Here is a 57,671-nt window from a genome sequence, read left to right as displayed (position 1 = left end):
AAGGTCAGCGTGTCGACGAAGTCCTCGAATCGCGAGGAGAACCCCAGCACCCGTTTGGTCAGCGACCCGGCGAAGTTGTTGTGGAAGAACGCGGTGTCCTTGGTCAGCAACTCGTCCATGCCCACCACGCCGAGGTGCTCGATGCCGCGGGCGTCCGTACGGTTCAGGAAATGCAGCCCGACGCGCCACAGCGCCTCACCGGCCAGCAGCAACCCGGCGAAGCCGAGCACGTACGGCAGGAGCGCGCCGACAGAGCCGTCACCGCCGGCGGACAGCTGCCCCACAATGCCGGCCACCGCCAGTGGCGCCAGGTAGAACAGGCAGATGTTCCCGAACGCGGGCATCGTCAGCGCGAGCGCCGCGACACGCCACTGGCGCACCAGCTCACCGGAGTAGTGCCGCAGCGCGAGCAGGACCGCGGACTTTCGTACGGATGGAGCGCCTCCGGTGTCCGCAGGTGATCCGAGCACAGCCATCCCGCCCCTCCCGAACCCCGGCAACCGACGGTGACCATGGTGCCGCAGGGCGTACCCGGAAGCGACTGATTTTCCGGCGACCGCCACCAGCCGCGGCGCGCGTTCAGGCCGAGCAGAACGCTACGACCTCCGCACCCCAAGCCTGCGAGCCGGCCGCGATAGGCGTTCCAACCGGTTCCGCGCTCAGGTGCGTGGTCTCCGTCGAAGAGTGGCGACTCGAACGACTCACTCCCGCGAGTCGAGTTCTCCAGAGCGCTGGTCACGCTCTGTGCCTATACGTTGCCGGAATGGAGTTGTTCACCCCGACGCTCGACTGGAGCTCTGAGGTCTGGGCATCGCTGGTGTGGATCGCCGAAGCCTGGGCGATCGCCGCGGTCTGCACGTTGGCGGTCCTCGTGCTGATCGGCCTCGTCACGACGTGGGGCAGGCAGTTCTGGCGCATCACCGGCGCGTACTTCACCGGACGAGGGAGCGTCAAGGTCTGGCTCTGGCTCAGCGCCATACTGGTGTCGGTGGTGGCCGGCGTCCGGTTGAACGTGCTGTTCAGCTACCAGGGCAACGACATGCTGTCCAGCCTCCAAGTCGCGGTTCAGGGCATCGCCGTCAACAAGACTCCGGTGAAAGAATCCGGCGAACACGGCTTCTGGCTGTCCCTGTGGGTCTTCTGCGTCCTGGCGGCGGTACACATCGCCCGGTTGCTGCTGGATCTGTTCCTGCTCCAGCGGTTCGTGCTGGCCTGGCGCGCCTGGCTCACCGACAGGCTGATCGGAGACTGGCTCGACGGCAGGGCCTACTACCGGTCGCGATTCATCGACGACACCATCGACAACCCGGATCAGCGTATTCAGTCGGACATCGACCTGGTCACCGCCGGATTCGGACCTCTGCCGAACCTTCCGAGCAACGGGGGGACGGCGAGCACGCTGTTGTTCGGCGCGATCTCCGCGGTCACCTCGATCGTGTCGTTCACGGCGATCCTGTGGAGTCTCTCGGGCACGCTTTCCCTCTTCAAGACCGAGATTCCCAGGGCGATGTTCTGGATCGGGCTGGTCTACGTTCTCATCGCCTCCGTGATCGCCTTCTGGATCGGCAAGCCGATCATCTGGCTGGCCTTCCGAAACGAGAAGTTCAACGCGGCGTTCCGCTACGCCCTGGTGCGCCTGCGCGATGCGTCGGAGGCGGTCGCGTTCTACCGCGGCGAGCTCGCGGAACGCTCAGGGCTGCGGCGCCTGTTCGTCCCCGTTGTCGCCAACTACAAGCGGTATCTGAACAGGACCATCGGCTTCAACGCCTGGAACTACTCGATCAGCCAGAGCATCGTGCCCCTCCCCTATGTCCTGCAGGCGCCGCGCCTGTTCGCCGCCGAGCTCCGCCTCGGCGATCTCACCCAGTCGGCATCGGCCTTCAACGAGATCCAGAACGGCCTGTCGTTCTTCCGGAACGCCTACGACGCCTTCGCCGGATACCGTGCGGCGATCATCCGGCTTCACGGTCTGGTCGTCGCCAACGAAGAGGCCAGGGCGCTGCCGGAGGTGACGACGCTGCCCAGTGACGACGGGATGGTCCAGCTCGAGGCCGTCGAGGTCCGCACCCCCGATGGACGGCAGTTGATCAATCCGCTCGACATGCGGCTCGAAGTGGGTGACACATTGGTCGTCACCGGGCCATCCGGCAGCGGCAAGACCACGCTGTTGCGCAGCCTCGCCGAGCTGTGGCCGTTCACCACCGGCACGCTGACCCGGCCGTGCGGACCCAACGAGACGATGTTCCTGTCGCAGCTGCCCTACGTACCGCTGGGCGACCTGCGCGCTGTCGTGACCTATCCCGGCAGAGAAGGCACCGTCGATGACGAGACCCTGCGCGGCACACTGCGAAAGGTCGCGCTGTCGCACCTCGTGGACCGGCTCGACGAGGTGCAGGACTGGGCCAAGGTGCTTTCCCCCGGGGAACAGCAGCGGATCGCGTTCGCGCGGATTCTGCTGACGAAGCCGAAGGTGGTGTTCATGGACGAGTCGACCTCGGCGTTGGACGAGAACCTGGAATTCCTTCTCTACCAACTGGTGCGGTCAGAGCTGCCCGACACCATCGTCGTCAGCGTCAGCCACCGCTCGACGGTCGAACAGCACCACACCCACGAACTCGAACTGCTCGGCGAAGGCGAATGGCGCTTCGGCCCACTGGGAGACGACGATCATTAACCCGCCGTCTTCGGTCAGCTATCGAGTGAGAGTGTCGATCGCGGTGACGTCCTCGGCTGTGAGACCGAAGCCTTGCAGGTCGAAGTTGGTGGCGATGCGTTCCCGGCGGGAGGACCTGGGCAGGATCACGATGTCGTGTTCCAGATGCCAGCGGAGGACGACCTGGGCGGGAGTGACTTCGTGCCTTCGGGCGATCTCGGTGAGAACTGGGTTGTGCAGATCGGTGTTCTTAAGACCGCTGTAGCCCTCGACGACCACACCTCGCCGGCGGTGCTCCTCCAGCAGGGCCGGGTCGTGCTGCGCCGGGCTCCACGGAATCTGGTTGACCGCCGGCTGCTGTCCGGTCGCCTTGGTCAGCAGGTCGATCTGTGCCGGGCTGTAGTTGCTGACCCCGACGTTACGGACCAATCCGGCGTCCTTGGCGGACAATAGTTCCTGCCACGTCGAGACGAGCTCGCCCTGGCTCGTCGGCCAGTGGATCAGCCAGAGATCCACGTAGCCGGTGTCGAGCAGCCGAAGACTCGACTCCAGAGTACGACGGGCATGCCGCGCGTCCTGCGGGCGGAGCTTGGTGGTGACGAAGACCTGCTCCCGGTCCAGGCCACTGTCTTTCACGGCTCTGCCGACGTCCGACTCGTTCTGGTACAAGGTCGCGGTGTCGACATGTCGATAACCGATCTCAAGCGCCGCACGCACCGACTCGTACGCGGTCTTGGGCGAGAGCTGCCAGGTCCCAAAACCGATCAACGGCAACGCAGTACCACCAGGCAAGTCCACTGTCTTGGTCATGCGTAGCATTCTGCCTTGATCGACGGCCGCTCGCTGGCCACAGGGTCTTCAGTGGCCCGCGGACGCCAGCCGCCGGCCGGGAAACGCCAGCGCTGTTCGCCCGAGGAGGCGTCCAAGGCGTACACGGCGCCGTCGTCGCTGCCGAAGCGATCATCCAATAGACCGGGAACAGCATGCCGCCGTCGGCAGGAGCCCGACCGGTCACCTATTGCTGGGCGACCATTCCTCATCTACAGTTCTCGAACTGAGTTCAATTTTGGTGCGGGGGGACGTCTGCCGAGTGAGCCACCCCGCCGAGAAGGTGGCGGTCGGAGTGGATCAGTTCCTGCTTGTCCTGGTGAGCGGTATCGCCAGTGGCGCGATCTACGGCTTGATGGGCCTGGGCCTAGTGATCATTTACCGCGCGACGGACGTGGTGAATTTCGCCCTCGCCAGCCTGGCCACCCTGGGACTGTATGTGGCGATCACGTTCCGTGACGGCGGTGTGGCGATGCTGCTGGGGGTGTTCGCCGCGATAGCGGTGACCGCGGTGGTCGGGGTGATCGTGCGGGAGGTGGTGATCCGGCCGCTCGGTCAGGGGCAGTTGTTCTCCGCGCTCGTGGTGACGATGGGTGTCTCGCTCATCGTCGAGAGCGTGGTGGACTCGATCTGGGGCACCCAGCCGAAGACCTTTCCCAGCCTGGTGGACGGCACCGTCCGATGGGGTGACGCGGCGCTGCCGACGCAGAGCCTGGTGACCATCGGCATCGCGGCGGCGGCGATGGCCGCCGTCGCCTTCCTGTTCGGGCGCACCACACTGGGGTCGGCGATGCGGGCCGTCGCCGAGTCCGCGGACACCGCACAGCTCATCGGCATCAGCGCGCAACGCGTGGCACGAATCGCGTGGGCACTCGGCCTCGCTCTGGCCGCTTTGGCCGCCTGCCTCTACGCGCCCAGATCGGGGCTGGTGCCCACCGTGCTGGCCGCGCCACTCTTCCGGGCGTTCGCCGGGATCTTCCTCGGTGGTCTCACGAGCATGTACGGAGCCGTCATCGGCGGGCTGACCGTCGGGGTGCTGGAGAACATCGCGGCCAGCTACGTCTCGGCCAGCTTCCGCGACACCTTCGTGTTCTCTTTCACCATCCTCGTGTTGTTGATCCGCCCGCAGGGCCTGTTCGGCACACGCACCTTCCAGCGGGTCTGAGGAGCAGCACATGGTATTCACCCGCTCGAATCTCGCGTGGGCCGCGCTCGGCCCGGTCGTCGGGCTGGCGCTCATCGCGCTGATGCATTCCGGGGCCATCCCGGCCTACCAGGCCTATTCGGTCGCGCTCGCCGCGGTCTACGCGATCGTGGTCCTCGCGGTCGGCCTCCTGGCCGGCTGGTCGGGGGTCTGGTCCGTGGGCCACCCCGCGTTCGTCGCCGTGGGTGCCTACTTCGCGGCGTACGGCGGTGCGCATCAGTGGCCGCTGGAGTGGGTGATCGTGGGGGCGATCACGTCGTGCGCGCTGATGGGCGCGTTCCTCGGATACGCCGGCGCCAGGTTCTCGGTGCTCTACATCGCCCTGCTGACGTTGGCGTTCAGCCTGGTGTCCCTTGAGGTGATCAACCGGTGGACCGGTGTGACCGGCGGCGACCAGGGCGTGGCGGTGTCCCCCTTGGACAGTGCGCTCGGCTTGGGCGCGGTCCCGAGCGGCGGTAGCGAGGCCCAGTATCTCGCGGTCCTCGTGGCGGGCGTGGTGTTCGCGATCGCGGTCTTCGCCAAGTCGACCGCGCTGCGCATGCGGCTGGTCGCCGCGAAGGCACACCCGCTGGTCGCCCGTTCCGTGGGCATCGTGCCCGAGGCGCAGACCGCTTTGTCGTTCGCGGTCAGCGCGGCGTTCACCGGCCTGGCCGGCGCGCTGCTTGGCCTGATCACCGGCTTCGTCAGCCCCGATACGTTCTCGCTGAACTTCGGTGTCACCATCATCGCGGCCTGCGTGCTCGGTGGCGTCGGCTCGGTGTTCGGCGCCGTGGTGGGCGGCGTCTACCTGGCGTGGGCTCCGACGGTGGCCGACGCCGTGTCGGTGCCGCAGCCGGTGGTACAGGGCGTCCTGCTGATCGCCGCGCTGATCTTCCTCCCCGGTGGAGTGGTCCCGTTCCTGGGCTCGCTGGTACGCAGGGCGCTGGGCAGGCGAGGTCCCGGCCTGCTCGACGGCGAGCATCACGTCAGCGCGGCGGCCGCCGACAGCGGGGACGGCGCTCCCGCCACCCCGGCGAGGGGCCGGCCGGTCGCGGATGACGCGGCACCGTTGCTGGTCGTCGATGGCCTGTCCGTGCGGTTCGGCGGTCTGAACGCCCTTGAGAGCGCATCGCTCGACGTACGGCCCGGCGAAGTGCTCGCCATCATCGGCCCGAACGGCGCCGGCAAGACCACACTGCTCAACGCCGTCTCCGGGCTCATCGGCGGCGCGCGGATCAGCGGCGCGGTCGACTACGCGGGTGTGAAGCTGATGAGGACGAGGGCCACCGCACGGCGCAGGCTGGGAATCGCCCGCACCTTCCAGCACGCGGAGACCTTCTCGGAGCTCACGGTCGCGGAGAACGTGCTGTGCACGAAGCGCTGGGTCGGCACGGCGGACCGCACCCGGGCCGATGAGCTGCTCGCTCTCACCGGACTGGCCGACGTGGCCGACCGCTACCCGGCCGAACTGCCGTTCGGGCTGCAGAAGCGCCTGGACCTCGCTCGGGCGATCGCCGAGGAGCCGAAGCTGCTGATCCTGGACGAACCGTTCGGCGGCCTGGACGCCACAGAGCGTCAACTGGCCGCCCAGCAGATCGTCCGCCTGCGTGCGCAGGGCGCCGCCGTCGTGATCATCGATCACGTTCTGGACGACCTCTTCGCCGTCGCCGACCGGGTGGTCGCCTTCGACTTCGGCAAGCCGATCGGTTCCGGCGAGCCGGGCACCATTCTGAAGGACCCGCACGTGCGGTCGTCATACCTCGGCCTGATCGCCACGCGCGCCGAGTTGCCGGCTCGCGCGGACGAGACCGCCGTCATCGCCCTGCGCGACGTCAGCCACCACTACGGTGGTGTCGCCGCCCTGCACGACGTCCACCTGGACATCGGCAAGGGCGCGGTCATCGGTGTCGTCGGAGCGAACGGCGCGGGCAAGAGCACACTCGGCAAGATCATTCACGGCTCGCTGCGCCCGTCGTCGGGACAGGTGCGGATCGGCGAGCCCGGTGCGCGCCCGATCCGCAGCAGCCTGGTCCCCGAAGGTCGTGCCCTCTTCAAGACCCTGTCGTTGCGGGAGAACCTCGAAGTGGCCGGTTACGCCGTAGGCGTCCAGGGATCGGCCCTGCGCACCCGCCTCGACGAGACCGCCGAATGGCTGCCGGAGCGGTTGCGCGCCCGCCTCTCGGTGGCCGCGGCCGGGCTGAGCGGAGGCGAGCAGCAGATCCTGGCCGTCGCACGAGCCCTGATGGCCCGGCCGGATGTGCTGATCCTCGACGAACCCGCGCTGGGGCTGGCGCCGGCCTTGGTCGACGAGGTCTACGCCCGGATCAACCAGCTCGCCCGCGACGGGATGACGATCGTGCTCCTGGAGCAGTTGCTCAGCCGGGCGCTCACCTCCTGCCATGAGGTGGTGGTGCTGCACGAGGGCCGGGTGGCCGCCCGCGGGGACACGTCGGACCCCTTGCTCGCCGAGACCGCGGAGCTGGCCTACTTCGGTGGGGAGGCCGCGACCATGCTCAAACTACGCGACGTGAACGAACTGGAGGCCTGATGCTCGACGTCGATCCGGCGCTGCTCGGCGACACCGATGAACGCAAGCAGCTACGGGAGGTCCTGCGCGACTTCTTCACCGAGGCCGCCGCGTCGCGGGACGTAAGCGAACACCTGACGACCGGCCGCGGACACGACCCGGCGCTGTGGGCGCGGATGGCCACGGAACTAGGCGTCCAGGGGCTGGTGATACCGGAGGAGTACGGCGGGTCGGGCTTCTCGTTCGCGGAGCTCGCGGTGGTCTTCGAGGAGGCCGGGCGGGCGCTTCTGTGCGCCCCCCTGCTCTCCACCACCGTGCTCGCGACCTACACCCTGTTGCTCAGCGGAGATCGCGAAGCCTGCGCCCGTTACCTTCCCGGCATCGCCGAGGGCACCCTCACCGCGACGGTCGCGGGCTTCGACGACGGCGGCGGCGGGCTACGAGCCACGCCGGGGAAGGGCGGGTGGGTCGGCAGCGGGGCGGCCGACTTCGTGCTCGACGGGTGTGGAGCCGACCTGATCCTCGTCGCGGCGCGGACCGCCGACGGAGCCGGTCTCTTCGCGTGCGAGCGTGACGCGGAAGGCCTCACCCGGACGGCCCGGACCGTTCTGGACGGTACCCGTCCCCAGGCCCTGGTCACCTTCGCGGACACCCCGTTCGTACAGATCGGGCAGCCGGGGAACGCCGCCGCGATCACCGGGCGGGTGCTCGACATCGGGCGGGCCGCGCTGGCCGCCGAGCAGGTCGGCGGGAGCGCGCACGCGCTCGACGCGACCATGTCGTACGTGCTGCAACGCCGTCAGTTCGACCGGCAGATCGGTTCGTTCCAGGCGATCAAGCATCGGCTGGCCGACCTGCTGGTCGAGATCGAGGCGGCGCGTTCGGCCGCCGTCTACGCGGTGGCATGTGTCACAGCCTCGGCCGAGCACCTGCCGGTGGCGGCAAGTACCGCGAAGGTGGTCTGTTCCGGCGCGTACCGCCAGGCGACCGCCGAATACGTGCAGCTGCACGGAGGCATCGGCTTCACCTGGGAGCACCCCGCCCACCTCTATCTGCGCCGCGCCCGTGCGGCGGAGGTTCTGTTCGGCACGGCCGACGACCACCGGGCACGCCTGGGCGGCCTGCTCAGTTTCAACGTGGCCTGACATGCCCGATACCAACCCTTGACAGGGCCGCACCGGCCCCGGAAACTGTACTGAATTCAGTTTAGTTTAGGAGGAACAGTGACGGTAGAGGACGAGATCCAGTTCGAGCGCGATGGCAACGTCGCGCGAGTGTGGCTCAACCGCCCGTGGAAGAAGAACTGTGTAACCCTGCCGATTCTCAAGCGGCTCGACGAGATCATCACCGAGGTCGACGCCGACCCCGAACTGCGCGTCCTGGTGCTGCGCGGCCGGGGTGGCACGTTCTGCTCGGGCTTCGATCTCGATGAGCTGCAAGCCGACTACATCGGCAGCAGCACGGCCATGGACGTGGCGGTCATCTCGGCGAAGGTCTGCGACCGGCTGTACTCGATGAGCACCCCCTCCGTGGCGGTGCTGGAGGGTCATGTCACGGCCGGCGGCTTCGAGCTGATGATCTCCTGTGACTTCGCGATCGCCGCGGACGACGCCAAGATCGGTGACTTTCACATCCGGCGGGCTCTGTTCGGCGGGGCGGGGCCGATCTACCGGGTGCCTCGCATGATCGGCATCCGCAAGACCAAGGAGCTGATGCTCACCGGCAAGCTGCTGTCCGGTGTCGAGGCGGTCGACTTCGATCTGATCAACAAGTCGGCGCCCGCGGAGGAGCTCGATGCCACGGTCGAGGAGTTCATCAGCCACCTGACCGACAAGAGCCCCTTCCAGATGCGGATCACGAAGATGACCATCGACCGCAGCCTGGAGGCCGACATCCAGTCGCTGATGGTGATGGAGCACCTGGCCGTCGGGGTGACGCTCAACTCCCAGGACGCCGCCGAGGGCGTGGCCGCGTTCCTGGAGAAGCGCGAGCCGAAGTGGAAGGGTCGCTGACCGGTGTCGGCGCATCAGGCCGCCGGTCTGCGAGGTTCCCGGTGCGAGGCGTGCGCGGTGACGGTCTACCCGGCTGACGACGCCTGTCCGCGCTGCGGGCGGGCGGCCTCTCCGGTGACGCTGTCCTCGGCCGGGGAGCTGTGGACCTGGACGGTCCAGCGGTTCGCTCCGAAATCACCCCCGTTCGTGCCGCCGAAGGACGGCTTCCGGCCGTTCGCAATGGGTTACGTGGAGCTGCCGGAGGGCGTCCGCGTCGCGGCGGTGCTCGACATCGACGACCTCGGCTCGATCCGGATCGGCATGCCGCTGCGGATAGAGCCGACCACCGGAGTACCACGCGCGATGGCGATCGAAGGGGCCTCATGACCGACGTACTGATCGCCGGCGCCGGCATGTCGCCGTTCGGCCGCACCGAGCACACGACCGGACGCCAGCACGCCGTGTACGCGGTGCGGGCCGCGCTGGCCGACGCCGGGATCGCGTGGCCACGGGTGGACGCGGCGTTCGGTGGCAGCGATGCCGCGGGGCTGGCCGACACCTTGGTGGCTCAGCTCGGCCTCACCGGCCTGCCGTTCGTCAACGTCAAGAACGGTTGCGCAACGGGTGGCAGCGCTCTGGTGTCGGCGGTGAACGCCATTCGCGGTGGCATGGCCGAAGTGGTGGTGGCCGTCGGGTTCGACAAGCATCCGCGGGGCGCCTTCGACCCGTTGCCCGCGGACTGGGGGCTCGACGAGGCCTACGGGCGTGACGGGCTGATGGTCACCACCCAGTTCTTCGGCATGAAGATCCGGCGTTACATGCACGACCACGGGATCAGCTCCCGGACGCTCGGACTGGTGGCGGAGAAGGCCTACCGCAACGGTGCCCTCAATCCGAACGCGTGGCGGCGTACCCCGATGGATGCCGACGAGATCCTCGCGTCGGGCATGGTCAGCGACCCGCTGACCCGCTACATGTTCTGCTCCCCGGGAGAAGGAGCGGCCGCGCTGGTGCTGTGCGCCGCCTCGGCGGTCAGGAATCCGACGAGCGTCCCGGTGACCCTGCGATCGGCGGTCGTGCGGTCGCGCCGCTTCGGCTCGTTCGAGGTCTTCAGCCCGTGGATCGCCGGCGGAGAGCTGAACAGCGTGACCCGGGACGCCGCGGCGGCGGCGTTCGAGGCGGCCGGTGTCGCCCCCGGCGATGTCGATGTGTGCCAACTGCAGGACACCGAGAGCGGTGCGGAGGTGATGCACATGGCCGAGTGCGGGTTCTGCGAGGACGGTGAGCAGGAGAAGCTGATCGCGGCGCGCGCCACCGAGATCGGCGGCTCGTTGCCGGTCAACACCGACGGCGGTTGCATCGCCAACGGTGAGCCCATCGGGGCGTCGGGTCTGCGCCAGGTCTGCGAAGTGGTGCGGCAACTGCGCGGACAGGCCGGAGACCGGCAGGTGCCCGGCGGGCCCAGAGTCGGATTCACCCACGTGTACGGCGCCCCGGGCGTGAGCGCCTGCACGGTGCTGTCCCGATAGAGGAACTGATGAGCGACATTCCAGCACCTGAGAAGTTCAGGGCAGAGGCCGCCGACTGGCTCGCGTCGGCCGCCCGGCCGCGGCAGGCGAGCGGCGCCTGGGGCACCGGAGACGACTCGGTAGCGGTCTTCGAGAACTGGTCGGAAGAGGAGGAGCGCGAGCACACCGAACGGATCCGGGCTTGGGAGATGACCCGGTACGACGCGGGCTGGGGCGCGCTGAGCTGGCCGGAGGAGTTCGGCGGACGTGGTCTGCCCGTGTTCTACGAGCAGCTCTACCGGCAAGAGGAAGCGGCCTTCGACGTCCCGCGCCGCACCGAGATCTTTCCGGTCACCCAGCAGCTGGTGGCCCCGGCCATCCGGATCTGGGGCACGCCCGAGCAGCAGGGGCGCTGGATCCGGCCCATGCTGCGCACGGACCAGCTGGCCTGTCAGCTGTTCTCCGAGACCGAGGCCGGTTCCGACCTGGCCGCGGTCCGTACCCGGGCGGTTCGCGACGGCGACAACTGGGTGCTCGACGGACACAAAGTGTGGACCTCGGGGGCGACGGTCGCGTCCTGGGGCGTCGCCGTGTGCCGCACCGACCCGGACGTGCGCAAGCACGCGGGCATCACCGTGTTCATGGTGCCGATGGACGCCCCAGGCGTCACCATCCGCCCCATCCGGCAGATGACCGGCGGGACCAGCTTCAACGAGGTCTACCTCGACGGTGTCGTGGTACCCGACACCGATCGGCTCGGCCCCATCGGCGAGGGCTGGCGGGTCACCCTGACGGTGCTGGCCGCCGAACGGCTGGACTCCGGCTCCCTCGGCCTGGACAACGCCGACCGCGCCATCGAACTGGCCCGGCACCTGCCACGACCGCTCACCGGCCATGAGCAGAACCTCGCGGCGGACCTGTACGTACGCACTCTCGTTCAGCGCGTCATCGGGCTCCGCGTGACCGCGGCGCTGGTCTCCGGCCGCGAACCGGGCGCCGAGGCGTCGGTGGGCAAGCTCTACGCCACCGAGACCATGCGCCGCACCAGTGACCTGGTCCTGCAGCTTCTCGGGCCGCGCCTGGTCGCCGACACGGGAGAGTGGGGCACTTTCGCCTGGACCGAGCAGCTGCTGGGCGCTCCCGGCTACAGCATCGCCGGCGGCACCGACGAGATCCAGCGCACCATCCTGTCCGAGCGGGTGCTCGGCCTGCCCAAGGAGCCGTCACGATGACCGCCGACGTCGCTTCGCCGGACCTGGCCGACCGGGTTGTCAGCGCGTTCCCAGGCCGGCGGGTGGGCCCGCTGGAGACACTCGCCGGCGGCCACTCCGGGCTCACCTACGTGGTCATGGTGGGAGAGCGCAGGTACGTCGTCAAGGCGGTCCCGCATGCGGAACGGCCGGTGGGCCGTAACGACATGCTCCGCCAGGCGCGGGTGCTCCAGGCGCTGGCCGGCACGGCGGTGCCCGTCCCCGAGATCGTGGCCGTCGACGAGCGGCAACCGGCCTGGTTCGCCATGGAGTTCGTCTCCGGCGAGGCCGTGGAACCGGTGCTCGACGAGCACGATCTCGACCCGGCGCTCGCCCGCGCCCGCATGGTGGAGATCGCCGGTGTGCTGCGCCGCCTGCACGACCTCGACGTCGCCTCCCTCACGCTGGACGCGCCGCCGCCCCGCGACGCGACCGCCGAGCTCGAACAGTGGAGCCGCACGATGCGCGCGGTCCCCGCCGAGCTCCGCCCCGGGAGCGAGGAACTGCTCCATCGGCTCGCCCAGGCGGTGCCCGACGACCTGCCGCCGGTCCTGGTGCACGGGGACTTCCGGCTGGGCAACGTCCTGTGCTGGGCGGAGGAAGCGGCGGCCGTCGTCGACTGGGAGATCTGGAGCGTCGGTGACCCGCGGACGGACCTCGGCTGGTTCCTGCTGTTCGCCGACCACCGCAACTTCCCCGCGCTGGGCAAGGAGCTCGCCGGGCTGCCGACCGAGGCGGAGTTGCTGGACGCCTACCTCGCGGGCGCTCCGCCGCTGCCCGACTTCGACTGGTTCCGCGCGCTCGGCCGGATGAAGATGGCCGCCATCATGGGCCACAACCTGCGCCGTCACCGCGAGGGCCGGATCCACGACCCGGATCAGGAACGGTTGCCGCCGACGATCGCCGCCATGATCCGCATGGCCCGCGACCTTCTCGGCTGACCACCTCTTTTCATGAAATCGAGGACATCGTGGACTTTGAATTCTCCCCCCACGCTTCCGAGCTTCAGGTCCGGATGCGGTCGTTCATGGAGCAGTACGTCTACCCCAGCGAAATCGTGTACGACCGGCAGCTCGCCCACGCCGACGACCCGCACGCCCTTCCTCCCGTGATGCTCGAACTCAAGGAGAAGGCCCGCGCCGAGGGTCTGTGGAACCTGTTCATGTCCCACGGCGACTGGGGCGCGGGGCTGACCAACCTCGAGTACGCGCCGCTCGCCGAACTCGCCGGCCGCTCCATCATCGGACCCGAGGTGTTCAACTGCTCCGCCCCGGACACCGGGAACATGGAGTTGCTCGCGCTGTTCGGCACCCCCGAGCAGCAGGAGCGGTGGTTGCGCCCGCTGCTGGAGGCCGAGATTCGGTCGTGCTTCGCCATGACCGAGCCCGACGTGGCCAGTTCCGACCCGCGCAACCTCCGCACCAGGATCACCCGTGACGGCGACAGCTACCTCGTCAACGGCCATAAGTGGTACACCTCGGGCATCCTTGATCCGGATTGCCGGCTGATCATCCTCATGGGAGTGAGCGACCCGGAGGCGCCGACCTACCGTCAGCAGAGCATGCTGCTCATCCCCCGGGACACCCCCGGCATCACGGTCCTGCGCGACCTGCCCATGTTCGGCTACACCGACCGGCTCGGACACGGTGACGTGCTCTTCGAGGACGTACGCGTGCCGGCCGCCAACCTGCTCGGCGGCGAAGGCGACGGCTTCGCGCTCGCCCAGGGACGGCTCGGACCCGGCCGGATGCACTACGCCATGCGCGCGGTCGGGTTCGCCGAACGAGCTCTGGGGCTCATGTGCCGGCGGGTGCTCGACCGCGAGGCGTTCGGCGGGCCGCTGGCCGACCAGGGCGTGGTGCGGGAATGGATCGCGCGCAGCCGGATCGAGATCGAGCAGTTGCGGCTGCTGGTGCTCAAGTCGGCGTGGTTGATGGACACCAGCGGCAACTCCGCGGCCCGCATGGAGGTGGCGGCGATCAAAGTGGCGGCGCTCGAGGTGGCCCACAAGGTGGTCGATCGGGCCGTCCAGGCATTCGGCGCGGCCGGGGTCAGCGACGATACCGTCCTGGCCCGGTTGTTCGCGATCACCAGGGCGTTGCGCATCGCCGACGGGCCCGACGAGGTCCACCTGCGCACCGTCGCCCGCCAGGAGCTGGCCAAGTACACGAAGAAGGGGGCAGCATGAACGTGCTCGACGGCCGGACAGCGGTGATCACCGGTGGGTCCCGCGGCATCGGGCTGGCGATCGCGCACGCCTATCGGGCCGCGGGAGCGCACGTGGTCATCGCCGCGCGCAAGGCGGAGGGACTGGCCGGCGCACGTGCCGAGTTGCTGCGCACCGAGGCAAGCGGGGGTGTGCACACCGTCGTGGCCAACGCCGGCGAGCCGGAGCAGGCGCAGCGCTGTATCGACGAGACGATGGAGCGCTTCGGCCGGGTGGACGTCCTGGTCAACAACGCCGCCACCAACCCGTACCACGGCGACCTGCTCGACCTCGACCTGCCCCGCGCGGAGAAGACGGTGCGGGTCAACCAGTACGGGATGATCGCCTGGACCCGTTGCGCCTGGAATGCCTCGATGGCCGAGCACGGAGGCGCCGTCGTCAACATCGCGTCGGTGGGCGGGCTGATCGTCGACCCGCACATCGGCTACTACAACGCCACCAAGGCCGCCATGATCCATATGACCCGGCAGCTCGCCTACGAGCTCGGCCCCAAGGCGCGCGTCAACGCCATCGCGCCGGGACTGATCAAGACCGAGCTGGCGCGGGCCGTCTGGGAGGCGCGCGAGCCCATCCTCACCGCGAAGCTGCCGCTGCGGCGGCTGGGCACGCCCGAGGATGTGGCAAGCGCGGCGCTCTTCCTGGCCTCGGAAGCCTCGTCCTGGATCACCGGCCAGGTCCTCGTCATCGACGGCGGCGCGCTGGCCCTGCCGATCGGGGTCGACGAGTGATCGACCACCTGTTCTCCCTGAGCGGGCGGACCGCCGTGGTCACCGGTGCCTCCTCCGGACTCGGGGCCCGCTTCGCGGCGGTCCTGGCCTCCTCCGGGGCGACCGTGTTCGCGGCGGCCAGGCGGGCCGACCGGCTGGCGGAGCTGGCGGCCGGTGATTCCCGTATCCATCCGATGGCCTGTGACGTCAGCCGCGAGGACGATCGCGAACGGTTGGTCGCGACCGCCTTGGCGGAGACCGGCCGTTTCGACGTCCTGATCAACAACGCCGGCGTCGCGGGCGGACCCCGCGCCGAGGACGAGAGCTCACAGGACTTCGCGGACGTTCTCGCGGTGAACCTGGTCGCTCCGTTCCATCTGGCCCGCCTCATGGCCACGGTGTCCGGCACCGGCCGCAGCATCGTGAACGTCGCCTCCATCCTGGGCCTGGTGTCGGCGGCCCCGATAGGCGGCGCGAGCTACGCGGCCTCCAAGGCGGGGCTGATGGGACTGACCCGTGAGCTGGCCGGCCAGTGGGGTCCGGCCGGCGTGCGGGTCAACGCGCTGGCACCTGGCTGGTTCCGATCCGAGATGACCGAGGAGCTGTTCGCCGACGCCCAGGCCGGCCGGTGGATCGAGAAGAACACGATGCTGCGCCGTGGCGGGGACCCCGCCGAGCTCGACGGCGCTCTGCTCTTCCTCGCCTCGGACGCCTCGTCGTACTGCACCGGACAGGTTCTGGTCGTCGACGGCGGCTGGACGGCGAGATGAGCGCGCTTCCCGCTGTCACGGTAGAAGTGCTGGACGGAGTGGCGGACATCGTCATGTGCCGCGGCGCCCGCGGCAACGCCATTGATCTGGACCTGGCGCGCGGGCTGCGCGACGCCGCCCGGGCCTGCCTGGAGGAGAACGTCCGGGCCGTCCTGCTGCGTGGTGAGGGACGATCCTTCTGCGTCGGCGGCGACCTGCGCGAGTTCTCCGCGTTGCGGGGTGCGGCGCTCAAGGACCATCTCATGGAGGTGACCGACGCGCTGCACGGAGCCCTGCGGATCTTCGCCCGGATGGACGCACCGCTCGTCGCGCAGGTCCAGGGAGCGGTGGCCGGCGCCGGCGTGGGCCTGGCCGCCGCGGCCGACCTCACCGTCGCGGCGGACGACGCGACGTTCGTGCTCGCCTACACGGGCATCGGATACTCACCCGATGCCGGGGTGACCTGGTCGCTGCCCCGGTTGGTCGGCCCCAAGCGGGCCCTGGAACTGCTGCTCACCAATCGCCGGATCTCCGCACGGGAAGCGGCCGACATGGGGCTCGTGACGTCCGTGGTGGCCGCCGAACGGCTGCCGGAGGAAGCGCGACGCGTGGCCACCGCGCTCACCCTGGGGGCGACGAGGGCCCTCGGCGCGACCAGGCGGCTCGTTTCCGCCGCCCTGTCCGGCGACCTCGACCCGCACCTGGATCGTGAGGCCCGCTCTCTCGCCGAGACGGCGGCGTCCCCCGAGGGCGTCGAAGGCGTCGCCGCCTTCCTGGGCAAGCGTCCTCCTCGGTTCTCTTTCCCCCATCCCACCGAATGACCGGAGAAAACTGTGGCCGAAGCCTTCATCGTCGATGCCGTCCGTACCCCAGTCGGCCGCCGCAAGGGAGCGCTCAGCCAGGTCCACCCCGCCGACCTGGGCGCCCATGTCCTGCGTTCGCTCGTCACCCGCACCGGGATCGACCCCGGGGCCGTCGATGACGTCTACTTCGGCTGCGTCAGCCAGATCGGGGCGCAGACGGGGAACATCGCCCGTACGTCATGGCTGGCCGCGGGGCTTCCCCAGCACGTGCCCGGCACGACCATCGACCGGCAGTGCGGCTCGTCGCAGCAGGCCGTCCACTTCGCCGCCCAAGCGGTCATGTCCGGCACCGCCGACCTCGTCGTCGCGGGCGGCGTCGAGGTCATGAGCCTGGTGCCCATCATGAGCCCGGCCATCGTGGGCGAACGCGAGGGCATGGGGATGCCGTACGACGGGGAGGGCTGGCGGACCCACTTCGGCGAGGAGGAGGTGTCGCAGTTCCGCGGCGCCGAACTGATCGCGCGGAAGTGGGATGTCTCGCGGGAGGACATGGAGCGGTTCGCCATGAACAGTCACCGGCGCGCGGTCACCGCCTGGGCGGACGGGGTCTTCGCCGACGAGGTGGTGCCGGCGTTCGGCCTGGAGGCCGACGAGGGACCGCGGGCCGACACCACTCTGGAGAAGATGGCGGGGCTCAGGACGCTCAGCGAGGGCGGCCGGCTGACCGCCGCGGTGTCCAGCCAGATCTCGGACGGCGCCGCCGCACTGCTTGTCGCCTCGCAGGACGCGGTGCGCCGCCACGGGCTCACGCCGCTGGCCCGGGTCCACAGCATGGCCGTGGTGGGCTCGGACCCGATCTACATGCTCACCGGACCCATCCCGGCCACCGAGAAGATTCTCGACCGCGCCGGGCTGTCCATCGACGCCATGGACCTGATCGAGATCAACGAGGCGTTCGCCTCGGTGGTGCTGGCCTGGCAGAAGGAGACCAGCGCGTCCCCCGAACGGACCAACGCGTTCGGGGGAGCGATCGCGCTCGGCCATCCGCTGGGCGCCACAGGAGCGCGACTGATGACGACCCTGGTGCACCAGCTTCGCCGAACCGGCGGACGGTACGGCCTGCAGACGATGTGCGAAGGGGGCGGGATGGCGAACGCCACAATCGTCGAGCGGGTATGAGAGCCGGCCCGCTGGAATCGCGGCGGGCCGACCCGGTGATCAGCCGTGAATGGTATTGAGGATGGCGGCGAGCTTTCCGGGCGCGCTGATCATCGCCAGGTGGCCGGTGTCGAGATCGATGACGTCCGGCCGGAGCAGTGCGATGGATCGCTGCTGGAGCTCCTCGACGTAACACAGGTCCCGCGTGAGGTGCAGGTACGTCCGCGGGATCTCGCGCCGGTATCCGCTCAGGTCCACGGTCTCGCTCAGCAGGGCGGCCGAGTCGTCGATCAGCCGATCCAGCGTGGACACGGTGGTCGCCTCGTCCATGTCCTCGCACAGGATCGCGGCGGCGCCCTCGCGGGTCTGGTGGTAGACGCCGCCGGCGATGGACTGCTCGACCAGATCCCGTACGCCGGGGTCGATCTGGTCGAGCACCCGGGATCCGTCGGGAGGAACCACGGCCGAGACGAGAACGACGTGCCGAATCCGGTCCGGTATGAGGTCCAGGACACGCGGCACCGTGACTCCCGCGAAGGAGTGACCGACCAGCACCACGTCCCGCAGATCCTTGGCTTCGACATCCTCTCGGACCGCGTCGGCGCAGTCCGCGAGGGTGACCGTGTCGAGCCCGACTCCGGCCCTCGTCCCGCGGCCGGGAAGGTCGACCGCCAGCGCCTGAGCGTTCAGGTGGGGGATCAGCTCGTCCCAGCAGTTCGCGCCGAAGCCGGCGCCGTGGATGAGAACGAACGGCATGGGTGGCCTCCTCATTCGGAATGTCGGTGAACCTTAACTGAATTCAATTTCGCTGTATAGGTCTCGTGCCCATGCCGTTCTCGTTGCTAGCTTAAGTGAGTTCAGTTCGGGAAAGACTGATCGAGGATGGTGCATGATGGGCGCTTCGTGGCGTCGACGAGTGTGCTCCGCTCTACTCACAGGCCTGCTCACCACGGGAATGCTCGCCGGGGGCTGGGCACCCGCGCGGGCCGATCGCCAAGCGCCGACTCCATGGCCGGGCGGGCGATGGGAGCCAGGACCGGCCCGCTACGGAACGACGATCCTGTCGAACGTCCCGGTGCGGATGGACGACGGTGTGACGCTCACGGCCACAGTGGCCTACCCGACCGATCCGGCCACCGGCCGGCGTGCCGCCGGCCGGTTTCCAGTGATCTTGCAACAGACGCCGTACACGGATGACGTCAATTCCTTCTTCGTCCCGTACGGCTACATCTTCGCGACCGTTCGATCGCGAGGCAGCGGCACGTCGGGCGGCGAGTTCGGGTACGTGTCGGCACGGGATCACCGAGACGGTGTGCGGACCGTCGACTGGGCGGCCCACGAACTGGACGGCTCCAACGGCATCGTCGGTGGATATGGCTGCTCCTATGCCGGAGAGACCCAGCTCTACACGGCCGCCAACGTCGGCCGCGGCTCGCCCCTCAAAGCGATCATTCCCACGTGTACCGCGCAGGACTACCTCCGGGAGACCTTCCTGGTGAACGGGATCCTGACCGGAGACTTCCCGTTCCTGCGCCGCGCGGCCGCCTCCGTGGGCGACACACCCTCGGCGAAAGCCTTCTTCGCCGATCTGGTCGCGAACATCGAGAGCGGTGGTGACGCCGCCTACAGCCGGGACTTCTGGCGGGCCCGCCAGCCCATCACCTTCGCCCAGAGCATCGTGGACAACGACATCCCCGCCCTGCTCTGGAGCGGATGGGACGACGTCGTCATCCGGGGCGCAACCGAGTTCTACACGGCGCTGCAGAACGCCTACCACGACCGCCCCGTCCAGGCCGCGATGGATCCCAGGCAGCCGACCACCGGTCGCTACCAGATCATCGTCGGCCCGTGGGGACACGGTCAGGGCCTCGACAACACCATCATGCTCGAGTGGTACGACACATGGCTGAAGCGCAAGAACACCGGCATCGAGCGGACCGACACCCCGATGCACCTGTACGAGCTACGCACGGACCGCTGGATCAACGCGGCGCGCTACCCGATCGTCCCGGACTACACCACCTACTATCTCCACGCGAACGGAGCGCTCAAGTCGTCCCGGCCGTCAAGGGGCAGTGACGCGATCGCGTGGGCCCAGCCGAGCGTGGCGGGCAGCACGCTCACGTACTCGACGCCTCCCCTCGCGGACGGCGCCACCCTGGCGGGACCCGTCAGCGCGGCCGTGTACGCGAGTTCCAGCAACACCAACCTCCAACTGATCGCCACCCTCGCCGACGTCGCGCCCGACGGGACGGCGGCGCCCATCACGTTCGGGGCGGTCCTCGGCAGTCAGCGTGCCCTGGATCCCGCCAAGAACTGGCGCGACCGAAACGGGACGATCATCCGCCCCTTCAACCGGCTGACCGGTGACGACTACCTCACGCCCGGTGTGGTGACACGCTTCGACATCGCGCTCCACCCCCGTCTGTGGGCCGTGCTTCCGGGACATTCACTCCGCCTCACCCTCACGACCCAGACGCCCGATTCCGCCTGCACGGGCTTCAACATCCTTCCGTGTGCTCTCACCGCCCCCGCGCGGGCCAGCGTGGCCGGTGGTGCTTACCGGATCCAACGCGGCTCGGCGTGGCCGTCCTCCGTGAGCTTGCCGCTCCTGAGAGCCGGCTGCTTCCGGACGGCGGCCAGCGCGGTCACACCGACGAGCGGCGGCCTCTCTCAGCCCATGGACTGGTCCGCCAAAGGGCCCGGCAATCCCTGCAAGCGTGACAACTGACCAGACGCGCGCCGTCGGTTGCCGGCCTGCCGCGAGAACCCGAGCTCGACCTGGGCGGGCGCGTTCTTGTGAGTATGATGACCTGGAATGGGAGTAGAACCGAGTTCAAGTCAGCTCGACCATGGGGCTTTGGCCAGGTCGCGACGTTCTTCGGCGCAGATGTCAGGGGTGGGGTGATGAAGGCAGCGAAGATCACGGAGCCGGACGAAGGTCCCCGTTCCAAACGGGGGGCCATCTTGACGGCTGCGATCAAGAATTTCGGCAAGAACGGCTACGACGCCACCAAGTGGTCGGTGGTTGCCGATCAGGTAGGAATCGGGCAGACAGCCCTTTATCACTACTTCGAGTCGAAGGCCCACTGCCTGCTCACGATCATGCGGCTTGAGCTCCAGCGTTCGCTGGAGATGTTCGTGAAGGCGACCGACGACCAGCCGGACCCGATGGAGGCGTTGCGGGAAGCGGTGCGCTCGGCGTACGTGGTGTCCGACCGCGATGTGGCGCAGATGCGGATCTTGCAGAACAACCTGGCGATCCTCGCGGTGCCGCGTAGTTCGAAGAAGGAGGAGGCCGAGCGGCTCGCCGCTCGCGAGCTGGTCCATAGGATCGAGGACGCGTGGACCGAGCTGCTCCAGCGAGGGATGGACGAGGGCGCCTTCGTCCGCCGTGACGCGCACACGCTGGCCCTGAACATGCTCGGCATGATCGTGAGCGTCTGGCGATGGTATCGCCCCAGAGGTCCGGTGACTCTGTCCAACGTGAGCGAGCTGACCGAAGACTGCTGCGTGCGGATGGTCGCACCGTAGCCGATGGTCCGACGACCGGCATGGCCAGTGGGGAAGGCCGTGCCGGTCGCTCTGTGTCGGGATGAAAGCACCGCGTTTGGCTCATCAGGCTATTGCCCGAGTGTGAGCGCGGCGATAGAGTCCCGTAAACTGAACTGAACTCAGTTGTGGGAGTACGTCATGCGCCTCCATTCAACGCACCTTCTCACCACCTGCGTCGCGGCCCTCGTGCTCGCCACGGGCGCCTGCGGTGGTGGCTCCAACGCCGCGGACGACAAAGAAATCAAGATCGGTGCCTGGTACCCACTCACGGGCCCCGTGGCCGCCTCCGGCGTCCCGCAGCGCGCGGGCGCCGACGCCTACTTCAAGATGATCAACGACAAGGGCGGCATCAACGGGCGCAAGATCAACTGGATCGTCAAGGACAACGCCTTCGACCCCCAGCAGACCGTCCAGATCGCCCGGGAGCTGATCGGCCAGGACAAGGTCGTGGCCATCGTCGCCGCCAACGGCACCGCGCAGGGCGAGGCGAGCTTCCCCTTCGTCCTGCAGCAGTCGAAGATTCCGATTCTCAACGAGCTGGGCGGCGCCGCCAGCTGGTACACCCCGCCCCGTCCCGGCCTGTTCGGGGTCCAGACCCTCTACGAGGACCAGGCGGCGGCGCTGGCGGCCTGGGCGGCGGAGGACGGCGCGAAGAAGGTACTGGTCGTGCACAGCGACCCCGCCGCGTTCGTCAACGTGGCCAAGCAGGTCGGGCCCGTCCTGCAGAAGGTCAGTCCGGGCAGCAGCGCCGAGCTGTTGTCGGTGAAGTTCCAGTCCACCGACTGGAGTCCGACGATCACGCAGGTGAAGGCCAAGAAGCCCGACGCGGTGATCGTGATCCTCGCCTCGCCGGAGGCCGCGGCCTTCCTCAAGGAGGCCAAACTGCAGGGCCTGTCCGTGCCTGCCTACGGCTACGCGCCCACGGCGGCGGCCTCCACGCTCACCCTCGCCGGTGACGCCGCAGAAGGCTTCAAGGCGGTGCAACTGGTCAAGGCGCCGAGCGACAGCGATCCGTCGGTCAAGGAGTTCCGCGACGCGATGGCCAAGTACGAGCCGAAGCAGGCCGCCGACTTCATCGCTCTCTGGGGGTGGGCCTCAGCCAAGGTCTTCGTCCAGATCGCGCAGACCGTACAAGGCCCGATCACCTCGCAGTCGCTTGTCCAGGCGTACGAGAAGGCGGGCAAGATCGATCCTGGTGTCGCGCCGGTCATGAACTTCAGCGCCGCCAACCACCTCGGGACCCGCAGCGTGCAGAAGGTGGTCGTGAAGGGTGGCCAGTTCGTGGCGGAAGGCGACTTCTTCACACCCCCAGACCGGTGACACCGGCTCACCTGCTTTCCTTGATGCTGAGGAGGATCGATGATCATGGTGTTGCGAGAGTACATGGCCTGCATGGACAGCCAGAACCCGGAGAAGGCGCTCGAGTGCGTGGAGCCGGACTTCCGGTTCCTGCTCGCTCTCCCCGGCGGTCAGGTGAGCGGACAATCCAAGGAGGACTTCGCCCGGTACATCTCCGGCCGCAACGCGGTCGAGCGGGTACACAAGGTCCTCCGCTCGGCGGTCGACGGGAACCTCGAGATGGTCTACGGGGTGGTCGTCGAGTCGGGTAAGCCCACCGGAACGTTCCACTCCGCGGCCGTCGTGTCGGCCAACGGGAAGATGCTCCGCTACCAGTCCTTTTTCACGACCTCGTTCGAGCTGCTGGACTGGCCGGCCGCTGATCAGTAGAGGAGAGACCTCATGTACAACCTCGTACTGCTGGCCGCGCGGCCGCCGGAGTGGACCCACGAGCAGTTCATCGCATGGTGGCGGGTCGAGCACGCGGAGCTCACCTATCGGCTGCCGGGGCTGCGGGCGTGGCGGCACACCGAGATAGACGCGGCGTTCGACACCCGTTCCGAGGGCTGGGACGGGGTGTCGGTGCTCAGCTTCGACAGCGCGGAAGACCTCCGGAAAGCGCTGGACAGCCCCGAGTGGGCTGCGGCGGTCGCCCAGGTCGGCGACATGAGGGGCCGCCGACTCGCCGTGATGGGAACCGAGAAGGAAATGTTCACGGGCTGACCAGCGTGAGTGATGCGAGGAAAGCGTATGCGACAGGTAGTGAGTGAGTTCCGGCGGCGGGCCGAGGAGTCGGATTCCGTGGCCGTCATCGACGATTCGGGTAGTCACACCGCACGCGAGCTGCTCACTCATGCGGCCGAGCTCGCTGACGCCGTGACCGGCCCGGGTGGTGCCGGGACCGTGCTGGTGCAGGCCGACAACTCGTGGCGGACTGTCGCGGCGAGCCTTGCCGTGGGGATGAGCGGCGGCGTGCTGGCGGTGGTCAACCGGCACACGACCGACGCCGAGTTCGCCGCGGCCTTCGAGGACATCCGGCCCGACGCCGTGGTCGCCGAACCCTCCGCCCTTGAGGAGTGGGCCGTGCCCGCCCTGATGGCCGGCGCGGGCCGGCACGAGGTGCTGGACGGCTGGGCGGCCTGGTCAAGCGATGGGCCACGGGACGTCTCGCGGTGGTCCGGAGGTTCGCTGATCGGGCTGACCTCCGGGTCGACGGGACGGCCCAAGGGGGTGGTGCAGTCCGAGGACGCCTTGCGGTACGCCTGCTCGCACACCATCGCCATCAACGGCCTGCGCCACGGGGACGCGATTGCCGCGATCGTGCCGCTGTCGTCCACCGCGGCGTACTGTTTCGGGGTCTTCCTGGCCCTGTCGCTGGGCGGTCCGCTGGTCCTGTGGCGCAGGTGGGACCCCGCCGTGGTACTGGCTCGGATGGCCGAGACGCGGGTGCGGTGGACCATGTGCGTGCCGACCATGTCGCTCCAACTGGGCGCCGCCGCTTCCGGGTCGCGGGCGCTCCAGGGCGTACGTTCGATCACCGTCGGTGGCGGTCCGATGGACGTGGCGGCCATGACCCGGGCCGAGGAGTCGCTGGGCACCAGGATCCTGCGGGTGTTCGGGATGTCGGAGTGCCTGGGTCACACCTCGCCGTCGCCGGAGGAGCCGGTGGAGATCCGGCTCGGCCGTGACGGCCGTCCGTTTCCCGGCACCGAGCTTCGGGTGGTCGGCCAGGATGGCCGTGAGGTACGGCGGGGTGAGGTCGGCCGGGCCCAGGTGCGCGGGCCGTCGCTGTTCCTCGGGTATGCGCATGAGGGCAGGCTGGACCCTCCGGAGGTGACCGCGGACGGGTTCTTCCCGACCGGTGATCTCATGATGACCAACGAGGACGGGACCGTCAGCGTCATGGGCCGGGAGAAAGATGTGATCATCCGCGGCGGCCGTAACATCGACGTCACCGAGGTGGAACGCGCCGTCGCGTCTCATCCGGATGTCTCGCAGGCCTGTGTGGTGCCGGTCCCCGACGAGATTCTCGGTGAACGGGTGGCCGCGCTGGTGACCTCCGCTGACAGAGGCGGGATCGGGCTCGATGAGATCAGCCGGCACCTGCAGGAGGTGGGGCTCTCCAAAGCGAAGTGGCCCGAGTTCGTGTTCGCCGTCGACGAGCTGCCGCAGACCACGGTCGGCAAGATCTCCCGAGCCGGCGCCCGTGACCTCGCCTGTGACCTGCTCGCGGGCCTGGCCGGCCAGGCCCGCGAGGCGGAGAAGTGACGGCACCTGCCCGGGGGGGCCAGTGGGTCGAGTCCGGAGCCGAGCTGATCCAGTCCGGAGTGCACCGCGTTCCGCTGCCGCTTCCGGGTGACGGGCTGCGTGCCGTCAACGTCTACCTGCTCGAAGAGGACGACGGCATTGTCATGATCGACGGCGGCTGGGCGTTGCCCCACTCCCGCCGGGCCCTCGAGGAGGCCATGGCATCGGTGGGGTACGACCTGGGTCAGATCACGAAGATCTTCGTCACCCACATCCATCGCGATCACTACACACAGGCCGTGGCGCTGCGCCGGCTGCTGGGGTCGCGAGTGTACCTCGGTGCCGGCGAGCGGCAGGGCCTGGAGCTGTTGGGCGAGGTGCGCAGTGACGTGCCGGTCACCTCGCTGCGAGTGCTCCGCCGTGGCGGCGCCGGCGACCTCGCCGACCGGCTGTCGGGCGTTGACCACGGTGGTTTCACCGCGAGCGACTGGGAAGCGCCGGACGGCTGGCTCAGCGCCGGGGTTCTCAAGCTCGGCCGGCGGGCTCTCCATGTCATCCCCACGCCCGGCCACACCAAGGGGCACGTGGTTTACCTGGACGAAGCGGGGGGTCTGCTGTTCGCTGGTGACCACGTCCTGCCGCACATCACGCCGTCCATCGGCTTCGAGCTCGGCGAGTCCGAGCGCCCCCTGGCCGACTACCTCGATTCGCTGCGGCTGATGACCCGCTTCGCCGACGCGCGGCTGCTGCCCGCGCACGGCCCGGTCACCGAGAGCGCCCATGCGCGCGTCGCCGAGTTGCTGGCCCATCATGACGTACGGCTGGCGCAGGCACTACGGGCTCTCGGCACGCGGACCCTCGACGGGTACGCGGTCGCGCGGCAGCTGACCTGGACCCGGCGAGAGGTGCCGTTCGCCGGCCTGGACGACTTCAATCAGATGCTCGCGGTCAATGAGACGGTCGCCCACCTCGACGTCCTCGTCGCGCGCGGACAGGTGACAGTGGAGCTCGACGGCGAGGTGGGCAGGTACACGCGGGTGGACGGCGGCGCGGAGTGATCGGCGTCCGGTCCGCGCCGCCATAGCCGGCCTCAGCGGGCGGTGTAGCCGCCGTCGACGTACAACTCGGAACCAGTGATGAAGCTCGCCTCGTCGGAGGCCAGGAAGAGCGCGGCGTTGGCGACTTCGTCAGTGCTGCCCAACCGGCCCATCGGGGTGTTGTCGACCATCAGGTCGAGCCGGGGCGTCCCCCGCCAGAGCTTGCGTGACAACGGGGTCTCGATGAATCCCGGGTGCAGCGAGTTGACCCTGACCCCCCGCGTCGCCCAATAGAGCGCCGCGTTCTTCGTCATCAGTCGGACCGCGCCCTTGGCGGCGTGGTAGGAGAACTGCCCACCGAATCCGCCAACCGTGCCGAAGATCGACGAGACGTTGACGATCGAGCCCCCACCGGAGCGCTCGATCACCGGGCCGACGTGCTTCATCCCCAGCCAGACCCCGCGCTGGGTCACCGCGACGACCGCTTCCCAGGTCTCCAGCGTCTCCGTCTCCACGTTCGTCATCTTGGCGATGCCGGCGTTGTTGACCAGTACGGCGATGCCGCCGAACCGCCCGTCCACCTCGTTCACCACCGCCTCCCAGGCCTGCTCGTCGGTGACGTCGAGGCCCATGCCAAGGGCGCGTCCACCCGCCGCCGTGACCTTCTCGGCGGCCTCTTCACAGCGTCCCGCGTCCACGTCGGTGATCACGACCGCCGCGCCCTCCTCGGCGAACCGGCGGATGACTGCCTCGCCGATTCCGCCGGTCGCGCCGGTGACCAGGGCTACGCGTCCGGACAGTCGAGCTTTCACGGCAATCTCCTTTTCCGACCGGCCATCGACGGGCCGGCCGCCATGCGTTGGTGGACTTCAAAACTGGGTCAGGGGGTCTCAGACCGTGAATCGCCCGCCGTTGCTCAGCAGCACGGCACCCACCACGTTCGAGGCGCCAGGAGAGGCGAGGTACAGGATGTTGTCCGCAAGCTCTTCCGGGGAGGCATACCCCACCGGTCCCGATGCTTCCAACGCCTGCCTGACGGCCGTGGGAGTTCGGGCCGCCATGGGGGTGTCCACGGGACCCGGCGCGACGACGTTGACCCGTACGCCGAACGCCGCCGCCTCTTTGGCCACCGACTGCGCGAGCGCGTGTACGCCCGCCTTGGACGCCGCGTAGTGGGCGTAGCCCGTCAGCGTGTCGAAGGCCGCCGACGATCCGACCATGACCACGGCGCCGCGACCCGCCGGGATCATCGCGCGCACCGCGGCACGCAGGACGTGGAACGACCCGTCGAGGTTGATCGCCATGACCCGGCGCCACTGTTCGTCCTCGAGATGCCGGAACACGTCGAGGGGCTCCCCTGACTGCTGGGCGGCCAGGATCCGCTTCTTGGCGCGCGGGTCGTCGACTCCCGCGGTGTTCACCACCACATCGAGCCGGCCGTGTGCCTCGACGATCCGTTCGACCTGCGCTTCGACAGCGGCGGCGACGGTGACGTCCAGGGCGGCCGGGCGGCCGGTTTTGGTCGTCGCGGCCACCGTACGCGCTCCGACCTCGTTGACGTCGGCCACATAGATCGCGGCGCATTGCTCGCGATCGAGCTGCCGGACGACTGCGGCGCCGATTCCGGAGCCGCCTCCGGTGACCAGAGCGATCGTCCCCGCGAATCGGCCGTTGGTGGTTCCGGTCATGCCGTCGGTTCCCTTCGCTCGCTGGTCGCTCACTGCTCGCTCAGGGGAAAGGCGATCTCAGGAGTCCGGCAGATCAGCAGTCGGCGGCACTTGCCGGACGCGGGATCCACGAGCGCGCTCACGTTGAACGACGCCTCGAACCGGCCGTCCCGCGTCACCAGCCCGAACCCCAACTCCACGTCGCCGACGGCCGTGGCCCGGACCAGGTGATGAACGAGCGTGTTCTTCTCGCGTTGCTGGAGGTAGCCGACCAGGCCCGCACGGTCGCCGCAGAACTCGGCGGTCTGGGCGTCTCCCTTGGAGAACACCACTGACATCTGGAAGTCATCGGTGATCTTCTTGAGCACACGTTCCGGTTCGTCGGAGTCCATCGTGGCGAACCACGCGTCGAGCAGGGGCGTTTCGGTGGCCATGGGTGGCTCCTTATCGATGACCGTAGGGTGAATTCCGCGCGCGGAAGCAAGGTCCTCTACCGGGAATCTCACGTCGCCGCCGCCTTCAGGGCGGTGTCGGCCGCGGTGAGCCCGAAGACGAGAGCTGCGGCGATACCGCCGGCGTAGGCGCGGTGCCACAAGCCGCCGACGTCAGACCCCGCCGCGAGGAGTCCGCCGAGCGGTTCGCCGTCCCCGCGCAGGACGCGGGCGTGGTCGTCGACGCGCAGGCCGTGGAACGGAAAGGTGATGGCCGGCACCGTCTCGATGACGTAGTACGGCGCTTCGTCGAGCGGGAGGCGGTCCAGCTCCCGGCCGGGCCGCAGCTCCAGCCCTGCCGAAGCGCGCTCGTTGAACGCCTCGACGCCGTCGCGAACGGCCTTGCCCCGGTAGCCCCATTCCTCGGGCAGGAAGGCCAGCTCGTCCAGGTCCTCGGCGACTCCGACGCGGCCTCCTCGCTTGCTCGCCAGGGCGAACTTGTCGACGGCGACGGCTCCCTCGACGTAGGAGCCGAGGACCCAGTCGCGGAACACCCGGGCGTCGGCGACGAGGAGACCGCGACTGCCGGGCTGCTCCAGCAACGCCATGGTCGTGAGGTGGTCGCCCTTCGTCTCATCCACGAACCGCTCGTTGTCCAGGTTGAACAGGAGGGCGTGCTCGCTGTAGTAGAGCGAGAGGTCCACGAAATCCGACGGATCGGCGAAGGACAGGCCGCTGGGGATGAGGTGGCCGTAGAAGCCGGCGTCCTCATGACCGGTGGCCGCGCCGACCTGGGTGGCCAGACGGTAGCCGCCGCCGCGGCTGTGGGGATTCGAGCGCAACTCCATGCGGTCGGCGTGCGGGTGTACATGAGCGGTTCGGAGTCCGAGGTCGCCCTGGAAACCGCCGGTCGCGATGAGCGTCGAGCGGGCCTGGACCTCCCTCGACGTGCCGTCGGCTGACCTCAGTCGCGCTCCGACCACGACCCCGTGCTCCGCCACCAGGTGTTCGGTGTCGGTGTTGAGCAGCAGCTCGCCGCCGCCCTGAAGGATGAGCCGACGGCAGGTGTCGACGTAGTGGTTGGTGTCGAACCGGTGTCCGCGGCCGAAGCTGAGGACGCGTTGCGCGTCCTTGGCCTCGACGCCGATGGAGCGGATCCACGCGATGCCGTCGGCGAACCGGTCCACCAGGGCGCGCTTCAGCGAGACGTCTCCGTGGGGATTGTGCTTCTCCATGACGTCGTGGCTCGGGGCAGTCCAGGCGTATCCGGCGAAGCGGGCGGACCCGCCGACGTCTTCGCTGATCTCGACGATCACCACGGACAGTCCATCGCGTGCCGCGCGGGCACCGGCGGTCAGCCCTGCCATGCCCGCACCGATGATCAGCAGATCGGTCTTCTCTGCGCTCACGCGGCTCTCCTCTGCCCGGATCGGCTGGTCGGCGGGGGTGGTTGCCATCCGCGTGCCACGATAGACCAAACTCAATTCAATTCAAGTCTTGACCCTTGTCGTAGTCGCCAGAGAGCTGATCAGCATCCAGAGCCCACGATGCGGAGCGCGAACTCGCTGTACTGCCACACGACGGCGTCCTCGCTGTGCTCGCCGTCATCGCGGTACCAGGCCGCCAATCCCATGCCGAGGTCGAGGATCGCGTAGGACGCGAGCCGCTCCGAGGTCACGGAGAACGCTCCCGCGGCGATCCCCGCTCGTACGAGATCGCGAAAGCAGGTCTCGTACTCGGCGCGCAGGTCGAGCACGCGGCCGCGATGAGGCTCGACAAGACTGCGGATCTCCCGGTTCCCGACGAACGCTTCACGCCGGTGCCGGGCGTGATAGCGGACGTGGGCCTCGCTCGCCCGCCGCAGGCGCTCGACGGGGTCGGTCGTGGTCGCGACCGCCGCACGGTGGGCGGCGAGCAGCTCCCGCATCGTCACGGCCATAATCTCGGCGAGCAGATCCTGCTTGGAGTTGACGTGCTTGTACAGGCTGGGCGCGCGCATCCCCACCATGGCACCGATGTCGGCCATCGTGGTCGCTTCGTACCCCTTGTCGGCGAACAACTCCAGCGCTACCGCACGGATGTGATCGAGCCTGTCCACAGCGCCTCCCTTCGGCTAACACATCTTAGCCCCTTGGTCTTGCACAGCCATGGTTGCGCGCTACAGTTCGGCTAACGATGATTAGCCACATGGGAGGCTCCATGGCCGTCGACCTTGCCCCCGGTCCAGCTGTCGCCGATGTCGCCCGGCGTACCGCGACGTTCATCCGCGAGGTGGTGATGCCCGTTGAAGAGCGACATCGTGGCGTCGTACGGTCGGAGGACGTCCGCAGGCAGTTGCAGCAGGCCGCGAAGCAGGCCGGGATCTTCGCCCCGCACGTCGCGCGGGAGTACGGCGGGCTCGGGCTGGACATGCTCGGCCGGGCGGCGGTGTTCGAGGAGGCCGGCTACTCCCTCCTGGGACCGCTCGCACTCAACATCGCGGCGCCGGACGAAGGCAACATGCACATGCTTGAGGCCATCGCCACCGGCGAGCAGAAGGAACGCTACCTGCGGCCTCTCGCCGCGGGCGAGGTCCGCTCCTGCTTCGCGATGACCGAGCCGGCCCCCGGCGCGGGCTCGGATCCGAGCGCACTCTCCACCTGTGCCACGCGAGTGGACGAGGGGTGGCGCATCGACGGCCGCAAGTGGTTCATCACCGGCGCGGACGGTGCGGGTTTCGCGATCTGCATGGCGAGAACCTCAGGGCGGCAGGGCGAAGCGGGTGGCGCGACGATGTTCCTCGTCGATGCCGGCAACCCCGGCATGAAGACGGTCCGGCACATCGACACTCTCGACGAGAGCCTGTACGGGGGGCACGTCGAGCTGGCCTTCGACAACTGCGTGGTCGGCGACGACGCGGTGCTCGGTCAGGTCGACCAGGGTTTCCGCCACGCCCAGGTCAGACTGGGTCCCGCCCGCATGACGCATTGCATGCGCTGGCTGGGCATCGCACGGCGGGCGCAGGACATCGCCGTGGCGCGGGCGGCGGAGCGGCGGCTGTTCGGGTCGCGGCTGGGCGAGCTCGGCATGGTCCAGCAGATGATCGCCGACAACGAGATCGACATCGCCGCGTCCCGTGGCCTCATCCTGCGGGCGTGCTGGGAACTCGACCGGAAGGAATCCGCGTCACAGTCCACCGCGATCGCCAAGACCTTCTGCGCGGAGGCGATCTGGCGCGTCGTCGATCGTGCCGTGCAGATCTGCGGCGCTCTCGGCATCTCCGGCGACGTCCTGTTGAGCCGTTACCTGCGGGAGGTCCGCCCGTTCAGGATCTATGACGGACCGTCCGAGACCCACCGCTGGGCCATCGCCAGGCGGGTGCTGCGCCGGCATGACGCGGAGGCGGCACAATGACCGGCACGGCCCCGTCCGTGGTCGACGGCCTGGATCTTCCAGCGCTCGAACGGTTCTTCGCCGAGCGCGTGCCCGGGTTCACCGGCCACCTCACCGCCGAGTTACTCCAAGGGGGCCGGTCGAACCTGACGTACCTGCTCATGGACGGGCGGCACAAGTGGGTGCTGCGCCGTCCACCACTGGGCGGGCTCACCCCGTCGGCGCACGACATGGGCCGCGAGTTCCAGGTCGTGGCAGCCCTCGCCGGCAGCCGGGTTCCGGTCGCCGGCGCGGTCGTCCTGGCCGGGGCGGAGGTGCTGGGCGTTCCCTTCTCGGTGGTCGAGCACGTCGAGGGGGTCGTGCTCCGGACCACGGACCACCTGCTCGCGCTGTCCGACGAGGACCTCGCCCGCTGCTCGTACGGATTGATCGATGTGCTGGCCGAGTTGCACGCGGTCGACCCCGCCGCGGTCGGGCTGGCGGCTTTCGGCCGTCCTGAGGGCTACCTGGCCAGGCAGGTGGGGCGCTGGCACGACCAGTGGCAACGGGTGCGGACCCGCCCCCTGGCCGACATCGAGCGGCTGCACGCGCGGCTGGCCGAGCGGTGTCCTCATGAGAGTGGCGCCTCGATCGTGCATGGCGACTATCGCATCGACAATGCCATCCTCGCCCGGAACGATCCCGCCGAGGTTCGCGCGGTGGTGGACTGGGAGATGGCCACGCTCGGCGATCCGCTGGCCGACCTGGGATTGCACCTCGTCTACTCGGATCCGGCGTTCGCTCCCGTCCTCGGCGGCTCGGCCGCCTCCACCAGTGAACGCTTGCCTACGCCCGCCGAACTCGCGCAGCGCTACGCCGCGGTCAGTGGTCGCGACCTCGGCCGGCTCGACTTCTATCTCGGGCTCGGCTACTTCAAGATCGCCGTGATCGCGGAAGGCATCCATGCCCGCTTCCAGCAGGGCATGACGCGGGGATCCGGGTTCGAATCGGCCGGCCAGGCGGTCGCGCCGCTGGCCGCCGCCGGCCTCCGCGCCCTGGAGCAGCCCGCCTCTCACTAGGAACGATCAGCCGCCGGTTCGCCTACCTCGACCCCCTGGAAGTACAGGTTTGGTGAACTGACTTCAGTTTACTAGCATGGGAGGCATGCTGATGTCGATCATCGGCGGCCGAGCGGTGGCCGCACTTCACACCACGGCGAGCCGGATGGCGCGGTGAGAGCGCTCAGGCTTCCGGGCTGGGGCACTCCGGCGGTCCTCACCGACGTCGAGCGGCCGACCCCCCGAGACGGCGAAGTCCTGCTACGAGTGGAGGCCGCAGGTCTGTGCCACTCCGACCTGCACGTCCTCGACGCGGGTCCGGCGGGCATGCCCTTTCCGGCACCGTTCACCCTCGGCCATGAGATCGCCGGTCGTATCGCGGCCGTGGGCCCGGCCGTCACCGACGTCGCCCTCGGCGATCCCGTCGCGGTCTACGGCCCATGGGGCTGCGGTGAGTGCCCGCGCTGTCGGGCCGGTAAGGACAACTACTGCGACCGCCGGGCGGAACTGCCGTGGGCTGGAGCCGGACTCGGCCGCGACGGCGGGATGGCCGAGTACGTCCTCGTGCCATCGGCCCGCCACCTCGAGCCGATCGGCGAGTTGGACCCCCTGCAGGCAGCGCCGATGACGGATGCCGCCCTGACGCCCTACCACGCCATCCAGCGATGCAGGCCGGCGCTGGGCGAGGGGTCGACGGTCGCCGTCATCGGCGTCGGCGGCCTGGGACACCTGGCCATCCAGATGCTCCGCGCGATGACACCGAGCCGGGTATTCGCCGTCGACGTGCGCGACGAGGCCCTGAGTCTCGCCGACAGATGCGGAGCCCACCTGAGCACCGGCATCTCAGGAGACACGAGCCGGGTCCTGAGGACCGCGAGCGGCGGTCACGGCGTCGACGTCGTGCTCGACTTCGTGGGCACCGACTCGACGCTTGACCTGTCCGCCGGGAGTCTCCGCGCCGACGGGGAGCTCATGGTGGTCGGCAGCGGAGGTGGACGGCTGAGCGTCCGGAAACCAGGCCCGCTCCCCCAGGGCGCCCGGATCTCACTACCGTTCTGGGGCACCCGCCCCGAGCTCACCGAGGTGATCGCGCTCGGCCGTTCCGGCGCGCTCCATGTCGAGGTCGAACAGTTCCCGCTCTCCGCTGCCCTTGAGGCGCTGGACCGGCTACGTAGCGGACGGCTGAAGGGACGAGCCGTAATCATGCCCGATTGACGCGCTCAACGTCGGCTCTGAGGCGGAGACACACTCCTGCCGCCCGGCACCGCTGACCAGCAGCACGACCTCGACACCACGACCACCGGTGCGGCCTGCCCAGGCTGCTCAAGGCGTGGCCGAGCCCGGCGCCTGCCAGCCGGGATCGGGGTGATCGCGGTGTTCTCCAGCCTGGATGAGGCCGAGCGAGAGCAACTCGCCCGACGCCAGATCCCCCTCGTCCTCCTGGATCCGGCCGACAACCCCGGCAAGGGAATCCCGTCGGTGAGCGCGGGCAACTGGAGCGGCGGGCTGGCGGCCACGCGTCACCTGCTGGAGCTGGGGCACCGCCGGATCGGCATCATCACCGGCCCCGACTATGCGCTGCCCGACCCGCCTACAGCCATCTTCGCGACGAACGACGGCCAGGCCATCGGCGTCTGCCACGCGGCCCGGCGACTCGGCCTGCGCATCCCGGACGATCTGAGCGTGGTCGGTTTCGACGATCTGCCGTCCGTGCAATGGGCCATTCCGCCGCTCACCACCGTTCGCCAGCCGCTCACCGCCATGGCCGCCGCGGCCACCACCATGTTGCTGACGCTCGCCCGTGGTGAGCCCTTGGTCCAGAACCGCATTGAACTCGCCACCGAACTCATCGTCCGCGAGAGCACCGCCGCTCCCACCCACCGCGGTGGGTGGGAGCGGGCGGCATCGCCACTAGCGCTGCAGTGTCAGCAGCCCTGGACGGTAGGGCAGGAGGCCGTAGTCGCCGCCGGAGCTGGGGCTACGTCCCTGGTAGAGCAACTGCAGGCTGCAGGGATCGACGGTCATGGTCTGGTCGGCGCTGGCGCGGACCAGTTCGCCGTGGCTGATGTCGTTGGTCCAGGTGGCGCCGCTGTTGGCCTTGCCCGCGAAGGGGTTGCTCTCAGTGGCGGCCTGCGGTGTCCATGAACCGTTCAGACTCGTGGCGGTGAACGAGCGGAAGTAGCGGCCCTGCGAGCCGATCGCCTCGACGAGCATGAGGTATCGGTTCTGGCCCTGGAGTTTGTAGACCTGGACGGCTTCGAACAGGTTGTTCGTCGAGTCGCTCATGATCACCGTCGATGTCGAGCCGAAACTGCCCGGGAAGTTCCCGATGGGCATACTGGCCCGGTAGATCTTGCCGTTGTCCCCGGCGAAGAACAGGTACATGTTCGTGCTGTCACCGATGAGGGTCTGGTCGATGGGTCCGGTGCCGGAGCCGGAGATGCTTCCGGAGAAGAGCACCTGCTGCGATGACCAGCCGTTCGGGTTGGTGGGGTCGCTGGAGGTCCTGTAGGAGAAGGCGGTCCCGCCCCACTGGTAGGCGAGCACCCAGATGTTCTTCGGGGCGAAGTAGAAGAGCGTGGGCGCGACAGTGCCGGAAGACATCGTGTTCTGGCCGGCCGAGGCCATGTCGGACCAGTTGGTGAAGAGGCCGAAGTTCATCGAACCCCATCTCGTCCCCGTGTCGTGCGTCGTCGCGTAGACGAGGTGCTTGCCGTTGTAGGGGGCGACGGTGAAGTCCTTGAGCGAGACCCAGCCCGACTTCGGGGTCGCCAGCGAGCCCGTCGATGTCCAGCGGTACGTCGAGGGAAGATCGCACGGGCCAGGGTTGCCGCCGCCGTCAACACGGACGAGCTGCCACTGCTGGTTGGTGCCGCCCCCGTCGTCGTACTGGACGATGTTCGCGCCGTCGGCGGTGGAGGCGCCCTGGACCTCCAGGGCCTTGCTGCTGTGGCGTGAGATGAACCGCACATAGCCGTCCGAGCTGTCGGCCAGCCGCCACTGCTGGTTGGTGCCGTTGCCGTCGGCCCATTGCACGATCGCGCCGCCGTTGGCGGTCGAGAAGTTGTAGACGTCGAGCACCTTGCCGGAGTGGCGGGACTTGATGCGGTAGTAGCCGCCGCCGGAGTCGACGAACTGCCACTGCTGCTGGTTCTGGTTGTTCCTGGTCCACTGGGTGATGCGGCCGCCGTCGGCGGTGGACAGGTTGTAGACGTCCAGGGCCTTGCCGCTGTTGCGGTTGACCAGCACGTACCAGGCGTTCGTGTCCACGGTCGCCGCGGAGGCGGGGGGTGTGGCGAAGGTGAGCAGAGTGGTGCTCAGTAAGGTCGCCAGAACGGCGGCCAGTAACGTGCGCAGGCGATTGCGTCTGCCGATGGTCGGCATTGTTTCTCCTTCGATCATCACAGGAACCGCCAGCGGCGGTCGTCGGATCCGTCGTCGTCGGCGAGCACGATCTGGGCGCCCGGGTAAGGGCGGCACGTGGTCTCCTTGTCCGGGTCAGCGGGTGCGGACGTGGCGCCGCGTCCGTGAGTCAGGGGGTGGCCAGCTCGAAGCGGTTCACGGTGACGGAACCGCCCAGGGCTTGGGTCGCGTGGTTGAAGATGCCGTAGCGGTAGCCCATGAAGAACTGCCAGGCGTTGTTGAGCGTGAACGCCGGGCCGAGCGGGGTGAAGGTCGTGCCGTTGGTGCTGTAGGAGAAGCGGGCTTGCCGGCCGGAGCCCGGTCGGACGTCGGCGTTGGCCCGGAGCCAGATCTTGCCGCCGCTGATGGCGGTGCCGGCTGCTTCGGCGCCGGTGCCGGTGGTGTTCCAGCTACTGTTCATGGTCAGGCCGTTGGTCATCACCACCCGGATGGCGCCGTTGTCGCGTTTGACGCCGATCCAGGCGGACGAGTCACGCAGCATGGCCAGCCCGGCCCGGTCGCCGTCGCGCATCGCGGAATAGTCGAGTTCGATGGTGGCGGTGGAGGTCGGCCCTTGGATGCGGTGGGTCAGCGTGTTGCGCGCCGCGTAGAGGTCGTTCGTGACGGTGGCGGTCTGCAGGCGCAGTCCGCTGCCCGACGACCAGCGGCTGTTGTCGGGGTTGTGGTTCCACTCCCACTGCGGGCCGAGCGCGCTCGTGGTGAAGGTGTCGGAGCCGATCATCGGTTTCACGGTCTTGGTGGTCTGGATGTTCGGCTTGGGATAGGAGGCCCCCCAGGCTCCGTTGACGGTCTGGACGGCGGGCCAGCCGTCGGAGCTCCAGGTGATCGGCGCGAGAGCGGGGACACGGCCACCGGGATAGGCGTCGACGAAGGCCATGTAGTACCAGTCGCCGTTCTGGGTCTGCACGAGGCCGCCCTGGTGGGGCACGCCGCCGCCGGAGATCGGGCCGGGCAGGTTGAGCAGGACCTGGCGCATCTCGTACGGGCCGAACGGGCTGCTGGAGCGCAGCACGTACTGGCCGTTGGCGGGACGGGTCAGCCAGATGTAGTAGTAGCCGCCCCGCTTGTAGAAGCGGGCGCCTTCCAGGGTGCCGACGTTGGAGGGAGTGCGGAACACCTGCTGGGTGCGGACCTGGCTGAGCCCGTCGGCCGACAACTGCGCGACGCTGATGGTCGTGTTGCCGTAGGCGACGTACATGGTGTCGTTGTCGTCGATCAGCATGCCGGCGTCGTAGTAGCAGTTGTTGATCTGCGACCGCTTGGTCCAGGTGCCGTCGACCGCGGAGGCGGTGTAGACGTAGGTGCGGTTGAACTCGACGCAGCCGAGCCAGTAATAAGTGCTGTTGCTCTTGCGGTAGTTGAGAGTGGAGGCCCAGATGCCCTTGACGTACGCGCGTCCGCCGTTGAGGTCGTAGGCGTTCGAGCCGAAGTCGAGTCTGGGCACCGAGTGGCCCGCGTACTCCCAGTTCACCAGGTCGTAGGAGCGCAGGATGGGCGCGCCCGGCGAGTAATGCATGGTGGAGGCCGAGTAGTAGTACGCGTCCCCGACCCGGATGATGTCGCCGTCGGCGAAGTCCTGCCAGACCACCGGGTTGGCGTAGGTGGTTGCGGAGTTGCCGGCGCCGTCGGCGGTGGAGGCGTCCCGCACCTCGACCGCCTTGCCGCTGGTGCGGTTGCCCCGCACGTACCAGGCGCTCGTGTCGGCCCCGCCCAGTGTGGAGCTGCCGGCGTTGAGCGCGTTGAGCGCGTTGAGGGTGGCGGTGTAGGCGGCCTTCTTGTTGCCGGAAGCGTCGAACAGCAGCGGATTCTGCCCAGTCCGCCAGGAGTCGCCGTCCCGGATGCCCCAGACCGTGATCCCGGTGCATCGGGAGACGGCCAGGCACGAGGTTGTCACGCTGGCATAGACGGCCGCCTGGTTCGCGCCCGAGATGTCCAGCTCGGTGATCTGCACGTCCACGCCAAGGCCAGCGAAACGCTGCAGGTTGGCCCGGTAGTCCGATGGCACCGAGTTCGTCAGGTGGGACTGGAAGCCGACACAGTCGATCGGTACGCCGCGCGCCTTGAAGTCGGCGACCATGTTGTAGATCGCGGTGCTCTTGGCGCTGATCCCGTCGGTGTTGTAGTCGTTGTAACACAGCTTGGCGGCCGGGTCCGCGGCGCGGGCGGTGCGGAAGGCCACCTCGATCCAGTCATTGCCGGTGCGCTGCAGATTGGAGTCACGCCGGGCTCCGCTGGTGCCGTCGGCGAACGCCTCGTTCACCACATCCCAAGAGCGGATCTTGCCACGGAAGTGGGTCGCGACCTGCGTGATGTGATTGGTCATCGCCGAGCGCAGCGAACTGCCGCTCAAGCCCCGCGCCCAGCCCGGCTGCTGGGAGTGCCACGCAAGGGTGTGCCCGCGCACCGCCATGCCGTTCCGCTGGGCGTGCTGGACGATGCGGTCGGCGTTGGTGTAGGTGAAGGTGCCCCGGGACGGCTCCGTGGCGTCCCACTTCATCTCGTTCTCCGGGGTGACGCTGTTGAACTCCCGGTTCAGGATCGTCACATACGTGCTGTCGCCGAGCTTGCCGGCCGCCACGGCGGCGCCGAAGTAGCGGCCCTTCTCCGCCGCCGACGCGCCCAGCGCCGTGGCCGCCAGGGCGGTGCTGCCGAAGGCCACCGACATCGCGCCGGCGATCAGTGCCACGACGAGCAGGGACACCGCTGCTCTCGGCCGTCGCGCGCGTGCTCGCTCCGCATGCCATGTTAGCGCTAACATAGCATCGATGGGCCGATCGCGGCGAGCGTGCCAAGACCACTCCGGATCAACGGGCGGGACCTGACCGGCATTAACGTTCGACCGGAAGGGCCTCCTGTGAGCGCTAACATTCATTGTTAAATGTCTTAACATTCGCTCTCACTTCCGTATAGAGCGGGTGTGCAAGGGCTTGCGCGGAGCTAACACAACGAACCGCCCGGCCGTCAAGAGCGCCCTTACCGCCCCCTGAGGTCCCACCCCTCCCCCACCTGGCATTACGCCATCCCGCTCACTGCCGCGCGTTGAAAGCTTCATTACCCCCCGCAGGATTGCAGGGGCTGGTCACGAGATCGAGGACTGAAAGTACTCTTATGATCGACCGCCAAAAACGCAGGTCGCGGCAATGGGGACGGTGAAACTATCCGGGCTCCAATGGCAGGAGTTTGAGTGCTTGGTAGAGCTGTTTTAGCCGGTCGGAGTCTCCTTGCTGTCTGCTGGTAGCGCGAGGACGCTCAGCACGACCTCGGAGCTGTACGCGATCTGACCAAGGGTTGATCGTCGCCTACGACCTGATCGCCAGGACAATGGACGAACGGTAGCGCTCGAGCCGGCCGGCAGAGCGCTATGCGGAACGGTCGTGGCCGTTGAGGGCTTCGCGGCGGTATTTGCGCCCGGTGGACTCGTGCACCCCGAGCGCACGGGCGAGCGCGGTCCCGGTCATTTTCGGATCCTGAGCAAGCAGGGCCGCCACCTGGGCTCGCCGGTCGCCGTCCTCCCTGGCCTCGCCCGTCGGCGCGTCTTGGCCGGCCTGTGTGGCCTCCAGTTCGGGCTCGGCGGACGCTGACCGGCGCTCGCCGGTTTCCCGCGCCAGCTCGCCTTGGTTGACCTGCGGCGTGGCGGGCATCGCCGGTCCCGGCTGCGGCTCCCGCGGCGCTTGGTGTGAGGCGACGCTCGGGTCTGCGGGCTCGGCGAGCGCTGCCTCCGACTGCCCCGAGTCGTGCACGCGATCGGCGATCTCGCGACCCGAGCGAACCACCCACATGATCAACTCGTAGGAGATCACCAAGGCGATCGCCGGCCACGCGGCCAGCGCCGCGGCCACGGGTCCCCGCTCGACCCCGTGCAAGATATTCGCTGCCAGCGTCGCGGCGACTCCCAGCGCCAGCGCCCAGCGGGCCAGTGCCGGCACAGCCAGGCGGTAGCGGGCACACCACAGCAGCACCATCGAGGAGGCGTAGATCATGCCGTCCACCGTCGCCGGGACCAGATGCGCCGACAACGCGTCCTCGGCGCCATACCTCTCGATCACCGCCACCGCATGCCAGTACGACACCCACGCGGCCACCGCCGCGACCGCCAGCACCACGACCGTCATCGACGCACGGATCAGCCGATCTCCGCCCCGAGGCACCTGCTTGACCGCATTCACTCCAGAAATGGTGCCATGTCCGATGCCTCACTTTGTTCCCATCAGTCACTTCTGTCTCAGACGGGCGATCCTCGATGCGGTCCGACGTCGGTCAGCAGACTTGCGGGTTGGTCGCGATCCGTCGGACGAACGGAATCGGACGGCCGCAGGCGGGAGTCGATTGCGATTGATCGGCTTCGCCGCAATTGACCAGAATGAACGCCATGGGTCAGGGGGACGGCCGCCGACGGCCGCACGCACAGGCGCCGATGGGGCTCCCGCTGTCGGCAGATCACAGTGTCCCGCCGTCTCCGTCCGACGTGTGCCCTTACCAAGGCCTCGCACCGTTCGAGACGGACAGAACCGAGCTCTTCTTCGGGCGGGCGCGGGCGACGCGCAATCTTCTTGATCGCCTGGGGCGGCGTCTGGCCGAGCAGGGGGACGTTCTGCTGGTCTCGGGCGCCTCGGGGGTGGGCAAGTCGTCGCTGCTGCGGGCGGGGCTGCTGCCGGCGCTGGCGGAGGGGAAGCTGCCGGTCGACGGATCGAAGCGCTGGCCGTGCCTGCTCATCACACCGACCGCGACGCCTTTGCGAGCCCTTGCCGAAGCGTGGACGGAGACGTTCGGCGGCCTTGTCGAGACGGTGTACGAGCGGCTGCGGGGCGATCCGCGGGCGGCGATGTCGCGGGATCTGCCGTCGGACGGGCGTCTTGTCCTGGTCGTCGATCAGTTTGAGGATCTGTTCACGCTGGTGTCCGAGGAGCAGGAGCGTCAGGCGTTCGTGAACGTGCTGCACGCCTTGACCGAGGGACCGCGGGGTGCCGGTGTGATCGTCGGTGTACGTGCGGATTACTGGGATCGGTGTGCGGCCTATCCGCAGTTCGCCGAGGCCATCCAGGATGGTCAGGTGATCGTCGAGCCGATGACGGAGTCGGATCTGCGGCTGGCCATCACCGGCCCCGCCGCTGCCGTCGGCCTGGAGATCGAGCCCGGTCTGGTGGAGACCATCCTGGGCGAGCTGCTCACCGACCGGGCCGATCGCTACGAGGTCGCGGCCCTGCCCCTTCTGTCGCAGGCTCTGCACAACACCTGGGAGCGACGTGAGGAGGGCCGACTTACCGTCCGGGGTTACGAGGAGTCCGGCCGGGTCCGCGACTCCGTACAGCGCACGGCCGATGAGGCTCTCGGGCGGTTGTCGGCGGAGGATCGCAAGGCCGCGCTGAGGGTGTTTCGGCGGATGACGTTGATCACCGCAGGTGGGCTGCTGGCGCGACGGCGAGTGAGCCTGGCCGAGGTCCATGCGGCGGCGTCGGCGCAATCGGCGCAGCGGCGGGGCCAGGTGGAGGCGCTGGTGTCGGCGTTCGCCGGTCGGCGGCTGCTCACCCTGTACGAGGACAGCGTTGAGATCGCCCACGACGCGCTGCTGACCGCGTGGCCGACGCTGCGCCAATGGCTCGAACCCGACATGGCCGCGCAAGCGGTGTACGACCAGCTCGTCGAGGCTGCCGCGCAGTGGGTCGAGCACCACCGCGACCAGGCCTTCCTGTACCGGGGAGCCCGGCTGCTGGCGGTCGAGGACAGCAGGCCTCGCTGGGACCGCGATGCCGACAGCTTCCCGCCGCCGGGTCCCACCGTGGCGGGCTTCCTCGCGGCGTCCACGCGGGAGGCGCGGCGGGCGACCCGCCGTCGTCGCCTGGTCACGGCCGGCCTCGCGGTCCTGTCGGTGCTCGCCCTCATCGGGGCCGGCGCCGCCGTCAACGCGGCGAACCAAGCCGATCGGCAGCGCATACTGGCGAGCTCCCGGCAGCTGGCGGCGCAGAGCCAGGTCACCGGCGACAGCTCCCTGGCCTCGATGCTGGCCGTGGCGGCCTGGCGGATCGCGCCCACCGACGAGGCCCGCAACCGCGTGCTGTCCGCGGCGACCCGCACCGGCCGGGGGAATGTCAGTGGGGACACGAAAAGCCTCGACGCGGTGGCGTTCAGCCCTGATGGCTCGATCATCGCGACGGGCAGCGACGACGGCACAGCGCGGCTGTGGGACACGGCGTCTCGGCGGCAGCTCGGCGCCCCGATCACCCGTCCGCAGTACGAGTGCTCCACCGTCGACCTGGCCTTCAGCCCCGACGGCCGTACGCTGGCCACGGCGTGCTCCGACACCGTCCGGTTCTACGACGTGACCACCCATCGCGAGGTGAGTGCCCCGCTGAAGCACACGGCGGTCGTGTCGGCGTTCGCGTACAGCCCGGACGGGAAGACCATCGTGACCGGAGACCTCAAAGGCGTCGTACAGCAGTGGGACGCGACCACGCACCTTCCGCGTGGCATCCCCATGGGCCGCCCGGACGATGGGCCGGATCCGCGGAGCAGTATCTATGCGGTGAGGTACACCCGGGACGGGAAGACCCTAGCCACCGCCGGCAAGGACAAGACCGCGCGGCTCTGGGACGCCGCCACGTCCCGCCAGATCGGCGCCCCCTTCACCGGACACACCCAACCCGTCAGCGATGTCGCCATCAGCCCGGACGGCACCACCCTCGCGACAGTGAGCGGGGACCGCACCGGCCGCCTGTGGGACGTGGCCACGCACAAGCAGAAGGGCAGGCTCATCGACCGCGGTGCCGGCTACGATTCGATCGCTTTCAGCCCCGACGGCACCCGCATCCTCACCGGCGGAGACAGCGGTCGCACCGTCCTGTGGGACACGATCAGCCGGCAACAGCTCATCCTGCTCGCCGACAATGTCGGCAGCGTCGCGAGCGTCGCGTTCAGCCCGGACGGGAAGCTGATCGCCGCCGCCGGCCAGGACGGTGTGGCACGGCTGGCCGACGTGCAGACCCACCTGCAGGTCGGGACCCTCATGCCCGCGCTGGGGGCCGTCGCGCTGAGCTCTGACGGACGGATCCTGGCCACCGGTGCGCCCGACTACGAGGACCCCTCGATCCGGCTATGGGACGTCGCCACCCAGCGCCCCCTCGGACCCCCGCTGAGATCCAAGACCGCTCGCCGTGGGGTGGATCGGCTCGCCTTCGCCCCGGACGGGCGGACGCTCCTGTCGGAAGGCCTTGACGGCCTGCGGTTCTGGGACGTCGCGAGCCGCCGCGAGATCGCCCATGAAAGGAACCTGCGGAGCGCCGCCATCAGCGCTGACGGCAGGCTCCTCGCCGCCGCTCAGGACAAGTCCCTCGTGTTCTGGGACATGGCCCGCCGCCAGGAGACCGGGCCGCGCATCACCGCCCCCGGCCACACCGACGTCATCACGGCGTTGGCGCTCAGCCCCGACGGCAAGACCGTGGCGACCTCGGGTTCCGACAACCGGGTACGCCTCTTCGACGTGACCACCCGCCGCGAGATCCCGGGCCCGTCCAACACGTCCCAGGTCGGGTTGGTCAGCGTCCTGGCGTTCAGCCCCAACGGACAGCGGCTGGCCTTCGTAGCCGCCGACAACAGCATCAAGTTGTGGGACGTGCCGGACCGCCACGCGGTCGGCGTCGCCCTGATCCCGGCCAGTGGGACGGATGCGCTCGCGTTCGGCCCGGACGGCCAGACTCTCGTCACCGGCCACAGCTACGGCGAAGTGCAGCTGTGGGACCTGCGGACCTACCGGCCGCTCGGCTCCCCGATGACCGGTCACACCGAGTTCATCGGCGCGCTGGCTTACAGCCGCGACGGGACGCTCGTCGCCTCGGTGGCGGGCGACAAGACCGCGCGGCTGTGGAACGTCCGCACGCCGCCCGACCCGGTGGCCGCAGCGTGCGCCAACGCCGGCCGCTCCCTCACGCGCGTCGAGTGGGAGAACGTGGTACCGCAGGAGGAGTACCGCGAGATATGCCCGTGACCCTCGACCCCGCCACGGAGAGCGGCGAGCATGCGCCCGCGAGGGGTGGCGTGCGAAACCGACCAAATCATGGTGAGCTAACGTCCGATCGCGGACCTGTTGTCCATCGGAGATTTAGGGCGCGCCATCCATACTGCACACCGCTACGAGGGAACCACGCCTGCCTGACGCTGGTCGACGTCTGGTCTCAGCTGGCGACCTGGCGGAGCCGCCTCCGCCGCCGGCCGAACCACCACACGGCGATCATCCCGAACGCCGACCCGGTCAAGAGCCCGGCCAGGAACCGGGACCCGGCCGGAGGATAGGACGCCACTAGCGTGGTCCCTCTCGACACGTTATGTGACACCTACGGCTTGGCCGACGAGATCATCGGTAGTCCGGCCGACGCCCCGGAGTCCGGCACCCCCGCGTAGTCGGGCAGCTCGACGCCGTTGATCGCGCGCCCGACCAGCTCGGTGAACCATTCGCTGGCGAAATCGGGACTCGGCTCGGCGTCCGGCCCCGGGACCTCGAGGCTGTGTACGTGCAACCGGCCGATCTCCTGGTTGGCCTCCACGAACGAGCGCATCCGAGCCTCGTAGCCGGCGAACCCGGCCTCCGGGTCCCACCCGGCGGCGGCCAGCTCTCCGGCCAGCAGGTAGGCGCCGACCAGGGCCAGCCCGGTGCCCGCCCCGGACATCGGCGACGCGCTGAACGCCGCGTCCCCGAGCAGCCCCACCCGTCCACTCGACCAGCGGTCCATCACCACCTGGGCGACCTGGTCCAGATAGAAGTCCGGGGTGTCGCCCACGTGCGCGAGGATGCGCTGGGTCAACCAGCCGAAACCGTCCATCCGCTCGCACAGCAGGCGCTTCTGCGCCGCGACGTCGCGGTAATCGACGTCGAAGTCGGCCGCGGGGAAGGAGAACATGGCCATCGCCCGGGTGGCGTCCGGGATGGGCCGCAGGCCGGCGGACCGTCCGGCCTCCTGATGGTCGATCATCCAGCGGTCCACTCCGAACTCGTTGGGCACGCTGTAGAAGGCCAGCACGAGCCCGAGATGGCGGATGAAGCGCTCGCGCGGCCCGAAGACCATCGCTCGCAACTGCGAGTGCAGCCCGTCGGCCCCGATCACCAGGTCAAAGCGCCGCCGGTCGCCGCCGGCGAAGACCACGTCGACCCCGTCCGCGTCCTGGCTGAGCTCGGCGATCCGGTCACCGAAGACGTACTCGACGCCGTCGCGGGTGTCGTCGTAGAGCACCTGGGACAGGTCCCCGCGCAGGATCTCGATGTCCGCGATGAACCCGTCGCCACCGTCGTCGTCGGCACGGAAGGTCTCCAGCACTTGCCCGTCCGCGTCCACGGTGTGCGCGCCGGCGGTGTCGGTGCACGCCGCGCGCACCGCCGCGTCCAGCCCCATGCGCCCGATGACCTCCTTGGCGACCCCGCGCGCGTCCACCGCCTGCCCGCCGGGACGCAGCTCGGGAGCCCGCTCCACCACGGTCACCTCGGCCCCCCGCCGGCGCAGCCAGTGGGCCAGCGCGGGTCCCGCGATGCTCGCCCCTGCCACCAACACCCTGGGACCGCTCACCCGCGTCCCCTGCTCGCCAGTCCGGACGGTGTGCTCCTGCTTGGAGTCGTCGACGCTCATCACTGCCTCCATGTGCTTCCTCCCGCGCTGAACGTTCCCAGCACAGGCCCACCACTGTCGGTGTGTCCAGCCGTATCGACCACGGATCCGCACAAAACTCATCGGCACGACCGACATCGCGTCCACGCTCCCGCAAACACCCTGAACTCGGCATGTGCGTGCGACGGGCATGGTCATGATCGCCTCGGCCTCGGCAGACATTGATGAGAAACGCCAACTCCGATGACGCTCACATCAGCCCAGACTGGTGCAAACCAGGCGAACCAGGCCGTCAGCCAGGCCGCCCGAATCGCCGCCGCGCCGAGGCCATCCGGTGGACACGCGAGCGGTACCCGTACATCGACGGCCTACCGGCCGACAGCAACCACCACATGCGCGCCGTCAACGACACGCTCGGCTACCGCCGACTCACAAGATCGTGACGCTCCAACTCGACCTGTGACCTACCGGTCCGCGGGCCGCCATTGGCTCAGGACGGTCCTGTCCGGCGGGCCGGTGGTTTCGCGGCCGGTCGTCGGTGAGGATGGGGGTGTGTCCGCGCGGCTGTCCTGGGTGGCTTCGGTGCGGCGGTCGCGCAGGGTTCCGGCCGGGGTCGCGATCGTCCTGGTGGTGCTGGGCGTCGTGGCGACCGCCGTCTCGCTGGACGCGCCGTCCGACGGCAGCATCATGCGACTGGGCTGGTCGACGTGGCGTCTCGACGGCGTCGTGGTGGACGTGCCGGCCGCGCCCTCGGGGCCTGGGCTGCGGACCGGGGACCTGGTGATCGCCGTCGCGGGCAGGCGCCTGGCCGATGGGCTCGGCGCCGTCTCTCGTCCCGGCCTGGGCGCGAGCGTCCCGTACGGCGTGGCCGGCGAGGACGCGGTCGTGGCGGTGCGCGTCGATCGGCCTGATCCGTACCCGCTGCTCGTGCAGGGCTGGGGCAATCTCGTGTTCGTCCTCGCGCTGGCGGGGCTGGCGGCCGCGCTGTACCTGCGGCGGCCCGAGGCGCCCGCGACGGCCCCGCTGCTCGTGCTCGCGGCCGGGCTGCTGGGCAGCACGCTCACCGTCGCCGTCGGACTGCCCGTACTCGCGCTGGCCACCGGCGGCCCTCAGCTCTGGCTGTTCCACATCAACGCGATCGTGTCGTACTCCATCGGCTGGGGAGCGTTCCTGGCCTTCGTGCTCGCGTTCACGGCTCGCCAGCCTCTGTCGCCCCGTACCCGGAAGGCGATCGCCGTCGCGTACGCCGCGCCCCTGGCCGCGATGGCCGCGTGGAGCGGGGTCGCGGCGCTGATGGCGCCTGACGCGCTGCGGTGGCTCGGCCTGCTGCACAGCGGTCAGACGGCGGTGGTGGCGCTGGTGCTGGTGGCCGGGACGGTCTGGGGCGCGATCAGCTATCGCGGCAACCCGGATCCGCTGATGCGCGGGCGGACGCGCTGGATGCTGGGCGGCGGCGCGGCCACGGCCGTACTCGGCATCGCGGGCTGGCACCTCCCGGAACTGATCACCGGAACGCAGCCGCTGCCGTGGGGCGCGCTCGGCCTGTCGGGACTGCCGTTCGTGGCCGGGATCGGGGTCGCGCTGCGCCGCCACCGCCTGTTCAACGTCGAGAGGCTGGCCAACCGCTCGCTGGTGTACGCCATCGTGGTCGCGCTCCTGGTCGCCGGGTACGCGGCCGTGGTCGCGCTCCTGGTCAGCGTGCTGCGGTTGTCGGGCACCGTGGCCGCCGCGCTCGCCGCGGCCAGTGCGGCGCTCGCGCTGGCGCCGCTGCGCAACGCGGCGCAGAGCACCGTCAACCGCGTGATGTACGGCGACCGCCACGACCCGGAGGGGGCTCTGACCCGCCTCGGGACACGGCTGCAGGCGGTGCTGCTGCCCGCCGAGATGCTACCGGCGATCGTGGAGACCGTGGCCCGGTCGTTACGCGTGCCGTACGTGGCGATCGACCTGGTGGACGGCGCGGGCGAGCGCCACTCGGCGGCCCGGCACGGTGTCGCGGCGGGCGAGGTGCACGCCGAGCCGCTGCGCTACCACGGGACGCTCGTCGGGCTCCTGCTGGTCTCGGCGCGCGGCTCGGACGACCCGCTCGATCCCATCGACCTCAGCCTGATCGCCTCGCTGGCGCAGCAGGTGGGAAGCGCGGTGCAGGCGGTACGGCTGCACGACGACCTGGCCCGCTCCCGCGCCGAGGTGGTGGCCTCGCGGGAGGACGAACGCCGCCGGCTCCGCCGCGACCTGCACGACGGGCTGGGACCGACGCTGGCCGCGATCGGGCTCAAGGCCGCGCTGGCGGCCCGCGCCGTACCGGGTGACTCGGCGGCGCGTTCCCTGCTCGGCGAGATCTCCGCGGAGGCGAGCGCGTCGCTGACCGACATCCGGCGCCTGGTCGAGGCGCTGCGCCCGCCCGCGCTGGACGAGCTGGGCATCGTCGGAGCGGTACGCTCCCGAGCGGCGACCCTGGCGGGAGCGATGCCGATCGAGGTCATCGGCGAGGAAGGCTTGCCGCCGCTGCCCGCCGCGGTCGAGACGGCGGCCTACCGGATCGCCGTCGAGGCGATCACCAACGCGGTCCGGCACAGCGGCGCGACCGGCTGCACCGCCGAGATCGCGCTGGCGGCCGGCGGCGTCGAGGTGACGGTACGCGACGACGGCCGCGGGCTCGATCCTGAGCGGGCGCCCGGGGTGGGGCTGCGTTCCATGCGGGAGCGGGCCGCCGAGGTCGGCGGGGAATGGTCGATATGCTCCCTGCCCGAGGGGGGCACCTGTGTGCGCGCCTTCCTGCCGGCGGATCTGGGCGAGTCTGGGAGGACACGATGATCCGGCTGATCCTTGCCGACGACCACCCCGTGTTCGCGTCGGGCCTGCGGGCCCTGCTCGACTCCGAGGAGGACATGACGGTGCTCGCGGTCGCCGTGACCGGCGAGGAAGCGCTGCGCTCGGCGATCGAGCACCGGCCCGACGTCGCGGTGCTCGACGTCAACATGCCCGGCGGCGACGGGCTCACGGTCACCTCCCGGATGCGGGCCGCCGGTCTGCCCACGCGTGCGCTGATCCTGACGATGTACGACGACGACGAGAACGTCCTGGCCGCCCTGCGGGCCGGCGCCCACGGCTACGCGCTCAAGGGCGCCGGCCCCGAGGAGATCACGGCCACGGTTCGCGCGGTCGCCCGCGGCGAGGCGGTCTTCGGCGCCGGCGTGGCGACGCGGCTGCTCGCGCACTTCTCCAAGGCCGTCGTCGCTTCCCCGTTCCCGCAGCTCACCGAGCGGGAACATGAGGTGCTCGGGCTGGTCGCGCGGGGTCTGGACAACACGGCGATCGCGCGGCGCCTCGGCGTGAGCGGCAAGACCGTGCGCAACCACGTCTCGAACATACTGACCAAGTTGCAGCTGGCCGACCGGCCCGCGGCGATCGTACGGGCCCGCGAGGCGGGACTCGGCGGATCGCCATAGCACCCGTTCGCCTGCACGTCCCGGAACAACCTCCCGGCTCGACCAGGACAAGCGACCCATGACGACGGGACGCGGTACCGCCCACCCTGAGGGTGACTGATCGACGAGCCACCTTCAGGAAAGGACGATCCCATGCGCGGGACCCGAATGATGCTGGGCGCCATATCGACCACTACGGCCCTGATCGCGGGGCTGACCTTCGCCACCACCGGAACCGCCCACGCGCAGGGCACCGCCGCCGAGGCCACCAAGACCTTCTACTTCGGAACGATGCGGGCGGGCGACTGCACGATGTTCTCGGGTGCCCGATGGACCTTGACCGCCAGCGGCAAGGCATCCTTCGACGGCACGGTCACCAGCAGTGATGACGACGACGCCTGGCTGATGTGGGCGAAGATCAAGGACGAGAACGGCGCCGTGCTCGGCTGGCTGCGACACACCCGCTCCAACCCCACGAACCTGACGAAGTTCGTCATGAACATGCCCAGCCACGCCGAGCCGTACCGGTGGCTGATCAAGGACACCGAGGCAGAGTTCAACCCGGAGCTGTTCCCGCTCATCAAGCACATGTCGCTGAGCAAGCACTGCTGAGCCCGCAGCGCCGGCCCTGACGACGAACATGAGAGCGCGGGCGCTCGGCGGGCTGGGGCTGCTGGCCTCGGCGATGCTCTGCCTCGCCGGGACCCTGACCGCATCCACCGAGGTGATGTGGGGGGCCGGCGCATGGGCCGGGGTGGCGGCGACCGCGACGGTGTACCGCGACGTCGCGCGGCACGCGGGACGGGGGCGGGCCGCCGTCGCACTGGCCCTGCTCGGGGTGGTCGCCTCGGCCTGGATGGTCGAGGCGACGCTGCGGCTCGCCGGCGGGCGGTGGGTCGCGGCGCAGTCCGTCCCGCGGCTCGCCTTGGCCTATGCCGCCGCCGTCGGCATCGCGCTGCTGGCGTACGGGCTCACCCGCGCCGGACTGGTCCGGCCGGCGGCTGGAGCGGTCATCGCGTTCGCCGCTCTGCTCGGCCCGCTCACCGGCGATCCGGGAGCCCCCTACCTCCTGGGCGCTGGACCCCTCGGCGCCGCTCTGCTCACCGGCGCGATCCGAACATGCATCCCGGCACGGAGGTCGCAGGACGGCCCGGCCGGGGACTCGCCCCAATGAACGACCTGCTCCATACGATACGAAAGGAAAGATCGTCATGACCAACCCGAACTTCTCATCGTGGCAGAGCCAGCAGAACGCCAACCAGAACGCGGCCAGGGCGGCCCAGTGGGCGCGCCAATCCACTCAGGACTCGGCGCGGCTGGCGCGCCGGTCCGGCCGGTCGAGCTTCGTCGGCAACGTGATCGCGCTGCTGATCGTCATCGCCGTCCTCGTCGTCGCCGCGCCGTTCGTGCTGGAGATCATCGCCCGCGTCGGCTTCTGAGGCCTCTGAGGTGACAAGGGAAGTGAAGCTGCACCGACTCCACGATCATGAGGCAGAGGCACGGCCGCGTCGCCTGAAGGTCATGCCGTTCCGATCGATGACTTTGCTGGGGGCGAACCAGCGGCCAACGTCCTGAATTCTGTCGAACGGTCGCTGCGGCCGGTACGGCGCTCGTACAGCACACTTGAACGCGATGGCGTTGGCCGCCAGGCTGTCGAGCCTGCTCACGATCTCCAGGAGGAGGTTGTGGACGATCGCCGGATCCGGCCGTCCATCCACAGGGGCGAGAGCGTGCAGGCATAGAAAAGAAGTCCTCGACCGTGGTGAATCGTCCTGCGTCAGGATCGGCCACGTCCTCGGGCCGGAGATGCGCCACAAACCGCCGCTCGTTCGCCATGAAGACAATCATGATCCGGCGATTGTTCAATCGCCGCTGAAAGCGAGAGATCGGCGTTCGGGTTTCGCTCCGCATCCGAAATCACGGAGCGCGCCGATGTCGGCAGGGCGGCGACCTCGGATCATGGCCGACCTCCGTCACCTGGCCGCCGGCCTGGCCCGCCCGCTCGGCTGGACCGGCATCGCCGCTGTTCGTGCCGCAGTGACCGGGCGACATGGTGAGCCAGCGCACGTTATCTCGGCGAGTTGCCGGCAGGTAACTTCGGCGAACATATGTCCGCCTTATGTCCGGCCAACGCCCTGGTTCGCAGAATGCGTGATCCGCACAATCAGTCCGTGAACCTTCAGCGACTCATCCGGTCATTACAAATCGCAACCATCACGTTATTGATGATTGTCTCCTCGGTGCTGCTCTGGGCAGGAGCGACGCCGGCTCAAGCGGTGAAAAGCGGAAGCCCGGTGGCCGACGGCACATGGGGCTTCGTGGCGAAGGTGAACGTGGGCGAGACTCACGGCTGCACCGGAGCCTTGGTCAGCCCGCAGTGGGTGCTCACTGCCGCCAGTTGTTTCGCCGCTCAGGGGCAGTCCCTCACGAGCGGGGCGCCGAAGATCGCGACGACGGTGACGGTCGGCAGGACGGACCTGTCCGGTTCGGGCGGGCGGGTGCTGCCCGTGGAGTGGATCCACCCGCACCGCGACCGGGATGTCGTGCTGGTCAAGCTGTCATTGCGGGCCGTCGGCATCACGCCTGTCGCGGTCGGCTCCGCCGTTCCTGCCACGGGAGATGCGCTGCAGGTCGCCGGCTATGGCCGGACCGCTGATCAGTGGGCGCCCAACCGGCTGCATGCCGCGCCGGTCGTGGCCGGGGCCGTGGCCGCCGGCTCGTTCAACTGGACCGGAGCGAACGGCAGCGACGTGAGCGCCTGCCAGGGTGACGCGGGCGCGCCGGTGCTCCGCACGAGCGGGAGCCGCCCGGAGCTCGTCGGGCTCAGCTCCCGCGCAGGGCAGGGGGGCTGCCTCGGTGCGGCCGACGACGGGGCGCGCGGCGGCGACGCGGTGCGGGTGGACGACCTGGCGAGCTGGCTCAGCCCGGTCGCGATCGAGCCCACCACGTCCTTCACTCAGTACGGGTCCAGTCTGAGCGGGATCGGTGGTTATGACCTGGCTGACAACCGTGATCAGGTGGTGGCGTTTGACTACGAGCATTCGGGCAAGCTTGATCATCTGCTGCTCTACCGTCCGGGCTCGGAGATCGTCTTCATCGTCAAGCGGAATACGGACGGCACCTACGCTCCGGTCTATTCCTCGACCTCCGGTATCGGTGGCTACGACCTGAAAGACAGCCGGGACCGCATCATCGCCTTCGATTACACGGGTTCTGGGAAACTGGATCATCTGCTGCTCTACCGTCCGGGCGCGCAGACGGCCTGGATTCTCGAGCACGGCGCGGGCAATGCGTTCAGAGCCGTGTTCCACAGCTCGGCCGGCATCGGTGGCTATGACCTGAACAGCGCCGAGGACCAGATCATCGCCTTCGACTACGAGCATTCAGGGAAGCTGGATCATCTGCTGTTGTACCGGCCGGGGACCGGGATGGCCCACATTCTCCGGCACAGCGGTGGCGCCACGTTCACGCAGGTCTTCGCCACGGCCGACGGTGGGATCGGTGGCTACGACCTGAAAGATGCCGGGGACCGCATCATCGCCTTCGACTACACGAGTTCGGGTAAGCAGGATCACCTGGTGCTCTACCGTCCGGGCGGGCAGACGGCCTGGATTCTGCAACACGGCGCGGGCAATGCGTTCACAGCGGTCTTCCACAGCTCAACCGGCATCGGTGGCTATGACCTGAAGAGCACGGCGGATCGGATCATCGCCTTCGACTACGAGCAGTCGGGGAGGTTGGATCACCTGCTGCTTTACCGTCCGGGCGGGCAGACGGCCTGGATTCTGCAACACGGCGCGGGCAATGCGTTCACAGCGGTCTTCCACAGCTCAACCGGCATCGGTGGTTATGACCTGAAGCTGGCGAAGGACCGCATCATCGCCTTCGACTACAGGAGCACAGGCGGGCAGAGCAGTCTGTTCCTCTACCGGCCAGGCGACCGGATCACCTATTTCGCGGGACGGGCTCTTCCGCCTGTACGGGTGGTTCCGGTCACCGTGTCGCCCCTCATCGGCCCGGACTCCCTCGTGGAGAGATTCGTCTATCCCTTGAACTTCCGGCACGAATTCGCGGGCACCTCCGGTCAGGCCGATTGGGGTACGGACGAGGCCGAGGCGAAGAACTTCGAACTGATCTCCGGGAACGGCGGGATCATCTGGGTCTCGTGCACGGTGTCCGCGGAGAACGGGGTCGGCGTGATCAAGGTGTTCCCGGGCTTGTTGAACGGAGACACCGAGGTCGGCGAGCCGCACCTCGGCGTGACGGCGGTGTGTTTCAAGGTGCTCGGACCGACGGGAATGGTGAAGCTCCGGATCCCGAACGTCTACGAGGTCCAGGGCGACGGCCGCTCACCGGGGGCCGGCCACGACGTGGACGCGAAAGTTGTGAACCTGTCGTCCGGCGTGGAGCGGACCAAGCTCGTCGAGCGGGACGAGAGCGAGCAGTTCGGACGTACGGATGTCACGTGCGACGAGAGCCACCCGGATTACCCCGACAACTGCAGAGAGACCCTGCTGGAACTACGGGTCGTCAACTGAGGACAGAACGGCCGGCCGGTATATGAGAGCCGGCCGGCCGTTCTGCCGATTCATTTTTCAAGCATCGGCCGAAATTATGGGAGTGACGGCGATGAATGTGATGCGCGCGTTACGCGGCAGAGGTCCATGGCAGACGGCAAGTGTCATCGGCACCGTGCTTTTGTTGCTTCTCGTGGGCAGCCCGATGGGTGGGGCACGGGCCGCGGCGACGGTGGCGGATCCACCCGCCGCCCCGGCGTGCGAACGCCAGACGGTTCTGGACGCATGGGTCACGGGCGGCGTGAACGTCCGTCCGGCCGCGGAGGCGGCTCTGCTCGGAGACAGAGCGGCGGTCTGCGCCTTCCTCGGCAGGCTTCCCCGGCTCGCGGCGCAAGACGACCGTGAACAGGTCGGCCGTATCAAGACCCGCGGCGGCCCCGAGGTGGCCGCCGCCGCCAACGCCGCCCTGACCTCGGACGACTCCGCTGCCGTGACGAAGTTCCTCGACGGTGGCTGGGTGACCGCTCGGGAGATCGACCTGCGCGCCAGCGTGAACCAGATGAAGGCCGCCGGCGGACCGGAGGTCAAGGCCGCCGCGAACCTGGTGCTGCGCAACGGGACCCGTGAAGCCATGGGGCGGTTCATCGAGTCCGGATGGCGGGTGCCGTACAGGATGGACCTGCGGGCCGTCGTCAATCGTGCGATGGCGGAAGGCGGCCCGCAGGTGCAGGCCGCGGCGAACCGGGCGCTTCAGGACGGCAGTCAGGAGATGCAGGAGCGTTTTGTTCAGATCGACTGGGGTGTGGCCCAGGCTCGCGACAACGAGAACCAGACCTTGAACGATCTTCGGACGAGCGCCACCGAGGCGACTGTGCGTGCGGCACTCGAGACGACCTCCGCGGTCGCGCAGGCCGACCGCGCCGAGGCCGAGGCCCTGGCGGCCAAGAACGACGCGCAGGAGGCGGAACGCCTTGCCGCGGCGGCCGGGCAGGAGTCGGCGGTCGCCAAGGCTCAGGCACTACGTGCGGCTCAGGCTGCCGACCGCGCCGAGGCGGCGTGCCGTGTCGCCGTACGGGCCGCGCGGGCAGCGGCGGACGCGGCGCGCGCTTCGGCCGGGGCCGCCGCTCGCGCGGCGACCGCGGCGGCGCGGGCGCATACGAAGTCCGACGAGGCGTGGGCGGCCGCATCGGCGGCAGAGTTGAATGCGGATGCCGCCGCCGCGGCGGAGAATCACAACCGGGTCATGCAACAGATCGGTCCGCAGATCTCCGCCTGGATCTCGCCCATCAACCAGATCATCGCCGTGAACCAGCAGGCGTTCGCCGCGGTCGCCGCCGCCGATTCGGCGCGGGCTAACACCGAGGCGGCCGGGCGCGCGGCCGAGGCCGCCGGCCGCTATGCGGGGGCCGCGAGCGCCGAGGCCAAGGCCGCGTTCGCGGCGGCCGCGCGTGCGGGAGCAAGCGCACAAGAGGCCAAGCGCGCCACCGCGGAAACGGTGCGTCACGCGGACATCGCCAAAGACGCGGCCGGCAAGGCGCGAGACGCCGCAACGCGCGCGGTGTCGTACGCGGAGGCGGCGGCGAGCGCGGCGGCGAGCGCGGCCGAGCACGCAGGCTCTGCTGTCAACGCGGCCGAGCTGGCGACAGAGCACGCGAACAATTCCTTCCGCGCGGCGGAGGACGCGATTCAGGCGGCCGAAACGGCCCAAACCGTCTACAAATCGGCGCGTGAGGCGGACGCCGAACGACTGCAGGATGAGTTCGAACTCGAGCTGTCCTTCGCCCGGCATGTCAGTGCGGAAGCCGCCCAGGCCAAATTGGGGGACGCTCGCAGCTTCGGCGCGCCGATGCGTCAGTATCACACGCCGCAGATCGACGCGTTGATCGCCGAGGCCGCGAATACGCAGACTGATTCGGCGCTGGCGGTCAGCAAGGCGCGGCAAGTGGCTCGATACTTCGCGACCTCGCCCGGTACGTGGACCAGTTCGGCGGCCGTGTCCGCTCTCGGCGAGGAGGCGGACCTTCTTGTCCTCGATTTCGTCAAGCGCGGGCTCGCGGCCGCCGAGGAGCAGGACGACCGCACAACACTGACCGGACTCCTGGTCACCGGCTCCCCGGCCATGAGAGCCGCCGCTCAGGGCGCCCTCGACCGCGGGCGGCAAGACGTCGTCGAGTTTCTCGAAAACCCGGCCTACCCCGAGCGGGCCGCCGAACTACGAGAGCGGATCGGGCGGATCCTCGCCGATGCCCGCAGCGCCGGTAACGCGGAGATCGAAAAAGCGGCGAACAACGCCCTGCGCTCGGACGATCCGGACGCCCTCGATGAGTTTTTGGACTCGACGTACAACACCGCGCACACGATCGACATTCGGGCGAAGGTCGGCGCGATCGCCGGCGATGGATCGAACGGCACCGAGGTGAGGAACGGCGCCCAGGTCGCTCTCGCCGGCACGACGGCCATGCAGGTCAACTTCTTGGAGGTGGAACGACACCGTGCGGCCGAACGCGACTACGCGACCGCGACGCACAACTACATCGCCTCATCCTTGATGATCGAGACGTCGCAGATCGCGCAGAGCGCCGTCGACTTCGCGCGCACCGCGCAGGCGGCGGCGGCACGGGCCCGCGGTGCGGCGGAGGAGGCCATCGGTTACGCGAACGCCGCCGGCAAGGCAGCCGACCAGGCGAAGGAGTTCGCCAAGGAAGCCCTCGCCGCCGCACAGTCAGCCGCCACGTCCGCGGAACGAGCCGCGGCGGCCGTCCGCACCGCCGCCGCCGCGACCCAGCAGGCCCAGCAGTCAGCCAGGAAGGCGTCCCTCTCGGCTCGTTGGGCCCGCGCCTCGGCCGTCTCGGCGGCACAGGACGCGGCCAGCGCCTTCGCCGCCTACGACACCGCCTACGCCGCGCAGATCCGGGCCGGCAACAGCGCGTCGAACGCGGCTCTCATCGCTGCCCAGATATTCGAGGACTATCGGGAGGATGCCGAGATCCGTCTGCGCGAGCTCAAGAGCGTGTGGAAAGAACACTGCAAGTGGGGGCCCGAGGACGGTCTGCCTGGGTACCACGACTGCGACGCTTACGCGGAGAAGATCCTTAACGATCCCAAGGGGCCTCTTCACGACCCGGACGGCTACGCCAAGGACCGAATCGAGCACTGCAGGAGCCAGTTCGTCGGCAAGGCTCAGGACGCCTGCATGTCCCTCGTCATGAGCCCGCTTTTCACCTTCGCGGCGAGGGGGATCGCCGACCGGGAGAGCGATACCCATCGTCTCGCCGAGGAGTACATGAGCCTGTTCGCACTGGACCTGATCAACGCCGGCTCCCAGTATTCGCTGGTCAATGACTGCAGGAGCGCCCCCAAGGGAAACATCCTGGACGCGGGGCAGGCGTTCTCGGATTGCATCAGCGGAGCGCTGGACCTGAGCGAAGACCCCGACTGGAACAAATACTCGAAGGAGTGGAGGGGAACCTTCGTCGATTCGCTCGTCCCAGAAGAACTCCGGTTCGCCGAATACAACTCGATCTGGGGGCCGATGTACCTGATGCATCACCAGGCTGACCGGACCATCATCTGGGCCATCTATGAGAGCGATCTCGCGACATCACTGCTGCGCATTCTTCCGATCGAATGCGTTCAGGGCGGGCAATGCCCCTACGAGGATGCCGCGGAACAGCTCAGGAGCCTGAGCGAGTCCATCAAGCCCGAGAACAACCAGGGCTATCTGGTCGACGCGTCCGGACGGGTGCTCGACGCGAACGGACTGCCGATCGCGAATCTTCCACCGATCGACAACCTCGACGCATGGGCGAAATACACGGTCGAGAGCGGCCTGCACGACGACCTGGCGGCCCTCGAAGACCGCCTCGCGCTGCTGTACAGGCAGACATTCGGGGTGCCCATGGCACCCCCGGCGTGGCACCTCGAGACGCAGCTCGCTCTTCGCGTCGCCACACGGGAAGTGGCGCTCCGCGACAACACGCTCCGGCTTGTCATGAACAACCGTGGCGGCGTCTGCGACGCGGTGCCGATCAAGGGCACAGGACCCGATGCGGAGCGACAGGTCGTGGCGGGGTGCATCCAGGCCATCAAACTGCTGCTCCCGGCAGGTACGACCATGATCATCTACTACCCCGACCCGGACAATCCGGCGGAACTGCTTGAGGTCACCGTACGCGGCGTCGGCCGCTGGCTGGACTGAACCCGCCAGCCGCGTGTGGCCGGCATTCGGCCCAGGTGAAGGCGCGGTCGTCGAGAGACGCCGCGCCTTCACCCGTGTCCGTGCTCAGGGCGGTCTCCTGAGTCGCAGCCGCAGCGCGATGTCGGGGCCGAATCCTGTACATAGGGGCACGGCCGGTCGGGTCGCCCCGGGCGTCTCAGCCCGGGGCTCCCACAGAACCGTGCGTAACAATCTCTCGTTACACGGCTCTTGTCGTCCTGGTCACCAG

Annotated in this window: 45 protein-coding genes and 1 pseudogene (1 of these 46 running past the window's edge); 33 read left to right on the top strand and 13 right to left on the bottom strand. The window is 69.0% G+C overall.

Annotated features, from left to right (window positions below):
• Positions 1-476: the start of an ABC transporter ATP-binding protein gene (locus tag AB0B91_RS05150; protein ID WP_358315878.1), read on the bottom strand. It extends 1,354 nt beyond the left edge of the window; 476 of the gene's 1,830 nt are visible here — the first part of the coding sequence; the start codon lies at positions 474-476; its stop codon lies beyond the left edge, outside the window.
• A gap of 287 nt (positions 477-763) precedes the next feature.
• On the opposite strand from AB0B91_RS05150, the gene AB0B91_RS05145 reads away from it, so the two are divergent.
• Positions 764-2,674 carry an ABC transporter ATP-binding protein/permease gene (locus AB0B91_RS05145; protein WP_358315876.1) on the top strand — a complete coding sequence of 637 codons (1,911 nt, stop codon included), beginning with the start codon at positions 764-766 and terminating at the stop codon, positions 2,672-2,674.
• An 18-nt stretch (positions 2,675-2,692) separates the two neighbouring features.
• Here AB0B91_RS05145 and AB0B91_RS05140 read toward each other — a convergent pair whose 3' ends face one another.
• Together AB0B91_RS05140 and AB0B91_RS05135 are read right to left on the bottom strand one after the other, a co-directional pair.
• Positions 2,693-3,463 carry an aldo/keto reductase gene (locus AB0B91_RS05140; protein ID WP_358315873.1) on the bottom strand — a complete coding sequence of 257 codons (771 nt, stop codon included), beginning with the start codon at positions 3,461-3,463 and terminating at the stop codon, positions 2,693-2,695.
• Entirely contained in the window at positions 3,460-3,693 is a 234-nt protein-coding gene (locus AB0B91_RS05135; protein WP_358315869.1) for a hypothetical protein, read from the bottom strand. The genes AB0B91_RS05140 and AB0B91_RS05135 overlap by 4 nt, the downstream gene beginning before the upstream one ends.
• Positions 3,694-3,776: 83 nt before the next feature.
• On the opposite strand from AB0B91_RS05135, the gene AB0B91_RS05130 reads away from it, so the two are divergent.
• From AB0B91_RS05130 to AB0B91_RS05070, 13 genes are all read left to right on the top strand, one after another.
• Positions 3,777-4,646 (top strand): branched-chain amino acid ABC transporter permease, encoded by an 870-nt coding sequence (locus AB0B91_RS05130; RefSeq protein WP_358315866.1) that lies wholly within the window; start codon positions 3,777-3,779, stop codon positions 4,644-4,646.
• Between the two features lie 10 nt (positions 4,647-4,656).
• Complete coding sequence (locus AB0B91_RS05125) at positions 4,657-7,212, top strand: ATP-binding cassette domain-containing protein (RefSeq protein WP_358315863.1); 2,556 nt, start codon at positions 4,657-4,659, stop codon at positions 7,210-7,212.
• Positions 7,212-8,336, top strand: a complete 1,125-nt coding sequence (locus AB0B91_RS05120; protein WP_358315860.1) for an acyl-CoA dehydrogenase family protein — start codon at positions 7,212-7,214, stop codon at positions 8,334-8,336. The genes AB0B91_RS05125 and AB0B91_RS05120 overlap by 1 nt, the downstream gene beginning before the upstream one ends.
• A gap of 78 nt (positions 8,337-8,414) precedes the next feature.
• Positions 8,415-9,203 carry an enoyl-CoA hydratase/isomerase family protein gene (locus AB0B91_RS05115; RefSeq protein WP_358039992.1) on the top strand — a complete coding sequence of 263 codons (789 nt, stop codon included), beginning with the start codon at positions 8,415-8,417 and terminating at the stop codon, positions 9,201-9,203.
• Positions 9,204-9,206: 3 nt separating this feature from the next.
• Positions 9,207-9,569 carry an OB-fold domain-containing protein gene (locus AB0B91_RS05110; protein WP_358315857.1) on the top strand — a complete coding sequence of 121 codons (363 nt, stop codon included), beginning with the start codon at positions 9,207-9,209 and terminating at the stop codon, positions 9,567-9,569.
• The gene (locus tag AB0B91_RS05105; protein ID WP_358315854.1) at positions 9,566-10,711 is read left to right on the top strand and encodes a thiolase family protein; all 1,146 of its coding nucleotides are present in this window, start codon (positions 9,566-9,568) and stop codon (positions 10,709-10,711) included. Before AB0B91_RS05110 ends, AB0B91_RS05105 begins: the two co-directional genes overlap by 4 nt.
• An 8-nt stretch (positions 10,712-10,719) precedes the next feature.
• A complete protein-coding gene (locus AB0B91_RS05100; protein WP_358315851.1) occupies positions 10,720-11,922 on the top strand; it encodes an acyl-CoA dehydrogenase family protein in 1,203 nt (400 codons plus the stop codon).
• Positions 11,919-12,881 (top strand): phosphotransferase family protein, encoded by a 963-nt coding sequence (locus AB0B91_RS05095; RefSeq protein WP_358315848.1) that lies wholly within the window; start codon positions 11,919-11,921, stop codon positions 12,879-12,881. The genes AB0B91_RS05100 and AB0B91_RS05095 overlap by 4 nt, the downstream gene beginning before the upstream one ends.
• 29 nt (positions 12,882-12,910) lie before the next feature.
• Positions 12,911-14,128 (top strand): acyl-CoA dehydrogenase family protein, encoded by a 1,218-nt coding sequence (locus tag AB0B91_RS05090; RefSeq protein WP_358315845.1) that lies wholly within the window; start codon positions 12,911-12,913, stop codon positions 14,126-14,128.
• Positions 14,125-14,895: an SDR family oxidoreductase gene (locus AB0B91_RS05085; RefSeq protein ID WP_358315842.1), complete on the top strand. Its 771-nt coding sequence runs from the start codon at positions 14,125-14,127 to the stop codon at positions 14,893-14,895. The genes AB0B91_RS05090 and AB0B91_RS05085 overlap by 4 nt, the downstream gene beginning before the upstream one ends.
• Positions 14,892-15,644, top strand: coding sequence for an SDR family oxidoreductase (locus AB0B91_RS05080; RefSeq protein ID WP_358315839.1), 753 nt, complete (start codon positions 14,892-14,894; stop codon positions 15,642-15,644). Before AB0B91_RS05085 ends, AB0B91_RS05080 begins: the two co-directional genes overlap by 4 nt.
• Positions 15,641-16,444 carry an enoyl-CoA hydratase-related protein gene (locus AB0B91_RS05075; protein ID WP_358315836.1) on the top strand — a complete coding sequence of 268 codons (804 nt, stop codon included), beginning with the start codon at positions 15,641-15,643 and terminating at the stop codon, positions 16,442-16,444. The genes AB0B91_RS05080 and AB0B91_RS05075 overlap by 4 nt, the downstream gene beginning before the upstream one ends.
• Before the next feature lie 12 nt (positions 16,445-16,456).
• Positions 16,457-17,605, top strand: coding sequence for an acetyl-CoA C-acetyltransferase (locus AB0B91_RS05070; protein WP_358315833.1), 1,149 nt, complete (start codon positions 16,457-16,459; stop codon positions 17,603-17,605).
• Positions 17,606-17,644: 39 nt separating this feature from the next.
• Here the strand turns inward: AB0B91_RS05070 and AB0B91_RS05065 are convergent, their stop codons facing one another.
• Positions 17,645-18,340, bottom strand: a complete 696-nt coding sequence (locus AB0B91_RS05065) for an alpha/beta fold hydrolase (RefSeq protein WP_358315829.1) — start codon at positions 18,338-18,340, stop codon at positions 17,645-17,647.
• A 133-nt stretch (positions 18,341-18,473) separates the two neighbouring features.
• Between AB0B91_RS05065 and AB0B91_RS05060 the strand changes: the two genes are divergently transcribed.
• The 7 genes from AB0B91_RS05060 (at position 18,474) to AB0B91_RS05030 (ending at position 25,782) form a co-directional block, all read left to right on the top strand.
• A complete protein-coding gene (locus AB0B91_RS05060) occupies positions 18,474-20,315 on the top strand; it encodes a CocE/NonD family hydrolase (RefSeq protein ID WP_358315826.1) in 1,842 nt (613 codons plus the stop codon).
• A gap of 236 nt (positions 20,316-20,551) precedes the next feature.
• Positions 20,552-21,118, top strand: coding sequence for a TetR/AcrR family transcriptional regulator (locus AB0B91_RS05055; protein WP_358315823.1), 567 nt, complete (start codon positions 20,552-20,554; stop codon positions 21,116-21,118).
• Positions 21,119-21,277: 159 nt separating this feature from the next.
• Positions 21,278-22,459, top strand: a complete 1,182-nt coding sequence (locus tag AB0B91_RS05050; RefSeq protein ID WP_358315820.1) for an ABC transporter substrate-binding protein — start codon at positions 21,278-21,280, stop codon at positions 22,457-22,459.
• Between the two features lie 39 nt (positions 22,460-22,498).
• The gene (locus AB0B91_RS05045; protein ID WP_358315817.1) at positions 22,499-22,867 is read left to right on the top strand and encodes a nuclear transport factor 2 family protein; all 369 of its coding nucleotides are present in this window, start codon (positions 22,499-22,501) and stop codon (positions 22,865-22,867) included.
• A gap of 12 nt (positions 22,868-22,879) precedes the next feature.
• Positions 22,880-23,200 (top strand): EthD family reductase, encoded by a 321-nt coding sequence (locus AB0B91_RS05040; protein ID WP_358315815.1) that lies wholly within the window; start codon positions 22,880-22,882, stop codon positions 23,198-23,200.
• Positions 23,201-23,227: 27 nt separating this feature from the next.
• Entirely contained in the window at positions 23,228-24,745 is a 1,518-nt protein-coding gene (locus AB0B91_RS05035; RefSeq protein ID WP_358315812.1) for a class I adenylate-forming enzyme family protein, read from the top strand.
• Positions 24,742-25,782 carry an MBL fold metallo-hydrolase gene (locus AB0B91_RS05030; protein ID WP_358315810.1) on the top strand — a complete coding sequence of 347 codons (1,041 nt, stop codon included), beginning with the start codon at positions 24,742-24,744 and terminating at the stop codon, positions 25,780-25,782. Before AB0B91_RS05035 ends, AB0B91_RS05030 begins: the two co-directional genes overlap by 4 nt.
• A gap of 32 nt (positions 25,783-25,814) precedes the next feature.
• Here the strand turns inward: AB0B91_RS05030 and AB0B91_RS05025 are convergent, their stop codons facing one another.
• The 5 genes from AB0B91_RS05025 to AB0B91_RS05005 form a co-directional block, all read right to left on the bottom strand.
• Entirely contained in the window at positions 25,815-26,573 is a 759-nt protein-coding gene (locus AB0B91_RS05025; protein WP_358315806.1) for an SDR family NAD(P)-dependent oxidoreductase, read from the bottom strand.
• Between the two features lie 78 nt (positions 26,574-26,651).
• Positions 26,652-27,449 carry an SDR family NAD(P)-dependent oxidoreductase gene (locus tag AB0B91_RS05020; protein WP_358315803.1) on the bottom strand — a complete coding sequence of 266 codons (798 nt, stop codon included), beginning with the start codon at positions 27,447-27,449 and terminating at the stop codon, positions 26,652-26,654.
• A gap of 29 nt (positions 27,450-27,478) precedes the next feature.
• Positions 27,479-27,862 carry a hypothetical protein gene (locus AB0B91_RS05015; protein WP_358315799.1) on the bottom strand — a complete coding sequence of 128 codons (384 nt, stop codon included), beginning with the start codon at positions 27,860-27,862 and terminating at the stop codon, positions 27,479-27,481.
• Between the two features lie 68 nt (positions 27,863-27,930).
• Entirely contained in the window at positions 27,931-29,268 is a 1,338-nt protein-coding gene (locus AB0B91_RS05010) for an FAD-binding protein (RefSeq protein ID WP_358315795.1), read from the bottom strand.
• Between the two features lie 119 nt (positions 29,269-29,387).
• Positions 29,388-29,957, bottom strand: coding sequence for a TetR/AcrR family transcriptional regulator (locus AB0B91_RS05005; protein WP_358315794.1), 570 nt, complete (start codon positions 29,955-29,957; stop codon positions 29,388-29,390).
• Positions 29,958-30,058: 101 nt separating this feature from the next.
• Here AB0B91_RS05005 and AB0B91_RS05000 point away from each other — a divergent pair, with 101 nt between their 5' ends.
• The 4 genes and pseudogenes from AB0B91_RS05000 to AB0B91_RS04985 all read left to right on the top strand — a co-directional run.
• Entirely contained in the window at positions 30,059-31,252 is a 1,194-nt protein-coding gene (locus AB0B91_RS05000) for an acyl-CoA dehydrogenase family protein (RefSeq protein ID WP_358315791.1), read from the top strand.
• Positions 31,249-32,289: a phosphotransferase family protein gene (locus AB0B91_RS04995; protein ID WP_358315788.1), complete on the top strand. Its 1,041-nt coding sequence runs from the start codon at positions 31,249-31,251 to the stop codon at positions 32,287-32,289. The genes AB0B91_RS05000 and AB0B91_RS04995 overlap by 4 nt, the downstream gene beginning before the upstream one ends.
• Before the next feature lie 153 nt (positions 32,290-32,442).
• Positions 32,443-33,483 carry an NAD(P)-dependent alcohol dehydrogenase gene (locus tag AB0B91_RS04990; protein WP_358315785.1) on the top strand — a complete coding sequence of 347 codons (1,041 nt, stop codon included), beginning with the start codon at positions 32,443-32,445 and terminating at the stop codon, positions 33,481-33,483.
• A 150-nt stretch (positions 33,484-33,633) separates the two neighbouring features.
• A pseudogene (locus AB0B91_RS04985) lies at positions 33,634-34,074 on the top strand (substrate-binding domain-containing protein); the annotation flags it as partial.
• Between the two features lie 105 nt (positions 34,075-34,179).
• On the opposite strand, the gene AB0B91_RS04980 reads toward AB0B91_RS04985, so the two are convergent.
• The 3 genes from AB0B91_RS04980 to AB0B91_RS04970 all read right to left on the bottom strand — a co-directional run bounded on the left by AB0B91_RS04980 (position 34,180) and on the right by AB0B91_RS04970 (position 39,857).
• Positions 34,180-35,652, bottom strand: coding sequence for a non-reducing end alpha-L-arabinofuranosidase family hydrolase (locus AB0B91_RS04980; protein ID WP_358315781.1), 1,473 nt, complete (start codon positions 35,650-35,652; stop codon positions 34,180-34,182).
• Between the two features lie 148 nt (positions 35,653-35,800).
• On the bottom strand, positions 35,801-38,392 hold the full coding sequence (locus tag AB0B91_RS04975) for an endo-1,4-beta-xylanase (protein ID WP_358315778.1): 2,592 nt from the start codon (positions 38,390-38,392) through the stop codon (positions 35,801-35,803).
• A 658-nt stretch (positions 38,393-39,050) separates the two neighbouring features.
• Entirely contained in the window at positions 39,051-39,857 is an 807-nt protein-coding gene (locus AB0B91_RS04970) for a DUF2637 domain-containing protein (RefSeq protein ID WP_358315776.1), read from the bottom strand.
• A 203-nt stretch (positions 39,858-40,060) separates the two neighbouring features.
• Here AB0B91_RS04970 and AB0B91_RS04965 point away from each other — a divergent pair, with 203 nt between their 5' ends.
• Positions 40,061-43,669, top strand: a complete 3,609-nt coding sequence (locus AB0B91_RS04965) for a WD40 repeat domain-containing protein (protein ID WP_358315773.1) — start codon at positions 40,061-40,063, stop codon at positions 43,667-43,669.
• Between the two features lie 346 nt (positions 43,670-44,015).
• On the opposite strand, the gene AB0B91_RS04960 is transcribed toward AB0B91_RS04965, so the two are convergent.
• A complete protein-coding gene (locus tag AB0B91_RS04960) occupies positions 44,016-45,299 on the bottom strand; it encodes an FAD-dependent monooxygenase (protein ID WP_358315770.1) in 1,284 nt (427 codons plus the stop codon).
• 531 nt (positions 45,300-45,830) lie between these two features.
• Between AB0B91_RS04960 and AB0B91_RS04955 the strand changes: the two genes are divergently transcribed.
• The 7 genes from AB0B91_RS04955 to AB0B91_RS04925 all read left to right on the top strand — a co-directional run bounded on the left by AB0B91_RS04955 (position 45,831) and on the right by AB0B91_RS04925 (position 57,424).
• On the top strand, positions 45,831-48,095 hold the full coding sequence (locus AB0B91_RS04955; RefSeq protein WP_358315768.1) for a GAF domain-containing sensor histidine kinase: 2,265 nt from the start codon (positions 45,831-45,833) through the stop codon (positions 48,093-48,095).
• A complete protein-coding gene (locus tag AB0B91_RS04950) occupies positions 48,092-48,730 on the top strand; it encodes a response regulator transcription factor (RefSeq protein WP_358315766.1) in 639 nt (212 codons plus the stop codon). Before AB0B91_RS04955 ends, AB0B91_RS04950 begins: the two co-directional genes overlap by 4 nt.
• 132 nt (positions 48,731-48,862) lie before the next feature.
• On the top strand, positions 48,863-49,321 hold the full coding sequence (locus AB0B91_RS04945) for a DUF6294 family protein (RefSeq protein ID WP_358315764.1): 459 nt from the start codon (positions 48,863-48,865) through the stop codon (positions 49,319-49,321).
• Positions 49,322-49,349: 28 nt separating this feature from the next.
• Entirely contained in the window at positions 49,350-49,883 is a 534-nt protein-coding gene (locus AB0B91_RS04940) for a hypothetical protein (RefSeq protein ID WP_358315762.1), read from the top strand.
• 37 nt (positions 49,884-49,920) lie between these two features.
• A complete protein-coding gene (locus AB0B91_RS04935) occupies positions 49,921-50,148 on the top strand; it encodes a hypothetical protein (protein ID WP_358315759.1) in 228 nt (75 codons plus the stop codon).
• 708 nt (positions 50,149-50,856) lie between these two features.
• Positions 50,857-53,247, top strand: coding sequence for a S1 family peptidase (locus tag AB0B91_RS04930; RefSeq protein WP_358315756.1), 2,391 nt, complete (start codon positions 50,857-50,859; stop codon positions 53,245-53,247).
• Positions 53,248-53,338: 91 nt separating this feature from the next.
• A complete protein-coding gene (locus AB0B91_RS04925) occupies positions 53,339-57,424 on the top strand; it encodes a DddA-like double-stranded DNA deaminase toxin (RefSeq protein ID WP_358315753.1) in 4,086 nt (1,361 codons plus the stop codon).
• Positions 57,425-57,671: the final 247 nt, after the last annotated feature.

This window comes from Nonomuraea sp. NPDC049141 (genome assembly GCF_040648415.1).
Classification (GTDB): Bacteria; Actinomycetota; Actinomycetes; order Streptosporangiales; family Streptosporangiaceae; genus Nonomuraea.
Note: the sequence above shows the minus strand (reverse complement) of the source record. Positions and strands in the feature narration are given on the sequence as shown.

Bases quoted from the DNA above. Each gene is read 5' to 3' on its own strand.
- AB0B91_RS05145 (WP_358315876.1), top strand. From the start codon at position 764: ATGGAGTTGTTCACCCCGACGCTCGACTGGAGCTCTGAGGTCTGGGCA.
- AB0B91_RS05140 (WP_358315873.1), bottom strand. From the start codon at position 3,463: ATGACCAAGACAGTGGACTTGCCTGGTGGTACTGCGTTGCCGTTGATC.
- AB0B91_RS05135 (WP_358315869.1), bottom strand. From the start codon at position 3,693: ATGAGGAATGGTCGCCCAGCAATAGGTGACCGGTCGGGCTCCTGCCGA.
- AB0B91_RS05125 (WP_358315863.1), top strand. From the start codon at position 4,657: ATGGTATTCACCCGCTCGAATCTCGCGTGGGCCGCGCTCGGCCCGGTC.
- AB0B91_RS05120 (WP_358315860.1), top strand. From the start codon at position 7,212: ATGCTCGACGTCGATCCGGCGCTGCTCGGCGACACCGATGAACGCAAG.
- AB0B91_RS05105 (WP_358315854.1), top strand. From the start codon at position 9,566: ATGACCGACGTACTGATCGCCGGCGCCGGCATGTCGCCGTTCGGCCGC.
- AB0B91_RS05100 (WP_358315851.1), top strand. From the start codon at position 10,720: ATGAGCGACATTCCAGCACCTGAGAAGTTCAGGGCAGAGGCCGCCGAC.
- AB0B91_RS05095 (WP_358315848.1), top strand. From the start codon at position 11,919: ATGACCGCCGACGTCGCTTCGCCGGACCTGGCCGACCGGGTTGTCAGC.
- AB0B91_RS05085 (WP_358315842.1), top strand. From the start codon at position 14,125: ATGAACGTGCTCGACGGCCGGACAGCGGTGATCACCGGTGGGTCCCGC.
- AB0B91_RS05075 (WP_358315836.1), top strand. From the start codon at position 15,641: ATGAGCGCGCTTCCCGCTGTCACGGTAGAAGTGCTGGACGGAGTGGCG.
- AB0B91_RS05065 (WP_358315829.1), bottom strand. From the start codon at position 18,340: ATGCCGTTCGTTCTCATCCACGGCGCCGGCTTCGGCGCGAACTGCTGG.
- AB0B91_RS05060 (WP_358315826.1), top strand. From the start codon at position 18,474: ATGATGGGCGCTTCGTGGCGTCGACGAGTGTGCTCCGCTCTACTCACA.
- AB0B91_RS05050 (WP_358315820.1), top strand. From the start codon at position 21,278: ATGCGCCTCCATTCAACGCACCTTCTCACCACCTGCGTCGCGGCCCTC.
- AB0B91_RS05045 (WP_358315817.1), top strand. From the start codon at position 22,499: ATGATCATGGTGTTGCGAGAGTACATGGCCTGCATGGACAGCCAGAAC.
- AB0B91_RS05040 (WP_358315815.1), top strand. From the start codon at position 22,880: ATGTACAACCTCGTACTGCTGGCCGCGCGGCCGCCGGAGTGGACCCAC.
- AB0B91_RS05035 (WP_358315812.1), top strand. From the start codon at position 23,228: ATGCGACAGGTAGTGAGTGAGTTCCGGCGGCGGGCCGAGGAGTCGGAT.
- AB0B91_RS05020 (WP_358315803.1), bottom strand. From the start codon at position 27,449: ATGACCGGAACCACCAACGGCCGATTCGCGGGGACGATCGCTCTGGTC.
- AB0B91_RS05015 (WP_358315799.1), bottom strand. From the start codon at position 27,862: ATGGCCACCGAAACGCCCCTGCTCGACGCGTGGTTCGCCACGATGGAC.
- AB0B91_RS05000 (WP_358315791.1), top strand. From the start codon at position 30,059: ATGGCCGTCGACCTTGCCCCCGGTCCAGCTGTCGCCGATGTCGCCCGG.
- AB0B91_RS04995 (WP_358315788.1), top strand. From the start codon at position 31,249: ATGACCGGCACGGCCCCGTCCGTGGTCGACGGCCTGGATCTTCCAGCG.
- AB0B91_RS04980 (WP_358315781.1), bottom strand. From the start codon at position 35,652: ATGCCGACCATCGGCAGACGCAATCGCCTGCGCACGTTACTGGCCGCC.
- AB0B91_RS04965 (WP_358315773.1), top strand. From the start codon at position 40,061: ATGGGTCAGGGGGACGGCCGCCGACGGCCGCACGCACAGGCGCCGATG.
- AB0B91_RS04960 (WP_358315770.1), bottom strand. From the start codon at position 45,299: ATGAGCGTCGACGACTCCAAGCAGGAGCACACCGTCCGGACTGGCGAG.
- AB0B91_RS04950 (WP_358315766.1), top strand. From the start codon at position 48,092: ATGATCCGGCTGATCCTTGCCGACGACCACCCCGTGTTCGCGTCGGGC.
- AB0B91_RS04945 (WP_358315764.1), top strand. From the start codon at position 48,863: ATGCGCGGGACCCGAATGATGCTGGGCGCCATATCGACCACTACGGCC.
- AB0B91_RS04940 (WP_358315762.1), top strand. From the start codon at position 49,350: ATGAGAGCGCGGGCGCTCGGCGGGCTGGGGCTGCTGGCCTCGGCGATG.
- AB0B91_RS04935 (WP_358315759.1), top strand. From the start codon at position 49,921: ATGACCAACCCGAACTTCTCATCGTGGCAGAGCCAGCAGAACGCCAAC.
- AB0B91_RS04930 (WP_358315756.1), top strand. From the start codon at position 50,857: ATGCGTGATCCGCACAATCAGTCCGTGAACCTTCAGCGACTCATCCGG.
- AB0B91_RS04925 (WP_358315753.1), top strand. From the start codon at position 53,339: ATGAATGTGATGCGCGCGTTACGCGGCAGAGGTCCATGGCAGACGGCA.